This is a genomic window from Acinetobacter bereziniae LMG 1003 = CIP 70.12, from assembly GCF_000368925.1.
Lineage (GTDB): Bacteria > Pseudomonadota > Gammaproteobacteria > Pseudomonadales > Moraxellaceae > Acinetobacter > Acinetobacter bereziniae.
Window position 1 is genome coordinate 2,292,363 of sequence record NZ_KB849756.1, and the last position, 57,671, is coordinate 2,350,033.

Genomic DNA, 57,671 nt, shown 5'->3' on the forward strand with positions numbered 1-57,671 from the left:
TTGAGAGGACCATTGGTTGGTGAAATGATTGGATCATCCAAGGCAACATTAAAACGTGTAACGTAATAATCTGTCACATAATCAATATCAGAACCTGTTAAAACCAAGCCATCTTTATAAGCAAAGAAGGAAGGATGTCGACTCTTAAAATCAACTGCAGGATAAATTAAAAATTGAGCTTGTGGTGCATATACTGAATTTACTGTTCGTTGTGCCACGACTGCACTAATATTGCCACCTGCACTATCTCCACCAACCGCAATCCGACTTTTCAGGATTTTAAATTGACGGCGATTTTGATATACCCAAGCCAGAGCATCTTCACATGACTGGATCAATTCGCGAGGTCCAACTTCTGGAGCGAGTGGATATTCAATACTTAAAACTTGAACTTTTGCATGTGCTGCAATTAATCGACACACTTCATCATGGGTATCAACACTCCCCACGACAAAACCACCGCCATGGTAAAAAACAAGCATTGGTAATTTTTTATTTGGTGCGGGATGATAATGGCGCGCATAAACACTACCACTTTGTAATGGTAAACGAATATCTTCTACAAACTGAACATGGGTAGGTTTATTGATAATAGATTGCATTTGTGATTCAAACTGCTTTCTAGAGCGTTCTACATTTGCACCAATAAAGCCTACTTTACCTTGCTTGAGTTGAGCAGCCATCAAACATTTGGTAAAGCTGTCCAATTGAGGGAATTGGTAAGGATATCCCAATAACTTGCTTAAAGACTCTTGCGCAAATGTCGGTAAACGATCTACAGCACGCCCCGCTGAACCTTGCCCCTTTTCGACTAACTCATGAATATTACGTTGAAAAGCAACCATTATGTTTCTTCCTTAAATGTCCAAATTCTTCATATTTTCTACATGATCAGGAATTGACTGACTATAATCTTATACAAGTCTCGTCATCGATATACAAATATAAATTTTAAATACGCTAATCTGACTAAAATGACTTGTCATTGACTATTTTGCTATATCTCAGTTTTTTTTTGCTATTTTGATTGTTACACGGAGACAACTTATGGCTATCAAAGCATTATTTGTTTCGCTCATAACATCTATTATTGCTGTGGGTTGTGTTGCATTTCCCGATGAAGGTTATGACACACGCGGTTATGGACAACCGATTTATCGTGATTATGGCTATACTCCACGCTATGATTCAAGATATGACCGCAATAATGACCGTCAGCGTTGGGAACGTGAGCGTGCCTATCGTATACAGCAAATGCGGATTGAACAAGAACGGCGCCAAGCTCAGCATGATCGACAACGTTGGCAATATGAACAAGCAAAACGTGATCAAATGAGAAAACAGCATTGGGAACAACGTCGACAAGAGTGGAATAACAAATCTAATCATGATCGTCGCTGGGACAATAGAGCTGACCCAAAACAATGGCAACAGCACGACCACCAAAATCAACGTGATAAAAAACGTGATGATCGTCGAGGGCGTGACAACAATAAAGACTAAGGGTTCAAACTACACCTCGATGCTATTGTCAATTTAGCAAATGCACTGAAGCTTTGAAAAACAAAAATCAAGGTTTTACAAGACTATTTGCCAAATGATCAGGTTTATATTCTGATTTGAAATTTTGTCATTTAAGTCATTGTGATTTCATTCATTTCAGGCAATGATTTGGCTAATGTCAAATGATACTTTCACTCAAATTATGACCATGGAAATGAATGAATTGAGTGGAATATTTGATTGTGTAATAAATCATATCCTGAATTAAATTCTTGATAAAAAGTCCAGTTTGGTTGGACATGAATAATATTGATCATGGAAAGGAAAAAAATAATGAAATGGTCTCATGCCCTCATTGTTGCTACAGGTCTTTTGGCTGCTGTCTCTACTACTCAAGCAAAACAAGTCATGTGTGTGTTTGATTTGGTTGGTAAAAATGGCGACGTTTTTACATTAATGAAAGATTATCAACTTGCAGCGAAAAACTGGGGTGCAGATCTTGAATTAAAAGTAAATTCTAATGAAGCCGTCATTGCTGAAGATTTTAAAGCTGGTAAATGTGATGCTGTCAGTATTACGGGAATGCGTGGTCGTCAATTTAATAGTTTTACAGGCTCTTTAGATGCCATAGGTGCGATTCCTGACCTTAATCTTGCGGTAAAAATCATGCAAGGACTTGCTAGTCCAAATTTTGCCAAATACATGACCAATGGAAAGTATGAAGTGGTCGGGGTAATTCCTGTTGGTGATGCTTTCCTCATGGTCAATGACCGTAACATCAATACCGTTGCCAAAGCAGCAGGGAAAAAAATTGCAGTTCTTGACTATGACCAAGCCCAAAAGATTATGGTTCAACAAATTGGTGCTCAAGCTGTAAGCGCCGATGTAACCAATTTTGGGAGTAAGTTTAACAATGGGCAGGTTGATATTATTGGTGCACCTGCTGCTGTATTTAAACCACTAGAGTTACATAAAGGTCTAGGCAGTAAAGGTGCGATTGTTAATTATCCACTTTTACAAGTGACTGGAAATATTATTATTCGCCCTGATAAATTCCCAGCTGGTTATGGTCAAAAGTCTCGTGATTGGATTAAAACTCAGCTTCCTCGCGCCAACAGTATTATTGGTAAGATGAAGGCAGATATTCCTGCTAAATACTGGATGCAGGTGCCTGAAGGTGATAAACCAGGGTATCAAAAGTTAATGCGTGAGTCGCGTATCAGCTTAACCAAACAAGGTGTTTACAATAAGCAAATGATGAAAATTCTTTGGCAATTCCGTTGTAAAAATGACCCTAAAAACTTTGAGTGTGCACTACAAGATGAGAACTATAAATAATTCCAGATTAAATCCGATAAATTTAGTCTGAATTTACTTTAAAGTTCACTCACTGACCATATATTGAGTATGTTATACTGAATATATGGTCTTTTTGTTTAAGCCATTCGAAATATGAGGAACAATATCATGACCGCCCAAGCACTTGAGCTGACCGACAATGCTGCAAATAAAGTTCGCCAACTTCGTGATAGCGAAGGTAATCAAGATTTGATGTTACGTGTCTATGTAACGGGTGGCGGCTGTTCTGGTTTTTCTTATGGATTTAATTTTGCTGAAAGCATGAACGAAGATGACGCAGAATTTATCAACGGCGATGTAAAAATGTTAGTTGACTCGTTGAGTTACCAATATCTTGTTGGCTCAAAAGTAGATTATGTTGAAGGTCTAGAAGGCTCTCGCTTTATTGTTGAAAATCCAAATGCAACAACCACATGTGGCTGTGGTTCATCATTCTCCATTTAATTCAAAGCATATTTTGAATCAAATCATGCCCTCTTCTTGTGAGGGCATTTTTATGGTTAGAACATCAATATTAAATCGTTTCTAAAATATACTGACTCAATGCTTTGGCATTTTGAACAGGAATCCAATGTGTTGCATCCATAATAATTTCTCTATAAGGTGCAGCAATATAACGATGATTCAATTCGACACTTTTTGCACTTACTGCTGAATCATGTTTGCCCCAAATAAACAAAGTTGGAACGCGAATCGGTTGAGTAAGATGGCGGTTTGAACTAAATGGAAGTCCTCGATACCAATTTAATGCATAGCTTAAACGTTGTTCAGCCACCATGTCCTGTTGAAAATCTTCAAGTTGTTTCGTAGTCATTCCTGAATCTTTTAATAGACCTAAGCCTAATTTTGGGACTTTTTCAAACAACAGCTCGGGAATCTTAGGCAGTTGAAATAATCCAATATAATATGATTTTAATAGTTGATTACTGCTCAGCATTGCTCGCATAAATGCGGCTTTATGTGGAACTGAAACCGTAATGAGATGTTTAATTTTTTCAGGATAATGCTGGGCAACCTCCCAAGCCACGACAGCCCCCCAGTCATGTCCGACCAAATATATAGGTTGCTGGATCATTTCTAATAAAGCATTTACATCTGCTACCAACTCTGCACTTCGATAGTCCCGACGATTTTCTGGTTGCGCCCCAAGACTATATCCACGCTGATTAATAGCAAAAGTTCGATAGCCTTGTTCATTTAAGATTTCAGCGGTTTCTGTCCAACTTTTATTGGTTTCAGGAAAACCATGTAATAACACAAAAATCTGTCCATCTAAAGGACCTGAATCAATCACGTCAAAGGTTAAACCTTCTCTTTGAAAAGACTCAATACGTTGTTTTTCTATTGCTAAGCTCATGGGCATCTCAAATTTTATTTTTACTGATCTTGAAAGTTTACTCACGATTTTTTAACAGCAGTACAGGACATTCTTCACGCTAAACAGGTCGATGATTGTTCGACAAAAATTCTGTTATTAGGGTTTTACTACAGATAAATGATGCTTAAATTTATCGGCTAGTTTTTGAAAACATTGTCATAGACCTATATTTTTCATCTAAATCTCATATCAGTAAGATGAAACGCACACCTTACTGATGATCAACCTTAAACAGCAGTAATCGTTCCCAAAACACGATAACCTTTTGCACCCGTCACTGCAGGTAAATTTCCACTCAACTGCTGATCAAAACGCATTGCTAACCACGCAAAAGCCGTTGCTTCGACCCATGTTGGTGCTAAGCCCAAGGCAGAAGTCGATTGCACAGACCAATTATGTTTACGCAGACGCCAACGAAGTTGTTCTAACAAATGGGAATTATATGCACCACCACCACAAACATAGACTTCACCAGTATCTAAAGGTGAACGATAGATGGCTTTTTTGATTGCACGCGTGGTCAGTTTCATTAATGTCGCTTGGACATTTTCAGGCGTATCTTCTAATTCATCATATTCTAAATCATTACGCCAATCGGAAATTTGCTCATCCAACCACTCTAAATTGAAGTCTTCACGACCTGTACTTTTAGGGGGTTCTTTGGAAAAATATTCATGTGACTGCAAACGATCTAACAAGGAACGAATCGGTTGACCATAAGCTGCCCAATTGCCATTTTCATCATAAGGCTGCCCAGTATAACGATGACACCATGCATCCATGAGAATATTGGCAGGTCCTGTATCGAACCCATAAACACCTTGTTCATTCCCCGCAGGCAACATACTGACATTGGCGATTCCACCTAAGTTGAGAATCACACGATGAATCGTTGCATGTTGGAACAATGCCTGATGAAATGCAGGAACCAATGGTGCACCTTGCCCACCTGCTGCCATGTCACGACGTCTAAAATCTGAAATTACAGGAATCTGGGTAATCTCAGTGATGATATTCGGATCGCCAATTTGTAAGGTAAAGCCATGTTCTGGACGATGTCGAATTGTCTGCCCATGTGAGCCAATAGCTTTGATCTGGCTTCTATCTAAGTTATTTTCTTGTATTAGTTGATTAATACCATTTCCAATCATGGTTGCAAGCGCCACATCTGCCTTACCCATTCGATCAATTTCATTATCATCGGGTAAAGTCAAAGCCATCAATTCATCCCTTAAATCAGGATCAAAAGCGACGGTAAGTGTGGCATGAACATGTAAAGGATCAAATGAAGCTGCAACAAAATCGACGCCGTCCATGCTGGTTCCAGTCATTACGCCAATATAGATTGTTGTCATGAGATATTCTTCGCCTGCATTATGCTGAAAAAATGTTAGTATATCGCACAAATAGTCTAACTGAAGTATTTGGGTTTTTGTAATGTCAAATTTCCTGCCGGCTGAAGAACAACTTGCCCTCATTCGCCGAGGCACTTATGAAATTATTTCTGAAGAAGATCTTCTGAAGAAACTGAAAGAAAATCGTCCTTTAAAAATTAAAGCAGGATTTGATCCAACTGCACCAGATTTACATTTGGGTCATACAGTTTTAATTAATAAGTTAAAAGCTTTTCAAGATCTTGGACATGATGTCACGTTCTTGATTGGTGACTATACTGCGATGATTGGTGATCCAACAGGTAAAAGTGCAACTCGCCCACCACTTTCACGTGAGCAAGTTTTAGAGAATGCAAAAACTTACCAAGAACAAGTGTTTAAAATTCTTGATCCAAATAAAACCAAAGTTCGTTTTAACTCTGAATGGTTTGCAACAAAAACTGCTGCTGATTTGATTCAATTGGCTTCTCAGCAGACCGTTGCACGTATGTTAGAGCGTGATGACTTTACAAAACGCTATAACAGTCACCAGCCGATCGCCATTCATGAATTCTTGTACCCACTGGTACAAGGGTATGATTCGATCGCACTTGAAGCTGATGTAGAGCTGGGTGGAACAGACCAAACATTTAACCTCCTTATGGGTCGTACCTTACAAGGGCGTTATGATCAAGAGGCTCAAGTGTGTATCACTGTGCCTATTCTTGAAGGTTTAGATGGCGTCAACAAGATGTCTAAATCCTTGGGCAACTATATTGGTGTCTTTGATGCGCCGGGTGCAATGTACCAAAAAGTGCTGTCTATGCCTGATAGCTTGATTGAACGCTATTTTGAGTTACTTAGCTTTAAGTCTATGGATGAGATTGAAGTTCTTCTCAAAGAAATGGCAGATGGGCGCAATCCTCAAGAAATCAAGAAAATTCTTGCACTTGAATTGGTTGAACGATTCCATGGTGCAGAAGCTGCTGAACATGCCCACAAAGGTGCAGGTAACTTAATTACTGAAGGTGAATTACCTGAAGGTACACCAGAGGTAACCATTTCACGTGGCGAGTACGGTGGAGAAATTTCGATTGTTTCCATTTTACGCGCGGCGGGTTTAACTAAAAATTCAGCTCAATCTAAAGATGCTGTTTCACGTGGAGCAGTTAAAGTAGATTGGCAAGTTGTCGATGCTAGTTTTACAGTGAAAGAAAATGTAACTCTAGTGATTCAAGCCAGTAAGAAAGCCATTGCCAAAGTGACTTTCATTGACTAATTACAGTTAAAATTGCTTTGAAAAGCCATCAATATTGATGGCTTTTTTTTGTCTCCAGCAACTTTTATTCTCCTGCTAGCGAACACTCAAAATTGGTACGATCCACAGTACAACGTGCCCTTTTTAATACGGACATCATTACAGGATCGTAAATCCCTCTTTTGGTCAGCTCTATGCGTCCATCACGTAACAATTTCTGATAACGAAGTGCATCGTCTTTGGTCACATTTAATTTATATTTTGCAGGAATTTCAGCTTCCATTTTTTCTATTTTTTTAAAAGAACTGTTCAATTGTTTAACTGACCATTCTCGAGACTTCATGCCGAAACCATCAGGAAATTGATCGGACTTAATAATTAAGTCAGCCGTCACATTGACTACGGGATAAGTAAACATTGCCCCATTCGCCCCTATACCCTTATAAATTTCTAACGGCTTGAAAGCATAAGCTGGTGAAGCAATGGCATCTACTTCACCATCATTAAATCTTTTAACAAAATTAAAAATATCAGAAGGCACACCAATCGCCCCAACCCGTTCAACAGCAATCTTTTGTGCAATATCGTAATGCAGATAAGCAAATTTTTTCCCTTTACCCTTTTCTAGGGTATTGATTGAACGATCACGAACAAAAATATAGGCGATCCCAATAGGTGTGATCGCGACCAATTCATATTTAATGCCATTTTTTTCAGATACCAATCGCTTGGCATTGCGTTTATCCAAAGCATAATTAATCGCTTTTTTGGCAATTTCATTGTTGGGAATTCCACCTAAAGCATCAATTGAACCCCCAAATTTATTGTACTCACGTGAGCGCATAGTGGTCATGGCAGCAGCATCACACTTATTGGTCTTAAAGTTTTTATCCACCATTTCTTCTGACTGATATACCGTTAAATTGACGTCTGCACCCCATGCTTTTGCTGCCAAAGCCCATTCTTCCATCAATTTATAAGACTCACCTGCCTTTCCCAACAAATCAAAGACACAAACATTTTGCTTGGCTTGTGCCCAAGGTGACAGAAAAATAGAAACAATAAGAAGTAAATATCTAGCCTTATTCATCATCTAAACTTCCATATTTATTTACAGATAAATTGAAATTTATGTAAACAATTCAGTCCACAATAAATTGCTTTAATACACATTTAATAAATAATAATGTGATACATACTACACAAAATTTAAGCATTTTTATCATTTTTTGATCGGAAAGTTAGCACTTGCATTAGCTTCAAAATAAAACGAATTAAAATTCAATTATTAATATCAAATAAATAAAATTTTAATATTGTTAAAATATACTAAAAAATTAACATTTCGCTGTTGTAATCCAAGCAACATGAAGAAGTATGCTGTCAGATTCACTTCTCTTTTTGTGATTTGTCACCCTAAAACCAATTTGTTTTCGGTTTTATTCAATACATTTTTTGAACTCTGGGATTTATCCTTTAATATATCGCATCCAATAGGCAACAGTCAGCTTCTTATGATTCAGTTAGATCAACTTTCAATTCGTCGCGGTGGACGCATTTTATTTCAAAAAGCGTCAATGCAACTTCATTCTGGTTGGAAAATTGGTTTAACGGGTGTCAATGGTGCAGGTAAATCCACCCTCTTCTCAGCATTACTCGGTGGTATTGAATCTGATAGTGGTAGTCTGACTCGCCCAAATATTTGGACTGTTGCCCATATGGCTCAAGAGATCAAAGCGCTCGATATGAAAGCCATCGATTTTGTGTTGTCTGGCGATGAAGAATATTGGCAAATTCAAGATCAATTAAATCATCCAGAAAACCTAAGTAATGATGAGCTCGCACACCTATATAGCCGTTTTGAAGAAATTCACGGTTATACAGCATCTTCTAAAGCATCACAATTGATGGCTGGATTAGGCTTTTTTGAGCATCAATCTGAACTTTTAGTGTCGAGCTTTTCAGGTGGATGGCGTATGCGCTTAAATTTAGCGCGTACATTGATGAGTCGTTCAGATTTACTTTTACTCGATGAACCAACCAACCATTTAGATTTAGATGCAATTCTTTGGTTAGAAGATTGGTTAAAAGCATATGAAGGCACACTGATTTTAATTTCACATGACCGAGATTTCTTAGATGCTATTACGGATCATATTTTACATATTGAAAATCAGATCTTGACCTTATATACAGGCAATTACTCTACTTTTGAAACTACGCGTGCGGAACGCTTAGCACAACAGCAGCAAGCTTTCGAAAAGCAACAAGAAGCCAAAGCACATCTACAAAAATTTATTGATCGTTTTAAAGCCAAAGCCACCAAAGCACGACAAGCTCAAAGCCGTATTAAACAACTGGAACGAATGCAGGAACTCGCACCTGCGCATGTCGATAATCCATTTACGTTTAGTTTCCGAGAACCCAGCAAAATGAGTTCTCCGCTACTTACATTGGAACATGCAGATATTGGTTATGGTGATAAACTAATTGTGACCAATGTTAATTTACAGATCACGCCTACCAGCCGTATCGGTTTATTAGGTATGAACGGTGCGGGTAAATCGACGCTGATTAAATCTCTGGTAGGTGATTTAGCGCTAATACAAGGCGTCCGCAAAGATTCTGAATTATTAAATATTGGATATTTTGCACAGCATCAAATGGATGCTTTAGATGGCAATGCAAGTCCAATGCTGCAACTTGCACGAATCGCAGACCCGAAAATTAGTGAAGCCACCTTACGTTCATTTTTAGGCAGCTTTGGATTCAGTGGCGAACGTATGGACACTCCTAGTGAAAGTTTCTCAGGTGGTGAACGTGCCCGTCTGGCGTTAGCACTCATTGTTTGGTTACGTCCCAATGTGCTCATCCTTGATGAACCAACCAACCATTTAGATTTAGATATGCGTCATGCTTTAACTATGGCGCTACAAGATTTTGAAGGTGCTGTGGTTCTGGTTTCACACGAACGTCAATTAATTGCGTCAGTATGTGATGAACTGATCTTGGTTCATGCAGGTCAAAGCAAAGAATTTGACGGTGATTTACAAGATTATGCAGCATGGTTACGCCAAGCACGTATTGATATGATGAAAAATGGTCAAAAACCAAGTGCCCCTATTCAGTCTCAAGTCGTTGAAAAAACCAGCATCTCTAAAGTCGACAAGGAAGCTCAACGGAAAGAAGCCGCACGCCAACGTGAACTGAGCCGCCCGATTCGCAAGAATATAGAGAAAATTGAAAGCCAAATTGGCAAAATTCAGCCTAGACTTGTTGAAATTGAGGAATCTTTAGCAGATTCAGCACTTTATGAAGCAAATCGTAAAGATGATTTGCTCAAATTAATGAATGAACAAACTGAACTCAAAACAAAGCTAGAACAAGCTGAAGAGCAAATGCTAGAGTTAATGATGGAGCTTGAAACATTAGAAAGTTCTTTCGAATAATGCTTTTTGAATCAGCTAGAGGTGGAGGCATCCACCTCTAGTTTTATTTATAAAAACACAAATAAATCAATAACTTAAAATAAAAATTTTAATCATGCAATAAACCTTTTATGAAATCCTTCATGGTTCACTGCAACATCGCCCAATCTCATTCCTTTTTATTCCCACGACAATTCTTTTTTTGATTTTCAACGATCAAAGCCATTTTTAATGTGTTCTTGATGCACATTCAACATAACTGATGCTTCTGATCAGATCTGATCAATTTTTAATATGGAAAATACGCAGTCCATTTTTGAATAATTTTTTAAGTCAAAGCCTCTAAAATCTCTCAAAAAGATACATAACTTTTATTTATAATTTAAAAAATAAGCGTGGAACATATTAGAATTACTACAAAATTTAGAAATAGAGTGTTTTCCTGATAATCTTGTTCAAATTTAAGCGTTTCTGATCAAACAATTGTGGATAACTAAGATTTAATCACTGTTTGTTGAAAAATTTTCACAGTCCATTTTTTAAGATTTTTATGGTATTTGAGCATTAAAGTTTTTACTTTCTGTAGTCAAAATTCGTTCGAAATCCAAAATTACCCACAGACTTATCAACAACATTTTGATCAAGAATCAATCACAATTCAAGTATAAAATTTGTCCATTCGTCGCTTTTTTAATGTGTATCTGATTTTTTAAAAAAGTTAAATTGAGTAAAAAATAGTGAAAATTACACAATCTTGTTACATACAAACAATTTGTAATAAAAGCAGTACCACTTACTTAAAAATTTGATTTAGTTATGAAAATGAATGATATGTAATAAAATGAACCAACTAGTTCACAATAATTATCAAAAAAATAAAAATAAATGGAGTAAATACTCTATTTTTTTCAAACAAAGCTGATTAATATTGCGCTTAAGGAAAGTTCCTCAAGATGAACAAATAGATCAGGACGAAAATATGAAAAAAATTGCATTCGCTATTGCCGCTACTTCTTTACTTGGAGTGAGCTCAGCATCTCAAGCTGCTATTGATGTTTGTGTATTCGACTTATTGGGTAAATCTGGTGAATCGTTCCAGATGGCTCAAGAATGGGCATTGACAGCAAAAAGTTGGGGTGCAGATATTAATCTTATCCCTAAACAAGATGAAGCTGTTGCTGATAACGATTTTAAAGCGGGTAAATGTGATGGCGTGTTTATGACCGCAATGCGCGCACGTCAATATAATAAATTTGTAGGTTCAATCGATTCAATTGGTGGTGTACCAAGTAATGCGATTGCACAAAAAGCCATTACTTTTGCTTTAGATGCACGTAATGCAGCAAAAATGACCACAACCCTAGGTGGTAAAAAATATGAAGTTGCAGGGATCGCACCATTAGGTTCAGCATTTATTTTCGTACGTGATAAAAACATCAACTCAATCGAAAAAGCTGCTGGTAAAAAGTTTGCGGTATTGAGCTATGATAATGCACAAAAAATCTTGGTGCAGCGCGTAGGTGCACAAGCAGTGCCATCAGATATCACTAACTTTGTTGCTAAATTCAACAATGGTCAAGTTGATATGGTTGGTGCGCCTGCATATGCTTATAAACCACTTGAAATTCAAAAAGGTTTAGGTGCAAACGGGGCGATGTTTAACTTCCCAGTTCTACAAGTAACTGCTGACTTTGTCATTCGCCCAGAGAAATTCCCAGCTGGCTTTGGTCAAAAATCTCGTGATTATTTTGTGAAAAACTTGCCAAAAAGCTTTGCAATGATCAACCGTTTAGAAGCAACCATTCCAGCAAAATACAAGATGAATTTAACGGCTGAAGATAAACTTAAATATCAAAAGTTAATGCGTGACGGTCGTTTAGAACTGACTAAACAAGGTATTTATGATGCAGGTATGATGTCAGTACTGAAAAAAGCACGCTGTTCAGTAGATAAAGCCAACTTTGAATGTACCCTTGGCGGTGAATAATACAATTGAGTATTTCAATATTTGCAATAAAAAACCAGTTTTCATAAACTGGTTTTTTATTGCTCTCTTTTTAAATTTAGAATCATATATTTAAATTATTAATCACAAAAAAAGGGAACAAACCAAAGTTTATTCCCTTTTTTTTGCACTGCATTTCTTCAATTAAGCATCAATATCAGCATTGAGTGCATTTTCTTCAATGAAAGCACGACGTGGTTCTACGTCATCACCCATCAAACACGCAAACATACGATCTGCTTCAATTGCATCATCAATCGTCACTTGAAGCATATTACGGTTTTCAGGATCCATTGTGGTTTCCCAAAGCTGCTCCGCATTCATTTCACCCAAACCTTTATAGCGTTGGATCATCATGCCGCGACGAGAGTCACTTAAGATGTGTTGCCACACTTGGTGGAAGGTTGAAACGTTGATTTTACGCTCACCTTTTTGCAAATAAGCGCCATCTTCCAACAAACTGAACCAGCTCTTAGAATTTTGCAATAAACGTTTATATTCACTCGATGCCAATAAACCTGCATCTAATAAATAGCTATGCGGTAAGTTATGTACATATACGGTAATACGTGGGAAATAAACTGTCGTTTTAGTTCCGTCAGCATTGTCTTTATCGAATGCCTCTAAACTCAACTCAGGACGAAGGCTTGGTTGAGCTGTACCAATAGCAGATTGAAGCTTTTCCGCCCATTGCTGTACATAATTTTGATCATGATTTTGATCAAGTTTATAAGCATCTAAACTTAACAAACCATCCAGCAAAGTTGCTGGATAACGTAGCGTTAAACGATTCAAGCTTTTTTGTGAAGTTTGATAATCTGAGATCACTTTTTCCAGTGCCACACCACGAATAGCAGGTGCATCTGCACTTACGTGCAACTCTAACTCATCAATTGCATTGGAAATCAGATAAGTTTCAAGCGCTTCATCATCTTTGATGTATTGCTCTTGTTTACCTTTCTTCAACTTATACAATGGAGGCTGCGCAATGTAGATATAACCACGTTCTACAAGCTCAGGCATTTGACGGAAGAAGAAAGTCAGCAGCAAGGTACGAATATGTGAACCATCCACGTCCGCATCGGTCATGATAATGATTTTATGATAGCGTAATTTGTCTGGATTATATTCTTCACGCCCAATACCACATCCTAGTGCAGTAATCAGCGTTCCCACTTCTTGAGATGAAATCATCTTGTCGAATCGAGCACGCTCGACATTGAGAATTTTACCCTTTAATGGAAGAATGGCTTGCATCTTACGATTACGTCCCTGCTTTGCAGAACCGCCCGCAGAGTCACCCTCGACCAAGTATAATTCAGAAAGTGCTGGATCTTTTTCTTGGCAATCTGCCAATTTACCTGGTAAACCCGCAATATCAAGCGCACTTTTACGACGCGTCATTTCACGTGCTTTACGCGCCGCATCACGCGCACGTGCAGCATCAATAATTTTTCCTGCAATCGATTTGGCTGCTTGAGGATTCTCCAACAAGTATTCAGAGAAAGCCTTGTTCATTGCCTGTTCTACCGCAGGTTTTACTTCACTTGATACCAATTTTTCCTTGGTTTGTGATGAAAACTTAGGGTCAGGCACTTTCACTGAAACGATTGCTGTTAAGCCTTCACGCGCATCATCACCAGTTACGGCAACTTTCTCTTTTTTGAGTAAGTTTTCATTTTCCATGTAGCTGTTTAAGCCACGTGTTAATGCTGCACGGAAACCAGCCAAATGCGTTCCACCATCTTTTTGTGGAATGTTATTGGTGAAACAACGCACATTTTCCTGATAAGTATCGTTCCACTGTAATGCGACTTCAACACCAATTCCATTTTCAGCTTGCGTAGTAAAATGGAAGATTTCATTCAGATGCGTTTTACCTTGATTGATGTATTTTACAAATTCAGATAAACCACCTTCAAAATCGAAGATATGCTCTAAAGCGACACGTTCGTCACGAAGAACAATACGTACACCAGCATTTAAGAATGACAGCTCACGTAAACGACGTGCCAAAATATCCACATTAAAAATCGTTTGACTGAAGGTTTCTGCACTTGGCCAGAAACGCACAGTGGTTCCTGTTGTTTCAATATCACCGATCACTTTCAAGGGATATACAGGATCACCATGTTTGTATTCTTGTTGGTGAATATGCCCAGCACGGTGGATCGTTAATTCAAGTTTGCTCGATAGTGCATTTACGACCGAAACACCTACACCATGCAAACCACCTGATACTTTATAGCTGTTATCATCAAACTTACCGCCAGCGTGTAGAATGGTCAGAATTACTTCTGCCGCAGAAACACCTTCCTCTGGATGAATATCAGTAGGAATACCACGCCCATTATCTGCAACACTGACAGATTCATCTTCATGAATCGTCACTAAAATTTCATCACAGTGACCTGCTAAGGCTTCATCAATCGCATTATCGACGACTTCGAAAACCATATGGTGTAAACCTGAACCATCATCAGTATCACCAATATACATACCTGGACGTTTACGAACTGCATCTAGACCACGTAATACTTTGATACTAGAGGAATCATAAGCCTTTTCATTGGTTTGTTCTGTCTGAGAAGCGATTTGATCTTCTGAACTCATGGTTTCTCCCTAGTGAAAAATAGGTCTTTCCAAAATTGGTTAAAATCTAAAATCATGTTGCAACAACACTTACCTGACCTTGATCCACCTGAAATAACTGGTAGGAAATAGACAAATCATGCAAATGTTTTTTTACTGATTCATGGTCTAGTGTGGTAATAAAAACTTGACTACCAAGTTGGCTCAATCGCTCAATTAAACGTTGTTGTGCACTTAAATCTAATTCTGCTGTTACATCATCTAATAATACCACAGTTTCCTTATTACAGGCATGTAACATGGCAATTTGTGAGAGTTTTAACGCCATTATTAGTAACTTTTTTTGCCCTCTGGACAGTACCACATCAGCATCCCCCATTGAGGTTTTTAGTCGGATGTCAGCACGGTGCGGACCGTATTCAGTATAGCGACGATCAACATCTTTTTGATGATATTGAATGAGGTCATTGGCTAAGCCATGTTCCACATGGAACCCTGCGTTATACTCCATATCAATGCTTAAATCTGGAAGTAATTGCGCCAAATCTTCTTGTAAATATTGTTTCCAACGATCAACTATTTCGACGCGCTGAGAATGCAACATTTCACCATAATCACTGAGCATTTTGTTCCACGGTTCCAAATCTTGCAAAGACAGATTGCGTTGCGATTTCAGCAACGTATTGCGTTGTTTCAAAGCTCGCGAATAATATTGCCATGCATGATAAAAATCTGGTTCCACGTGAAACATCAACCAATCAAGCAATTGTCGCCGTGGCTTTGCGCCATGGTCAATGATATCGGTACTTAAAGGATCAATCAGTTGCAAAGGTAGAATTTTGGCAAGTTGCCCTTGTGTTGCCACAGTATCGCCATTGACTTTAATCAGTTGCTCACCACTCTGTAGTTTCTGCATACCGATTTTTTCAGTCATAGATTGCGCAAAGACAATCGCATCAGCTTGATTGTTTTGAATGTAATTTTTAGGAATATGAGTTCGAAAGGAACGTCCAGTTGCCAATAGATGAATGGCTTCTAAAATCGAGGTTTTTCCAGATCCATTTTGTCCATAAAAAACATTAAACGGTTGCAACTCTTGGAGAGCAACCGTCTTAAGATTTCGAACACGTTGTATATTTAAACGCGTAATATGCATAACAAATGATTTAAAAAATAAATCAATTAAACACGCATTGGCATGACAACATAGGTTTGATTGGATTGGGTTGGATCTTGAACCAATACCGACTGATTTGCTTCAGACATGGTCATCGCAACATCATCACCATCTAAAACACTCAATACATCTAAAATATATTGCGCATTAAATGACATTTCCATAGGTGCATTGGCGTATTGAATGGCTAGATCCTCAATCGCCTCATCTTGTTCAGGGTTGTTTGCACGCAATTGCAAAGAATCTGCATTAAAATTCAAAAACACACCACGTAATTTCTCATTACTTAAAATCGCAACACGTTGTAATGATTGCTTGAACACATCATGCGGGATATGAACCACTTTATCGCCACCACGCGGAATCACACGACGATAGTCTGGGAACTTACCATCGATTAATTTTGTCGTGAAACGTACAGTAATGTCACCTTGCTCTTTATCACGGCTTGGTGTTTGAATGGTCACATTCAACAGTTCGCGACCAATCAACAAGGTCAATTGTTCATCTTCGATGCTTAGAAGGCGTTGTAGTTCCCCTACCGCTTTACGTGGAACAATCGCTTGTACCAACTGGGTTGCAGTTGATGATGCTAAGGTTTCGCACAGTGCCAAACGGTGTCCATCAGTCGTCACAGCACGCAATTGATTTTCATCAATTTCCAATAAAGTTCCAGTCAGATAAAAACGCACATCTTGCACAGCCATGGCAAAAGAGGTTTTTTCAAATAAACGCTTTAATTCACGTTCAGTCACTTGAACTTGTGTGCCTTGACTATGCTCATTGGTCAATAATGGATAATCTTCTGCTGGCAAAGTTCCCAAAACAAAGCGGCTATTTCCTGATTTTAAAATACAACGCTGGTCTTCAGTAATCTGTAAATCAATCAATGCTGCCGATGGTAAGGATTTGCAGATATCCACCAATTTACGCGCAGGAACAGTTGTTTCCCCAGCTTGTAAACATGCACCATCCGCTAAGGTTGTGCTGGCAACCAACTCGACTTCCAAGTCTGAACCAGTAATGGTAAGCGCTTGATTTGTAGCTTGAATTTTCACGTTTGAAAGAATATTCAAAGTATGGCGACGTTCAACAGCTCCAACCACATGGGATAAAACATTGAGTAAGCTCTCTTTCGCGATTTTCAAACGCACGGTGGAAATCCTCTAACTAAATTTGACAGAAAAGACAGATAATAAATTTTTTTAATGACGTACTATGCGGCAGTTTATGCCGCATTGCAAGCGTATAATTTGTACAAATTTTAGCTTTGTAACAGACGCATGAGGTTTTTATAATCCTCATTAAAAATTGGGTCTTCATCACGTAAGCTCTGCACTTTTTCACAAGCATGCATGACCGTACTATGATCGCGACCACCAAATGCCATACCAATTTCCGGGAAGCTATCCCCAGTTAATTCACGAGCCAAGCCCATAGCCAATTGGCGCGGTCGAGCATAAATACGGGTTCTTTTCGGACCCACTAATTCTTTCAATGGAATGCGGAAATACTCACTCACCACGCGTTGAATATTTTCTGTACTGATCGTCCGCGCACGAATGGCCAAAACGTCTTTCAGTGATTCACGCACCACTTCCAAATCAATCGCAGCACCTTTAAAACGGGATATTGCGACGACTTTATTCAATGCGCCTTCAAGCTCACGAACATTGGCAACCACTTGTTGAGCAATAAACAATGCGCAATTTCGCGGGAGATCAATCCCACTACTTTCAGCTTTTTTCAGTAAAATTTCGATTCGAGTTTCGATATCAGGCGGTTCTACACCAACAGACAACCCCCAAGAAAAGCGTGAGACTAGACGTGGATCAAGTTCTGTTAACTCTTTTGGATAGCGATCCGAAGTTAAGATAATTTGTTTAGACTCATCTAATAAAGCATTGAATGTATAGAAAAATTCAACCAAACTGGCTTCTTTACCCGCCAATAGATGAATATCATCGACCAATAATAAATCTAAAGAACGACAATTCTTTTTAAATTCCTCAACCTTGCCTTTTTGCAAAGAGCTGACAAAATCTTGGACAAAACTTTCAGCAGTCATATACATCACGCGCGCATTTGGTTTTGCCTGTAATAAAGCATTTCCAACCGCTTGCATTAAATGTGTTTTACCGAGACCTGTTGGACCATAAAGAAACAGCGGATTATGCTGAGATTCACCCAATTGAGTCAAAACTTTACGACAAGTTTCTGCCGCCATTTGGTTGGAACGCCCCTCTACAAATAAAGCAAAATTAAACAATGGGTTAAGTTGTCTCTTTTTCACATTTTTTGCAGAAACAACGTCTTGCTCTTTGTCTTTTTTTACTTTTGGCGATGCTATAGCTGGGCTGGCATGTTGTTCTAAAGCAGCAGTAGTCGTTGCTGGTTGTTCAGCAGCAGAGAGGATTGCACCTGGACGTGAATCAACCAAAATTTCAACTTTACGTATACGACCTTCAGATAATTGCTCTGCCAAGATTGAAATCAATTCTAAATGATGCTCTTGAATGTAGCGTGTCCAATATGGATTAGGTGCATACAGTTTTAAAGTATCTTCGACTTCTTCTGCAACCAACGGACGAATCCACATGGCAAAGACATTATCAGAGAGCTCTTGTCGCAAGCGAGTTAAGCAGTCCGTCCAAAGCATGTGAAACCCCTCTATTCCATTTTAAATTCAAAAAACACAACATTCCCCCTACCCTATAGATAAAGGGGTCGCCATTCTAACCAAGTTATCCACATCTGTCATGAACAATTCAAGTAAATTCGCTCAAAAAAGCAACTTTCTGTAAATAAATTTAAATTCAAAGCGCTTGTGGATAAGGTTTTCCACATGCTGTGGATAAATTATCACATAAACTTATCCACAATCCATCAAATTAATAAAAACACAGATACCCACAGCTTAAATCTTTATTATTTAATGTAAAAAAGCTGTTTTCCACAGAAATAACCGACACTAATAATAATAAATTTAAATTTTAAATTTGAATTTATTTATAAGAACCGAGTTTTTTGTGGATAACCTCCAAGTTATGAATTTAAATTCAAAATTAGCAGGTTTTTAAATTTAAAAACATGGAAACGAATTTAAATCTAGATGAGGTTATGGATAACTTTGAGGATATATCTGTTGGTAACTCTTATTTATACTATAAAATAATAAGTTATGTTGTGAATACTTTTTTTGTTGATTTTATAGCTCAAAAGACAGTTAAAATTTCATGTGGGTAAAAATGCAACAAATATGATCGAATATAGAAGAGATATGTGTATATTCATTGACAGCATAAAGAATGCACAATACAATCGCGAACCTTTAGAAAGATCAATTTTGGAGTTTCGATATGAAACGTACATTCCAACCATCTGAATTAAAGCGTAAGCGCGTTCATGGTTTCCGTGCTCGTATGGCTACTAAGGCTGGTCGTCAAGTATTAGCTCGCCGTCGTGCAAAAGGTCGTCACAGCTTAACTGTTTAATTCGTTAAACAGTTAATACACGACTTGGGTGTTATGTCTCTTTATAGTTTCAGCCCAGCGGTGAGAATCCACTGCGCTGCAGATTACAAAGGTGTATTTGATGGTGCGCTTTTTAAAGTGCATCAACCCCATTTTATATTCTTAGCAAAAGTGACCGAACAGCCTAAAAGCCGTTTGGGTATCGTTGTTGCTAAGAAAAAAGTGCGCCGTGCGCACGAAAGAAATCGAATAAAACGTTTAACGCGTGAAAGTTTTCGCTTAAACCAGCAAAATATTGATCTGTTGGATATTGTGGTGATGCCTAAAGTCGGCATAGAAGCCGTACCCAATGCTGAACTTTTTCAGCAGTTACAATTTGCTTGGTTAAAATTGCAACGCATCGTTAAAAAGCACCATAAAATAGCTCAATCTTCCCCTCAAAAATAGAGGAAACCAATGATTCGTTTATTGCATTGGTTGATTCGTTTCTATCAAATTGCGATTAGTCCTCTCATTGGACCTCGTTGTCGTTATATTCCGACTTGTTCTCAATATTCGTTAGAAGCAATCCATACGCACGGCGCAATGAAAGGCAGCTGGTTAGCTGCAAAACGCGTGTGCCGTTGTCATCCTTGGGGCGGGTATGGTTATGATCCCGTGCCAAAAAAAACAATTCGTTTTATTTCGTTTCAGCAAATAGATTCTCAAACGCTTCATGTTCCTGTACCCTTGCGTGAACGTTTATTGAACCAAAATCACTCTAACCACTTGGGGTAATAGATATGCAACAATGGGCCAGGTTTGCAATCCTTGGGGCCATGTTAGTCACCGCATATTTGCTCATTTTGGCTTGGCAAAAAGACTATGGTCATGATGCAACAAAAGCTGCGACTCCGCAGGCTGTTGTCGCGCATGATGTCTCTGCCGATTTGCCAAAAGGTCAAGCAACTGCGGCTTCTAGCGATGTTCCACAAGCAAATATAGCTGCTGCACAACAAAATACAGCTGCGCCAGCCACAGCAAATCAACAATTGATTTCAGTACAAACTGATCTTTATCATCTTTGGATTAGTCCAAAAGGTGGTGATATTGTTCGTATTGAATTACTGAATCATGACAAGAGCAAAGACAGTGATCAGCCTTTTGTTATGCTTGAAAGTGATGCAAAACGTACCTATGTTGCGCAATCTGGTTTAATTGGATTGAACGGTCCAGACAGTAAACCAGATCGTCCAAGCTATGCGTTTGAAAAAAGTGCTTATACCCTTGCTGATGCTAAAACCGCACAAGACAAAGAAGGTAAATCTTCTCAAGTCTTAACTGTTCCGATGGTATTTAAAACAGCGGATGGTGTTGAAATCATCAAAACGTTTAGTTTCAAACAAGGTCAATACCCAATTGATGTCAGCTATCAGGTTGTAAACCGTAGTACGCAAAATTGGCAAGGACAAATGTTTGGTCAAATTAAGCGTGATAACTCAGATGATCCAGGAAAAACCTCTCAAGGTATTTTCACACTTGGAACCTATTTGGGTGGCGCTTGGGGTACACCAGATGAGCATTATAACAAGCTAAAATTTGCGAATTTTACCGATGAAAAACTCAACACTGAAGCAAAAGGTGGCTGGGTTGCGATCGTTCAGCATTATTTCGTAAGTGCTTGGATGCCAGGTCACTTTGGTGGTCAGCAATACATGGCAAAATTGGAATCACGTAAATCTGCTGATGGTATGAACATCATTGGATTTACTTCACCAACCATTAATGTTCCAGCGGGTAAAGCCATGAGCATTGATGCAACTTTCTACTCTGGTCCAAAAATCCAGTCTGAATTGAAAGATTTAGCGGTAGGTTTAAACCAAACTGTAGACTATGGTTGGTTATGGCCAATTGCCAAATTATTATTTGCAGGTTTACAGTTCTTCCATAACCTTGTGGGTAACTGGGGTTGGTCAATCATTCTATTGACTGTATTGGTTAAACTTATTCTTTGGCCGTTGTCGTCTAAGAGCTATCGTTCTATGGCGAAAATGCGTGTGATTGCACCAGAAATGCAACGCATGAAAGAAGAGTTTGGTGAAGACCGTATGCGTTTCTCTCAAGAAATGATGGCACTTTACAAACGTGAGCAAGTCAATCCTTTGGCGGGTTGTTTACCATTACTTTTACAAATGCCAATCTTCTTAGCATTGTACTGGGTATTGATGGAGTCTGTAGAACTTCGCCATGCACCGTGGATGCTGTGGATTCAAGATTTGTCTGCAATGGATCCTTGGTTTATCCTTCCATTGATCATGGGTGTTACGATGTTTGTTCAACAATCATTGAACCCACAACCGACTGACCCTATGCAGGCGAAAGTTTTCAAAATCATGCCAATCATGTTTACAGTATTTATGCTGTTCTTCCCTGCTGGCTTGGTTTTATACTGGATTGTGAACAACTCGATCACGATTCTGCAACAGTGGTTTATCAATAAAAATGTTGCAAAAGCCAAAGTTGAAAATGAAGTTGTTTAATCTTTAACGATTAAGCAATAGCTGAAAAAATCCGCTTAAGATGGTAATCTTAGGCGGATTTTTTATTGTCAAAGTTTGAGTAAATTTAGATGACGAACACTGTAAACCAAACCACAATTGCCGCAATTGCGACGCCACCAGGACGTGGTGGTGTAGGTGTGATTCGTCTTTCTGGACCAAAGGCTTACAGTATTGCGCAAGTTTTGACACAAAAAGATCTTCCCAAAGCACGTTTTGCTGGTTTTCGTCAATTTTTTGACGATCAAGGTGAAGTCTTAGATGAAGGCTTAGCCATTTGTTTTCCCAATCCAAATTCCTTTACGGGTGAAGATGTGGTTGAGTTACAGGGACATGGCGGACCAGTAATTCAAAATGCGCTACTGACACGTTTATTGGAGCTTGGTGCCACTGCAGCCAAAGCTGGTGAGTTTTCCATGCGTGCCTTTGAAAATGGCAAAATGGATTTGGTACAAGCTGAAGCGATTGCTGACTTGATTGATGCAACCTCACAAGCTGCAGCACGTTCTGCAGTACGTTCCCTACAAGGTGTATTTTCCAATAAAGTAAATACCGTGTTGGAGAAACTGATCCATCTACGGTTGCATGTTGAAGCTGCAATTGATTTTCCAGAGGAAGAAATTGACTTTTTGGCGGATGGGAAAATACTGAGTTTGTTAGAAGAGGTTCAAACTTCAGTTGCTGCGGTACAACAATCGGCTCGTCAAGGTCAATTACTACGTGAAGGTCTGCAAGTGGTGATTGCTGGGAAACCTAATGCAGGTAAATCTTCATTACTTAATGCCTTGGCGGGTAATGATCGTGCTATTGTGACGGATATTGCTGGAACTACACGTGATGTGTTGCATGAGAAAATTAGTTTAAATGGCTTACCGATCACTTTAACCGACACTGCAGGTTTACGTGAAACAGGCGATGTGGTCGAGAAAGAAGGCATTCGTCGTGCAATTAAAGAGATTGAGCAAGCCGATTTATTGCTCTTGGTTTATGACTTGAGCCAAGGTGAAAATCCTTTAGAACTTGCACAAAATTACTTTGAAAACCACTTAGATTACAAGCGTTTAATACTGATTGGAAATAAGTGTGATCTCACTGATCAATCTGCTGAATTAAATGATTTGCAAGGTTTTCGCCATATCACCGTTTCAGCCAAACAGGATGTGGGCGTGCAAGTACTCATAGATGCGATTACAGCGCATGCAGGCTTTCAGCCTGAGGAAGATACCTTTATTGCTCGAACACGCCATTTAGACGCAATGAAGCGCACACAGCGCTATTTGGCAGAGGCACATGAGCAACTTGTGGTTTATCATGCAGGAGAGTTGGTTGCGGAATCACTACGACTTGCCCAAAACGCTTTGGGTGAAATCACAGGTGATTTTAGTGCTGATGATCTCTTGGGAGTTATCTTTGGATCGTTCTGTATTGGTAAATAAGCTTAAAATAGTGAACATGAACGCTGACCAAGTGTCAGCTTTTTTGATGAAAAGTTGTGCTTTTGTAAGCTAATTTTACATCTGAGTTTGAATTGTTTACTGTAAGATCAATAACATATTCAAAAGGGTGTATTATGAAAAAGTCTCCTTTATTGCTTTCCCTCGCAGTATTCGTGATCACTTCAAATGTCTGGGCGGGTAAGGCAGATCATGTGATTATTCAAGAAGCAGCGAAAAATAATATCACCATTGAACAAGCATTACGTGCCAGTGACGAAACTGCGGTAACTTTAACCGGTTCGATTGTGCATCAAATTAAGCATGAACATTATGAATTAAAAGACAGTACAGGAACCATTGGAATCGAAGTGGATGATGATCTGATTGATTTAAAAAAATTAAAGCCTGGCACCAAAGTAAAAATAGTGGGTGAAGTCGACACGCATCGCTACAAACCAACAGATATTGAAGTGGTTAAAATAGATATTGTTCCATAACTGATTTAAAAATAGGTGCTAAGCACCTATTTTTAAGCGGTATTTGTTTTTTAAATGTTGAATCAATAAGTAACAGCATAATGTGCCGACTCCTGCACAAAAGCCTAAAACACCGATCATTAAACCAAAATGATCGGATAAGTATCCTGCGGAAATAATTGGCACAATCGTACCAAAATAAGCAATAAACAAATATGTTGAAACCACAGCGGCACGATTTTCGATTTGGGTCATTTGATGAATCAATGCAAAAGCACTCAATAAACTGAGCCCATGTCCCATGCCAACCAAAATCACACTGATAAAGAATAAAAAACTCCAATGCATCAGCATACAGACAGACAAAATCAAATAACTACTGATTAATAAAATCAGTCCTATATTTAGGGCTTTGTGCATATTCATTGATTTGGCAGCGAATTGAGCAATCGCGGAAACCATTAAAATACTGGCAATGGTTGCACCACTGACCAAAGGACCATGCCACGGAATAACATCACGTATAAACGAGGGCGCTAAAGAGGCAAATAAACTGAATGATCCGAAAGCACAAAACGCACTAAAACTGGTGATGTAAAATAAGCCTTTATATTGTGTCTCTGGTAATTGTAAATGAGGTGCAATAGAAAAAGATTGTTTTTCAAATTGAACAGTTTTAATGCGAAATAAACTGAATAAACTCAGTAGCGCTGCGACAATGACAGGTAAATAAGGTGTGATTAGTGGTTGATCTGAAAATTGAGCAATTGCACCACCAATAAAAGGTCCCAACCCAAAACCAATCACGGTAATAATTGAACTTAATTGTGCTGCACTTTGTTTGTGTGAATCTGGGATAGTATAGATTAATCCTAGCATTGCCGAGGTGCTGATTAAGCCAGATGCGATTCCGATAATGAAACGACCTAAACCCAGATAATAACTATTCGAGGCAAAAACTGAGAGGCTCAGACCAATAATAGCGAATAATAAGCCGATCTGTAAGGTACGAATAAAGCCAAAGCTATTGCTCATACGCCCTAAAAACAGCAATGTAGTTAAACAACCAAACATATATGCAACAAAGATATAAGTGATTTGGCTTGGGAGCAGGTGCCAAAGCTGTTGATAGATTGGATATAACAGACTCGCAAGTGCAGTACCGATGGTGCCAATAAATAAGGCAAGACTGACCATGAGAAATGGACGCCATGATTGCTGATTCATAGATCTAGGACTTAAAGTGCAAATAATCTTGCGGATAAATGCCGAAGATAAGTATTAAGATCGGCAACGAAGAAATCGTATATACCGAAAAGCTTAGAACTTAATCAGTAGGGGGTCAATTAAAACTTTAAGACTTTATCTAATCACCTGTATTGAGCTTATTTTATGAATAACGTTTAAGCAATTTTAAAAATTCTTGTAACTCATTTGCATCAACAGCTTCAGGGTCTTGAATCACATGTTCAGTGAGATGTTGCTCAATTAATTCATTCATTAAACCATTGACGGCTCCTTTCACTGCTGCGACTTGTTGGAGAACCGAAATACATGAAGTACTTTGATCATTCAATGCCTCTTCAATGGCATTCAGCTGTCCTTTTAAACGTTTGACACGGTTAAGGACTTTTTTATCTTGATGGACATGACTCATAAACTGATCCGCTAAAAATATACTCCCTTATAGTATATTTAAAAATAAAATAATATACTCATGGGGAGTATATAGGATCATGCCCACATGCAATTTAAAACTATACAACGTGAACACACTCATCAGTTTGATGAAGGTAATCCATTGGCACAAAAGAAAATTTTATGGGCAACCATTTTGACAGGTTTGATGATGCTGTTTGAAATTCTGGGAGGCTGGATTTTTAATTCGATGGCATTACTTGCTGATGGTTGGCATATGAGTTCACATATGCTGGCGCTCGGTTTGGCTTATGCTGCTTATCGAGCCGCGCGCCATTATGCGCAGGATTTTCGTTTTAGTTTTGGTACATGGAAAATAGAGATTTTAGCAGGTTATAGTAGTGCAATTTTACTGATGGTTGTCGCTTTATTTATGGCTTTTCAATCGATTGAACGTTTATTTCATCCTGTTCAGATTCATTATAATGAAGCGATTCTAATTGCTATTTTAGGTTTATTGGTCAATTTAATCTGTGCATGGTTACTGCATGATCACCATCACCATCACCATCACCATCACCATCACCATCATGCACATGATCATGATCAACATCATGGACATGATTTAAATCAAAAAGCGGCTTTTCTTCATGTAGTAGCAGATGCACTGACCTCTGTTTTGGCAATTATTGCATTATTTGCAGGTAAATATTTTGGTTGGGATTTTTTGGATGCGACTTTGGGTATTGTGGGCGCAATTTTAGTTGGACGTTGGTCATTTGGTCTTATTAAAGAAACAGGCAAAACTTTACTGGATGCTGAAATGGATCATGTTGTAGTGGATGAAATCCGTGAAGTCATTACAGGTCTTAAAGTAAACGCCAAAATAACTGATCTCCATGTCTGGAAAGTGGGTAAAGCCAAGTTTTCAGTCATTTTGGCACTTGAAACATCTGATCAAAATTTAAATGCAGATCAAATTCGTAAAGCATTATCAATCCACAACGAATTGGTTCATATTTCCGTTGAAATTAATCAAACTGCGATTTTTAGCTGGGTTCCACGTGAAACTTCATCACCATAATTTAAATTTATCCCTTTATTATAACTCTGGATTTGAGTCGAGCATATTTTACTCAAGTTGGTTTAATCACAGTTTTCAAACAAGCTCACAAGGCAACTGTGTTTTAATAACTGACAATATATTCTGAATTTTTGATTTATGTTAAAGCACATCATTGCGTTGAGTTTAAGTTTTGCTTTTTGTGGGAGTAGTTTTGCCAGTATTGAAACTGCGAAAGCAAAACTCAGCAAAAACTATCCCAATGTCAAAATTGAGCATTTACAGACGACTGAAATGCAAGGTCTGTATAGTGGTACGTTAGATAATCAAATCGTGTATATCAATGAAGATGCTCAACATATATTTGTTGGTTCTATGATTCGTTTAAAAGATCAACATAATTTAACCAAAGATCTCGTTGTTGAAAAAAATACAGTTGATTTTAAAAGTCTTCCTTTCAATGATGCAGTAAAAACAGTCAGGGGGAATGGAAAACGCCAGCTAGCCATCTTTTCTGACCCAAATTGCCCATATTGCAAAACGCTTGAAGGGAATCTAGCTAAACTCAATGATGTGACGATTTATACTTTTATCTATCCGATCAAAGCACAATCTATTTTGCCTGCAAAGCAAGTATGGTGTTCGGCAAATCGTGAATATGCATGGAAAAATTTGATTCAAAATGGGGTAAAACCCACTGCACCAGCAAATTGTCCAACACCGATTGAGCGTAATTTAGAATTAGGTAAAAAATTAGCGCTACACGGTACACCAGCAATTATTTTCTCAAATGGCTATAAAGCAATGGGTGCCTACCCTGCTGAAGAAATTGAGAAGTTATGGAACAAATTTGGATTATAAAACGATAATTTCATAAGCACTTAGAAAAAAAGCACCCTGAATGGGTGCTTTTCTAAATGCAAAATTTTAACTTCGTTTGGCAATCATGTTGTAAATAAATAACACGATAATTGCACCCACCACAGAGGCAATAAAACCGGCAGATGCACCTTTAGGGTAAAGTCCTAATAATTGACCGCCGTAGGTTGCAACCAATGAACCTACGATCCCCAGCGCTGTGGTTACAATAAAACCTGCTTTATCATCACCAGGATGGATTGCTCGAGCAATCAGACCTGCAATAAAACCAATCACAATTGCACTAATCAATGACATCATAATCTTTCTCCTTTTTCTTTATTTTGTCGTGAGTTACTGCATCGAATTAATTTAATATTCAAATATTTTTACAGGAAGTAAAAGGTTGGATTTGCTACAAGTTGTTGCATTTTTGTTCGACGGTTGCTGGGGGAAGCCATAAAAAAAGCGACCGTGGTCGCTTAAATCAGTTTAGGTAAAATGGGTTTACTGAAGATGATCTTATAGACCAATTTCTCCAATAAATGGAATATGGCGATATTTTTGATCATAATCTAAGCCATAACCCACAATGAACTTATCTTCTACTTCAAAGCCTAGAAATTTCACGTCTAAGTCGATTTCACGGCGAGAAGGTTTGCTGACTAAAGTACACAGTTCAATTGAATTCGGTTGACGGGTACTTAATATTTCTAAAACTTTGCTCAAAGTGTTGCCTGAATCAATAATATCTTCTACCACCAAGATATCTTTTCCGCGAATTTCTCCGTCTAGATCTTTTAGGATTCTGACATCACGAGAGGATGTTGTATTGCCACCATAGCTTGAAACCGTCATAAAATCGAGCTCGTGAGTTTTAGTAATGGCACGGCATAAATCTGCCATAAAAATCACTGAACCACGCAATAAGCCAATTAAAACCAATTCTTTATCACTACTGGCATAATGCGCATCAATTTTTTTACCAAGTTCTTGAACTTTTGCATGAATTTCTTCAGCAGAAATCATTACTTTCATTTCAACAGTCATGGGAAATACCTAAAACTTAAACATCAAATTCTAAAATTAAAAAAGGTGTTGACTAGCAACACCCTAAAAGATGGCATAATTTTAAAACATATCAGGTTCAGATGCATCCTTTTTACGATTTGAAAATGTAAATGCCGAAATTTGAAGCTAAATATCTAGTGCGCATCTTGTTTTAACAACAGCGCACATACGATAAAAACACCACCTATCAAAAGAAGTTTTTTCTTGGAGGGTGATGATTTAGGATTTTTTTCAGACTTGTGCATAGGCTTTTTGTCCATAAATATAGGTGGCTTGAATATTACGGTCATCCCCCATAGTGAATAAGGCGAATAATGCATCTTCAATATTTTTTGCTCGCTCTTGACGCAATTGCTGTAATGCGGTTGCTTTTAAATTCAGCACGACAAAGTCAGCTTCTTTGCCTACATTGAAATTGCCCAATCGATCATCTAAATGCAGCGCTTTAGCACCACCAAGCGTTGCATGATAAAGCGATTCCAGGGCTGAAAGTTTATCGCCTTGTAGTTGCTGAACTTTGTAGGCTTCGTTAAGTGTTTGTAAGTGGCAAAATGCGGTGCCTGCGCCTACATCAGTTCCAAGACCAACTTTGACTTGTTTTTCCCAAGATTTTTTTAATGGAAATAAACCACTGCCCAAGAATAAGTTGGAGGTTGGACAGAATGCGATCGCAGAATCAGTTGCATGCATACAATCCCATTCGTGTTCTTCTAAATGAACACAATGGGCGAAAACAGAACGCTCCCCTGTTAACCCATAATGATGATAAACATCTAAATATCCCTGTTGTTCTGGAAATAATTCTTTGACCCAAGTAATTTCGTTTTTATTTTCACTTAAATGCGTATGGACATAAACATCAGGATATTCTGCTTTTAATTGCCCTGCTTTTGCCAACTGTTCTGGTGTAGAGGTTGGTGCAAAGCGTGGCGTAATGGCATAAAGATTACGACCTTTGCCATGCCATTTTTCAATCAGTGCTTTTGAGTCGAGATAAGCACTTTCAGCCGTATCAGTCAGCTCTTCTGGTGCATGACGATCCATCATCACCTTACCCGCAATTAAGCGCATTTGATGACGTTCTGCAGCTTCAAATAAAGCATCCACAGATTGCGGATGTACTGTACAGAAAACCAGTGCTGTTGTTGTGCCATTTTTTAGTAATTCATGAACAAAAAACTGTGCGATTTTATCTGCGTAGTTTTTATCTGCAAATTGAATTTCTGTTGGAAAGGTATAGGTATTGAGCCATTCTAATAATTGTTCGCCATAGGCACCCACCATTTCTGTTTGTGGAAAATGAATATGAGTGTCGATAAAACCAGGTACAATCAACTGTTCAGGATAATGATCAACGCTCATATCATTACTTAATTGCGACTGCCCTGCTTCCCAATCACCAAACCAGATAATTTTACCTTGTTCAGTAATCAATAACCCATCTTCAATATAACGCGTTTGATCTAAAATTTGAGTGGCTTGGGAAACGGTATTTTGAATATCAAGAAAACGTCCGCGAATCGCCGTTTTCTGCACAACAGAAGACATGTAAAACCTGCAATTTATCCTTTTTTCGATTGATTGTACCTGAAATTTATTTAAGCTGCTGTAAGCAGTTTTATTTTCTTGTGTGCTCAAAAATGTAATTGATGTTGAAGATTGTGAAAAAATCAAAAGCATTACACGAATATTTGAGTTTGTGACTTTATCTTTAATCTAAGAATAGGTACAGTGTCGGCAAATGATGGAAATAAGAGAAAATAATATTTATGTATTTTTGGAATACCAAAGCTTTGGCGCATGAACTAGCAGAAGATACTTTAGAAAAACGCCATTATAAAAATTATTATTTGATCGCTGCTTTAGTGGTCAGTGCAGTTTATTACTATGGTATGTTTTCACCTTATTATGATGCTCGTGTGATTGGTTTAGAAGGCATATTGACGCTGATCATTATGTTTGTTGGCATTCAACGTTGCTATGCTGCAAACGGTGGTGATGAGGGCGTGCATTTTATGAATCGTGTCACGGCACTCTCATTCCCTATTTTGTTGCAGACCACTGTTGCGGGAATTGCTTTTGGTTTGATTCTGCTCGGCATTTATCAATTTTTTGATCTTGAAAATACTGCTTTTGAAATGTGGTATGAGTGGTGTGTTTCTGCCTTTACGATTTTTTTGCAGATTGTGTTTTTTACCCGCTTAAATCAATACATGAAACGTGTTGCGGATCATACAATTTAACAATAAGCAGAGTCATAAAAGGGATTTATCTCACTGGATAAACCCCTTAGTTTAAATAGTGGATATGATATTTAGAGATTTTTAAATGTTTAATCGCCAAAATAATGACAGTGTTGTACTGAATATTGGTCTGTTTAAAATTACTCTAGAAAATAATGGGCTGCAAAATGTGCATCATTCCCAATAATGTCAAATTCATCTTCTCGAATCGACATACCTGCACAAGTATGTCCAACCATCCATAAACCCAGTGTTGGAAGTTTACCGTCATACAATGGGGTATTGACCCATTTTTGCGCAATATAACCGTATTTATCATAATCATCAAAGTAGAAGCTTCCTGAAGCAGCGCCCTGATCAATATTATCTTCTACTACACGGATATTTGCGCCTTCTCGGGCGAGAATAGGCTTTTTCACCCATTTGCCTTGTAATGAAACATTGGTATCGAAGGCATGGGATTCAAGTAAATAAGGATGGTTTGGAAACTTTTTCCAAAGTTCTACCAAAATTGCTTTATTTGACAGCAACATTTTCCAACATGGCTCGACCCATTGGGTGGAGGGTTTTAAATATTGAGAAAAGTTTTCTTCCCAGACCCATTCCCAAGGGTAAAGTTTAAATAGCTGATCAATCGATTGATCATTCAAATCCACAAAGTTTTGTCCATCCCATCCGATATTTTCCATCGAAAGTTCGGACACACGATGTCCTGCTTGGAACGCCGTATCCATTAAATATTCGAGATTTCCCCAATCTTCACGTCCGGCTTCTTGGCAAGCAGCGAAATGAATATGCGAACCTCGTGGAAAAATCGTTTTCCAGCGATTAATCAGATCTTCGTGAATACTGTTGAATTGATCACGATGCGGAATATTTTCCACTTGTTCAATCCAATGCCACTGAGCAACTGAGGCTTCGAGTAACCCCGTGGGTGTGTCTGCATTGTATTCCAGCATTTTGATTTGACGACCATCATAGGCAAAGTCAAATCGACCATAGAGCATGGGTGCATGGTTGTGCCATGAATGTTCAATGAGTGGGATTGCAGCCTGTGGAATTTGAAAATAATCAGGATAATCACCTTTTTGAATGATTTCTCCTGCCACTTGCATGCACATCTGGTGTAATTCATTCGAGGCATCTTCAAGTTGCTCAATTTGCTTTAGGGTAAATTCATAAGCAACCCCTTCAGACCAGTAAATGGAACCATCCAGAGAAGGTAAGTTGTAATAATCAAAACCAATTTTTTCGTGTTCTTGTTGCCAGTTGGGACGAGCTTGGAAGCATTTTCTTTTCATAATATTCTAAATCATAAGATTGCGTATAAGATGTCTAACCACCAAAAGAGAACCCACTGCGCCCAAAGCCTCCACGCACAGGCGAAGATTTGCTATTACTTTTGGTGACTTGAGAAACCTGCGGTTGTCCAACACTTAGATTTGTCGAAGGTTCAACTTTACGTCCTAAATAATTTACTTTGCGATTGCCTTCATAATATTGTGGGCCAATAAAGCGAGAGCCAGCATAGTATCCACCAGAAGAATGACTACCAGAAGAACTTGTTGCTGTTTCCTCTTCACAGAGATCAGTGTTCCAGTCATATGAACAGTCATATTGGCTATTATAAACATCTTGAACAAGGGGTTTGTTATTGCTACTGCATGCTGTAATTAAAAGAGGGACTACAACCAGACTGATTTTTTTTGAACGCATGATTAGCCTTAGATCATCGAGTATTTTTATCTATTTGCTTTATAACATGATAAAAAGAAATTGTTTTATGCGCTGTATGATATGAGGATGTATGTTGAATGTACAGTCTGTGATTTATAAAATTGTTTTTTATCTGGATAATCGTCTGAAAATAAATCGATATTCAAACCATTTAGACATTGAATGATTGCGAAATAGCGTTGAATAAAAAGAGCCATGAACTATACAAAACAGCTTGAACAGATGATTTATAGCTCCCCTCAACTGATGATGAGGTTACAGTATTTGCGAGAACTACATGCAGATGCCTATTTGAGTGCAGGGGTCATTCGCAATATGGTATGGTCTAATTTACACGATCAGGTTTATTGTCTTGATGACACCGAGATTGATGTGATTTTTTATGATTTAAAAGATCAATTAGGGGGTGAAGAACGGCGTTTAAGCCAAGAATTAAAACAAAAATTCCCAAGCAATGATTGGGATGTGGTCAATCAAGCCTATGTTCATCTATGGTACAAAACCGATGATGGGAATGCGATTAGTCAATATTCTTCATTATTTGATGCTTTATCTGTTTGGGTTGAAACCTCAACTGCAATAGCTGTTCGTCTACAACAGTCTGGTCAATTAGAATGGATTGCGCCTTTTGGACTCAATGATTTATTTGAGTTAAAGTTAAGATGGAATGCTCGTTTAGTCAGTTATGCCACCTTTGTACAACGAATCGAGTCTAAGCGTTTTTTGCAGAGATGGGACAAATTGGTGATTGTCGATCAACCATTTAGAGATCAGGAATAGCTCAGTAAAGAATGAATTCAATATTCCAAAGCATCCCATGATCAAGTGGTATTTAAAACGCATTCCTTGCTTAGGATGTCCTGATAAAAAAGCCCTCCGAGTGGAAGGCTTGGTTTAGTTTTATAAACGGGTTTCCTGATGCTTTTTGTTATGGCGGATCGACAGCCAAGCGGTAATGGTCAATACAATAACAATGAACCCTAAAGAAATCCAAATTGGCATATGGAATACATCCAACATTAACATTTTAAAACCAATGAACAGTAAGATAATTCCTAAACCGTAAGGTAAATAGTGCATCTTTGACGCAGCACCAGACAATAAAAAGAACATCGCACGCAAGCCTAAAATTGCCATTAAGTTCGCCGTGAGTACAATAAAAGGATCACTGGTGACCGCAAAAATAGCTGGAATTGAATCGACAGCAAAGATCACATCAGATGCTTCAACTAAAATTAATACTAGAAATAACGGCGTTGCCCAAAGTACACCATTTTGACGGACAAAGAATTTAGCGCCTTCCAGTTTAGGTGTAATGCGCATGTGTTTACGTAGCCATTTTAGAATCGCCATATCTTCGATATTGGTTTCTTCCTCATCTTGACCTTTCAGGAATTTGAATCCTGTATAAACGAGGAAAGCACCAAAGATATAGAGAACCCAAGAGAACTCTTGAACGAACCAAGCACCAATAAAGATAAATAGAGTACGTAAAATAATTGCGCCTAATACACCATAGAGTAAAATTTTACGCTGTAAGCCTTGTGGAATCGCAAATGCAGCAAAAATCATTAACCAAACAAAAACGTTGTCAATTGCTAAGGATTTTTCTAAGAGATAGCCTGCAAAGTATTCCATGGTTTTCGTATTGGCTATGGCAACACCCGCAGTTTGCTGTAAATACAGCCATAAACCGCCACCAAATAAAGCAGCGACACTGACCCACGCAATACTCCAGTAGGCAGCAGTTTTAATTTTAACGTCTTGACCTTCTTTTTGCTTAAAGCCTAAAAAGTCAATCAGTAACATCACGATGACGATAGCGAAGAACGCTAAATACAGCCATGGATTGCCTATAGATTCCATAAAATTCTCCGAATCTGGCAATCAGGCATAAAAAAACCTTGACCTGTTGCCAGATGATTAAACATCTGTATCAACATGATCAAGGTCTTGCCTACATTTTAGCGTTTATAACATGACTAAAATGCTCAGATACCGGCTTTTCAAAGCGTAATGACGATATTCTGATTGGAGGAGGCTACTCCCCTTGTTCAATAAACTGTGTAAGAAATAAAAATTTCTTTATATGCGCAGAGAATCGCACATTTATTTAAAATGTGCAAATATTGAATGTATTTTTATGTAGCTTAAATTATGTACAAAATTCAGCGCAGGTTTTTAACTGCGCAAAAGCCTGACTGAGTGTTTGATGATGGTGTTGAATAATCAGCTGCGCATTGAGTACGGCTGAATCTACAGTACTGTGTGCATCGGAAATCAATTGCACCTTAAATCCTAAATCTTTTCCTGCACGACAAGTGCTATCTATACAAAATTCAGTTTTTAAACCGCAAACAATCAGCTCTTGTATATTCAATGACTTCAATCGTTGTTCTAAATCAGTTTGAAAAAAACAATTTGGGCGAGTTTTTTCCAATACATGATCAACATCATGATCAATATTTAATTCTGTAATTAATTGAGTTATTAGACTATGAGGTGCCATAGCAGTATCAGCACCACCCACATGACGGATTGCAAACACGGGAATGTCCTTTAGATGAGCATATTCAATGAGTTGATTGATATTTTGCAATAATTGATGAGCTTCAAATGGAGGCTGTGGAGCGCGAAACAAACCATTTTGCATATCCACTACAATCAAGGCTTGTTTGTTTTGAGGGTCTGACATGAGTTTCTCCGTAACAATGTGCCTAATCACGGAGCCAAAAAATAACCCCGCACATTTGGCAGGGTTGGTTTTACAATTTATTTTAAATGCAAAAAACCACACTGCCGATGCAGTGTGGTGGTGAATAATCTAATGAAAAAGAAAGTTTGCATTGATCATCATATAATGACTAGATAACTTTGATTAAATTAAAGTTATTGAGTCGAGATGTCACTTTAAAATTTGTAAATTTAAGCTTTTTGAATAAAATCTTTACGTTGTACCAGCACTAAAGCGAGCAGCGTACCCAATACAGCAATGATACCGCCAACCACACCAATATGATTGAGCCCATAACTGGCAGTAACTAGACCTCCGAGTAGTGCCCCGCCACCGATACCGACATTGTAAAGCCCAGAATAAATGGCCATCGCCACATCTGTTGCATCAGAAGCTAAATTTAATGCTTTGGCTTGTTGAGCTAAACTAAAGCAAATAATTGCCATTCCCCAGAACAAACTTAACACACTGAAACTGACAAAATCGATGCTTAATGTGGTCAATAACAGCATAGAAATCGCCAGTATCAGACTGCTGAGTGGGATTGGCAATTTTGGATATTTTTTAGCAAATTTTCCAAATAAATAGGAGCCAAAAAAGCCTGCTGCGCCATAGATGAGTAATAAGGTTGTGGTTTGTGTTGAGCTAAAATGTGCAACATTTAAGGCAAAAGGTTCGATATAACTATAAGCCGTAAACTGTGCTGTAATCACAATCACAGTGAGTGCAAAGACCATCATCAAACTAGGGCGTTTTAGAAATACTTTTAAGCTGCTTAAAGAACCAGAGTTGACACTCGGTAAGCGTGGTAATGTTTTGGCTAAAATTAAACAGACAACAGCTGCGCCAATGGCGATCAAGCCAAAAGTATTACGCCAACCATAAGATTCTCCCACCATTCTGCCAAAAGGAATACCTAAGACCATCGCCAGCGCTGTGCCTGTGGCCAATAGACCTAAAGCTTGAAACTCCTTACCTTTGGGGGCGACACGAACGGCTAGCGAGGCAGTGATCGACCAAAACAGCGCATGCGAAAATGCGATACCAATTCGGCTGGCAAGCAGTACATCAAAACTCCATGCAAAATAAGACAAGGCATGACTGGCAACGAAAACCATAAATAAGCCAATCAGCAAAAAGCGTCTTTCGATATTTTTGGTGAGGAGCATAATAGGCAAAGAAATCGGTGCAACTACCCATGCATATAGAGTAATCATGATGCCGACATCCGTGGCTTGCATACTAAAACTTTTACCAATATCGCTGAGTAAAGCTACGGGTACAAATTCTGTGGTATTAAAAATGAAAGCAGCAAAGGCAAGGCTGATTACACTGACCCATTGCTGCGTTTCACTGGGGGCAGATTGGGGTGTGGGCGTTTGGGAAGAGGAACTGGACATGATCATATTTTCAAAGATTAGCACTAAATTTTAGGCTGATTTTTGCATAAAGTTAAGCTTAAGTTTTGATACATAAAAATTAGGATTGTCGGACAAAACTTAACAATAAACCCAATAAACTTATGGCATTTTGAATGTGCTTTTAAGTTTGTATGTATATAAAGAGTAAATAAAATGTTAGAAATTAGACACAAAGATGATGGAAAAAAAGGTGAGTTTTATATTGGTGAAGACGGTCACCATTTGGCTGAAATGGCATATACATGGGCAGGTGAAAATATGTTGATTATTGATCACACACTTGTAGAAGATGAGTTGCGTGGTCAAAGTGTGGGACGTAAGTTATTGGATCAAGTGGTGGATATGGCACGTTCAAAAAATGTGAAAATTATCCCTCTATGCCCTTTTTCAAAATCTGTATTTGATAAAGATCAATCGATACATGATGTTTTGAAATCTTAAGTTTGCTTTGTTAAAGTGGAATTGTGTCATAAATCATTAATGAGAAATAATAGATGCAATTCCAACATATCGATAATCAACATAAGGGTGAGTTTTTCTTAGATAATCCTCAAGGACAGCGTATTGCTGAAATCAGCTATGTTTGGAGTGGTGAACAGCAGATTATTGCCAACCACACTTGGGTTGATGATTCCCTACGCGGTCAGGGTATCGCCCGCCAATTATTAGATACTTTGGTTGAATTTGCGCGTGAAAAACAACTAAAAATTGTGCCAACATGTTCATATGTGGACGTGATGTTTAAACGTGAAAAAAGCTTTGCAGATGTCAAAGCATAGATAGATATACATACATTTAATGTCCTACCTGGATTGGACTGTTAAAATTGAGTTAGATACTTCAACATGTTAAAAAAAATTCTGATCGCTTTATCATTATTGATCAGCCCCCTATACTGAGTTATGCAGAAAGTTGTTTTGAATTAAACTTACGCGCTTATCAAAAAGAGCAAGAGATCAACCCACGTTGGGAATTAGTGGCTCAATCGAAACATCGTATATATTTTTATTCAGCGCCTAAAAACTTTTGTAAAATGAATGATACTTTTGTTATTCAAAATGATAATGTTACAGCATATTCAGTGTATAAAGATCGGGCAAAACAAGCGTGGGTCTATGTGGTATTTAATGATCCAAATCAACATATAGAAGATGACTTGGTTGAAGGATGGGTCAAACTTAAAGACTTTAAAGCTTTGCAGAAAACAGCGACCCCAGATTAAACGAAAAAAACCACATTTTGTGGTTTTTTTCGTTTCTAGAAAACTTATTTTGCTTTTAATGCAGTAATTAGTTTTTGGTGTAATCCACCAAAACCGCCGTTCGACATGATCACTACGGCATCGCCCTCGCCTGCCTCAGTGCGAATGGTATTGATAATCTCATCTAAGGTACGAGCCACAACAGCATTATTTGTGGCTGCATCAATCACGGGCTGTAAATCCCAATCCAAGCCTTCAGGTTGATACCAAATGACTTCATCTGCCAAACGTGCAGAATACGCCAACCCATCTTTATGGCTACCCATACGCATGGTATTTGAACGTGGTTCAATGACTGCCCATAGTTTACGCTCGCCTAAACGTTTGCGTGCACCTTCTAAGGTTGTATCAATCGCTGTTGGATGATGGGCAAAATCATCGTATACCTCAATACCATTTACAGTATCGAGCAATTCCATACGGCGTTTCACCCCGCCAAAATTCGATAAGGCTTTACAAGCCGTTGCAATGTCGACACCTACGTGCTCCGCAGCAGCAATCGTTGCTAAGGCATTGGCAACACTATGCTGCCCTGTCATATTCCATTGAACTTCGCCTTTGACTATGCCGTGTTGTAAGACTTTAAAATGTGAACCATCCGCAGAAAGTTGCTCCGCATAGACTTCAGCACTGTCGTTGGCATCTAATGAAGTCCGAACCACTGGTGTCCAACACCCCATTTGCAAAACTTCATCAATATTGGTTTCAGTGATCGGTGCAATAATGCGACCTTCGCTGGGAATGGTGCGGACTAAATGATGGAATTGTTTTTGAATCGCAGCCAAATCATCGAAAATATCGGCATGGTCAAATTCAAGATTATTTAAAATCGCAGTTTTTGGATGATAGTGTACGAATTTAGAGCGTTTATCGAAGAACGCAGAATCATATTCATCTGCCTCGACACAGAAGTATTTTCCTCCGCCTAAACGTGCACTTTCACTAAAACCTAAAGGTACACCACCAATTAAAAAGCCTGGATTTAATCCTGCCTGATCCAACACCCATGCCAACATGGTTGTGGTGGTGGTTTTACCATGTGTGCCTGCAACACCTAAGACATGTTTACCTTGTAATACATGGTCAGCAAGAAATTGTGGTCCTGAAATATAGGGCAAACCTTCATTCAACATATATTCAACAGCATCAATACCACGTTTCATGGCATTACCAACAATCACAAGGTCTGGGTGGGGCTGTAAATGGCTACGGTCATAGCCTTGCATCAAGGTGATACCTGCATTTTCAAGCTGGGTTGACATCGGCGGATAAACATTTGCATCTGAACCCGTAACCTTATGACCTAAATCACGTGCCAATAATGCCAATGAGCCCATAAAGGTGCCGCAAATACCCAAAATATGCAGATGCATTCGTTTTAACTCCAGTGCTTTTATAGACTCATCACTTTGTGCTTGTGATGTAGCCGATTCATTTGATTTGAGAGCAACGATAGCAAGGCTTAAAGCGAAAAGATAGTTTTTCTTGTTACGATTTTAAAGCATAGCTTTTGCGGATAAAATCCTGCATATTTGCAGTTGAATAGAGGTGCTCGCATAAATTTTATTATTGCCAAACATGTCAAAATCTCGGAAAAGAACAGCAAAAAAATTCGTCTTAAATCAGGTTTATCCTTATTCTTCGATCAGTAGTTTATTGATTGCTTTGCCAATGATGTTGATTTATGGCATTGCCTATTATTCTTTGTTGGGTGACGGTTTTTATTTAGGTCCAGTAAGCTTAACGTTTTTGCTTTATTTTGCTACAACGACAAGGATAATCCGACTATTTTCTAAAGATGTCACCATTTGGTTTGATGATCAGTATATGTATCTTCAATTCAATCAAAAAGCGCCACAAAAATATGCCAAACAGGAAATTTTAGGTTTTTACAGCTATGATTATTCAACCAAATCACCTTTATTATTCAATTCAAAAGTTTCCATTCATTTTTATCTTGATCAGGGTCAAAAAATATTTTTAAATGATTCTTCTTATAGAAATATCGTTGATGAAGAAAAGCGTCTAGTATTACTTAAATTTTTAAAAACAGCTCAAAGTGAGCTTGAGTTTTCTCCCCTTCATGCCAAATCTAGATTCTTTGCTCATCATGTGTATTGGTACGCGCGGCAGCATGATCGAGATTGAAGGTTTTTCACTTTTAAAAAAATGCAGTGTAATCTATTGAGGCATACATCATTGTTGAGCTAAAAATGGCTTTATCTCTACCGCTTTTATTGCTGATTATCTCCAATTGTTTTATGACTTTGGCTTGGTATGGTCATTTAAAGTTCCTCCATGAAGCACCTTTGTGGCAAGCCATCTTATTTGGTTGGGTGATTGCCCTGCTTGAATACAGCTTTATGATTCCTGCGACTCGCCTTTTGGCTCAACATGGTTGGTCATTGGGACAAATGAAAATTACTCAAGAAGTGGTCACACTCTTGGTATTTGTTCCTTTTATGATTTTTTTATTTAAACAGCCTTTTAAATTGGACTATCTGTGGGCAGGATTATGCTTGTTGGGATGCGTATTTTTTGTCTTTAGAAGTCAGTAAGATCAATAGAATGAGTTAAAATCATGATGATTTAAGCGTCCATCATGATTTTTTGACCTGATGAGTTGGATGGCTTTTTCGATTTTTATGTTGTTTAGGGACTCCAGCCTGATATTGCCCTTCGACCCAAGCGTTTAAGGTGGTTAAATTAAAAAATATTGCATTGCTACGTCTGTTAAATTTTCGTGAGATGAAAAATCAGTCTATAATAGCGAGCTTCTTGATATTCATTTAAACACTGATCACCAGTATTTAAACTTCCTTACATTCGTTTACGGAATATATGCAATGAATGCGGCCGCTGTACAAGACGCTCCTCTAGTTGGAATTATCATGGGTTCTCAATCAGATTGGGCAACTCTCGAAAACACTGCCAATATGCTTAAACAGCTTGGTGTTCCTTTTGAAGCTGAAGTTGTTTCTGCGCATCGTACGCCAGATCGCTTATTTGAGTATGCTGAAACAGCACGTGAACGTGGTATTCAAGTGATTATTGCTGGTGCAGGTGGCGCAGCGCATCTACCAGGGATGTGTGCAGCAAAAACAGATCTACCAGTACTTGGTGTGCCAGTGAAGTCTTCGATTTTAAATGGTGTTGATTCGTTATTGTCTATTGTGCAGATGCCTGCTGGTATTGCCGTAGGTACATTGGCGATAGGTCCTGCTGGTGCAACCAATGCCGCGATTATGGCAGCACAGATTTTAGGTTTAACCCGTCCAGAGATCGCAAAAAATGTTGCAGATTTCCGTGCGGCACAAACTGATAAAGTGGCTAGTAAAAACATTCCGGGTCAAGCTTAAAACGGGACACAGGTTATGAATAAAACCATCGGTATTTTTGGTGGTGGTCAACTCGGCCGTATGATGGCGCAAGCTGCGCTACCGTTAAATATTCAATGTACTTTTCTTGAAGCCAATACAGATTGTCCATCTGCGATATTAGGGCAAGTATTTTCAACAAAAGCTGAAAATGGCTTGCAGGACTTTATTGCAAGTGCTGATGTATTTAGTTTGGAATTTGAAAATACGCCATTGATTGATGTAGATGTATTGACCAAACATAAGGACTTACATCCACCACGCCAAGCTTTAGCCATTGCACAACACCGCCTTTCAGAAAAAGCGTTGTTTGATGCGTTAGAGATTCCAGTTGCGCCGTATAAAGCGGTAGATTCTCTGGATAGCCTCAAGCTTGCAGTTGCTGAATTAGGACTGCCGATTGTCCTGAAAACCGCGACTGGTGGTTATGATGGTAAAGGTCAGTTTGTATTACGTTCAGAAGATCAAATTGACCAAGCTTGGACAGAGCTTGGTCCAGCAGGTTCGTTAATTGCTGAAAGCTTCGTTATTTTCTCTCGTGAAGTTTCAATTATCGCAGTACGTGGTATTGATGGAGATGTAAAAACTTGGCCATTGGCTGAAAATCATCATCACAATGGTATCCTTTCACATTCGATCGTTCCTGCTCCAAATAGTTCAGATTTGCAACCTGTTGCACAAGACTATATCACTCGCCTTTTAAATCATTTGAATTATGTGGGTGTGTTGACTTTGGAGCTGTTTGTGACTGAAAAAGGCTTGTATGCCAATGAGATGGCACCACGTGTGCATAACTCGGGGCACTGGTCAATTGAAGGTGCTGTATGCTCGCAATTTGAAAATCATATCCGAGCGGTTGCTGGTTTACCTTTAGGTTCAACAGAAGTTGTACGTCCAACGGTGATGGTCAATATCATTGGTCAATATCCACCATTGGAAGAGGTTTTGGCATTAGAAGGTGCTCATGTGCATCTTTATAACAAGACTGAGCGTGAAGGTCGTAAAATTGGACATATCACGTTGATGCCAACTGATTCTAAGGAATTAACGACGCTATGCCGTCAGTTAGCAAAAATTCTGCCAAATCAACTGTCATTAAGTGAAGATATGAGCATCTAAACTCACTATTGTGTGTAAAAAAAGCAGTCAAGGTGTTGGCTGCTTTTTTCTTTTTCGATGTTCTGTATGATGGCATTCCTTTATTTTTTGGGTATTTTGATCTCAATTTACATCGAAAGATGACATATAAAAATAACAACGAGCTTTAAAAATAAGTATTTTAAATCTCAAAAAATCGATAATTTTTTGAATTCAAAACCATTCATGCTGCCCAACTCAATTGTATCATTCTAGACTTATCCACAAAAAATCTAAGACATAAAGCTAAATATTTTTGAATTTAAAACTTTAAATTTAAAGCTGATGGAGATTTGAATTTAAAATCAATCTTGTGGATAACTCACATTGTTAAATTTTGGGAGTGTGTTGTGGATAAAAACTAGAACAATTTGAATTTAAAAATGTGCAGAAAAATAAGAATTAATTTGAATTCATAAATGAATTTAAAACTGTATGTTGGGGGCTTGTGTGGATAACTTTATTTTAAATTCAAAGTTACGATGTTGAGAGTTTTGAATTTAAAATTGGAAAATGAATTCAAAATTTACGTTTTTACATCTGTCATTTTATTCACAGGCTGTTATGGTATTCAGATAATTTAAATTTAAAACTATTTTTGTGGATATTATGCGCCATTTAACTTTGATTTGTGGATCTGTTTTATTCGCGGCATCACATGCCAATGCTGAATTAATTATTAATGGTCAGGCGGTGTCTAGCTCACCAGTGACAATAACTCAAGATACAACTTATACACCTAATTCTAATTTTCAAAGCTGTATTGCAAATTTACGTTCACAAGCTGTGAGCTCTGGTGTAAGCGGTTCAACCTATGATCGTTATACACAAAATTTAACGCCTGATTATTCCGTCATTAGTAAATTAGACTATCAACCAGAGTTTTCTACGCCGATTTGGGACTATATTTCAGGTTTAGTCGATGAAGAACGTGTTGAAAAAGGGCGTCAAATGCTGAACCAGCATCGGGATGTTCTTAACCGTGTTGCGGCTGCTTATGGTGTTCCTGCAGAAACAGTGGTTGCCGTTTGGGGGGTAGAAAGTAATTTTGGAGATATTTCTGGAAAATATCCATTATTACAAGCCTTAGGGACATTAAGCTGTGAAGGGCGTCGCCAAAGCTATTTTAGAGGTGAGTTTTTTGCCACGATGCGTATTTTACAACGTGGAGATTTACGCGAAGATCAACTGAAAGGCTCATGGGCTGGTGCATTCGGTCATACTCAATTCATGCCTTCTACCTATGAAGAATTGGCTGTGGACTTTGATGGTGATGGACGTCGTGATCTGGTTTCAAGTACTTCTGATGCTTTAGCTTCAACCGCTAATTTTTTGAAAAAGCGTGGATGGCAAACAGGAATGCCTTGGGGCTTTGAGGTAAAAATTCCTGCGGGTGCATCAGTGTCTGGAGAAAGTCGCCGCAATAAAAAATCACTCAGTTCTTGGGTCAATCGTGGTTTTACACGTGTCGATGGCACACCAATCATTCAAGGGAACTTATCTGAAGGCTCTCAAGCTGGTTTAATGATGCCTGCGGGTGCAAATGGTCCAGCATTTTTGGTGTTTAAAAACTTTGATGCAATCTATTCCTATAATGCTGCTGAAAGTTATGCACTCGCAATTGCACATTTATCAGATCGTTTACAGGGTAAAGGAGGGTTCCAAACGGCTTGGCCAACAGAAGATGCTGGAACATCTCGTGCAGAACGCCGTGAAATTCAAAACTATTTATTGAAGAAAGGCTATGCGATTGGCGATGCTGATGGTCTGATTGGTGATAAAACTCGCCAAGCTATTCAACAAGAACAGGTCAAATTAGGATTAAGTCCAACAGGTCGAGCAGGGCAGCAGATTTTAAAAGCATTTAGAAATGAGGCTGCAAAAAGTATGATGCAGTAAAGATATGTTGTATTCAGGGCAACGAATACAATAAAAAGGTCTGCAATTGCAGACCTTTTTATTGATTGGATTTATTCAATCGCAGATTGATCGATTTTGACAGCTTCTAATACATCTAAAATGACCGCAGTAACATCCTGAGTGTGATCTCGATCATTAAAGATTTCATGTGCAGTAATAGTCACATCGGTATCACTAGGCAATTGCTTCTGTTCTTCTTCGATCAAATGCTGGATTGGAAGTAACGTTTGTTTGATTTCAAGATGTAAAATATCTGTAAACTCAATATTTTCATCTTCCAGTTCAATAATTTGCTCATTGAAGTAAGGCAATAAAATAGAATGAAGGTATGGCTGAAGTTCAGTAATATCATAAATTTCAATATCACGAGTTTGCTCAATCGTGCTGATATGATCATTTACTTCCAGAATAATATGATAATAGCTCACAGTCATCTCCTCAATTCATTGCGTCTTCAGTTCACAATAACATGAATTTGAAAAAAATAATTTAAATACATAAGAAAATTATGGATTTAAATGCTGATGATTCATTATTAAATTTTCTTATCGTTGTCTTGAGTTTAGCATGGCTAAATCAGCTTGAGTTAATCTAAAATTTTTCAAATCTTGTTCTTTCATCATCGGATACATGAGTGCTTTAGGGTCATTATTATGTGCAAGACCTAAAGTATGACCTAGTTCATGTGCAATGGTGACTCTTAGATCTGCATCGGACTCAAATTCATAAATATTAATGGTTTTACCGTCAAATACACCTTTGTCAAATTGGCGTGGCTGAAAACGCATATTAAACTGATCAACAGATTGATTATATTGATGGTTTACTGAATTAAGCTGCTCGACTTGACGATTTAATGTATCTACTTTTTGGTTATAAATATCTAATTGTTGTTTCAATCGACTCTGTTCAATGATCAATTGATTTTTTTGTTGATCTAATTCAAATCTTGCAGATGCATCTAAATTTTGCCTTGATTGATTAAGTGCATTGATCAGTTGATTATATTGTTCAACTTTATGTTGATAACTATGCTTTTGAAAGTCTAGTTCTCGATTGGCTTGATTTAATTCAAGATGCAGTTGTTGAATTTTTTGCTTTTCACTTTGAGAATATTGTTGGGTATTTTCTAAGGTGCGTAAGGCTTGAGTTCTGGCACTGGACTCAGCTTGGCGCTCATCATAAATCAAATTAATCGTCAGCTTTGCCTGATCGTCATAAACAAATAAACTTTGCATTGTACCTAAGTGCCATATGTCAGCCGCTTCTTGCGCTAAATTTTTTACCTGTGCTTTGCTCAGATGGAAGCGAGGATCAACTTCACCAATGCGATAACGCAATCGAGTATCTAAAGGGTGTGTAATGCGATCAATCGCTGAATTATGGTTGAGTTGCGGATACATCATGCGTTGAATCGCAAAATATGCCGTAAAAATAATGACGCTAACAATAATCCAGAAACGCATGCTTGCTTAAAAAAATAATTTTTGTTATCGATAATTTATCTGAAAATTACACAATCGCAAAGACTGATGAATGGAATGTTGATTTTAGGCTGGATTTTTTTAATTGCTGGCATTTGCTGTTGGGTGAATGTCATATATTGCTTGGTACAGCTCTTTCGAGCAAAGTTAGTGCTAGAAATGCCTTTGGTGCAAAAGTCTAAAAATTTTAGCGTTACTCATAAAGGTGGCTATTCAATTTGGCAGGAAGGACCATTATTTAAACTCGCACCTCTGGCTTTTATTCACCCTAAAATCGTCAATCTCGATTCACAAGAGGAGGTTAAATTGACCCCAAGTCTAGGGAGACCACATAAAAATAGTTTTACACGAGGTTCAAATTTAATGTTTTATTGTGAGTTGGAGGTTGGAAATTACAACTTAACGATTGTTGAAGGCTCATCATTAAATCAGTTAGAAAAACAAATTTCCCAGAAAGTGATTGATCATTTACCAATAAATAAAGTCCTTGATCAGCAATACAATCTACAAATAAAACACAGCCTCAGCAAAAAACAACGACTAATTATGTTGATATGTATATTTGCAGGACTATTTTTATTCATGAAAGGATTGTTTACCCTATTACAGCTCAGTTTAGGAATTAGGATGGAAGGCGCGATCTGATCAATTTTATTTAGGGGCTAAACAGGATATGAATATCAATAAACAGCAGGATAAATGCCAGTGCACTTAGGAATCTGTTCATCCAAACGGATATGCTTAAGTATTCAGTGGTGATATACAGGGATTTAAATTGTAAGGGATGTCGCATGATATAACTGATTTTCTGTTTAAACACTGCTGTGACAGCGTATTGTTGTTTTAGAACAACTTGCCGCACAATAAAAGCATTTATCCACCAAAATACCAGTAAAATCATTAAAATAATCAAGATACTCAACCCCAATCGAATCCAATCATTCTGCTCAAAAAAAGCTAATTCAGTATAAAAATGGCTCATCAGTACGATGCTGACCAGTAACATCGTGCGATAAAAACTTTGTTGGATAAATTGAAGATGCAAAGGGTGGTTGAGTTTTTGCGTATCTGAGCGACTGACAATCTTGCGCGCAACAAGAGCAAATACATGACATAGAATTTCTAGAAAGACGTATAAAGCAAGGCTTATGCTGAGGACTTTATACATGATTAATCGTGTTCAAAAATAGGTTGATACAGTGAGGGTGTCACTAAAATCATCAATAAAATACCTGAACAGACAAAGGCAAGATCGTTAAAAATCGCAGCATAACTGGTCATGTAAATCCAGTGCATATACGGCATGAAATAAAGTAAAAATGTTGGAAAAAAACTATAAAGATAGGCTTTTCTTGCCCATTCTTTTTTCAAGCATAAGCCAAAAGTGATGATGAGTATAATTAAGCCTGCAACAGACATCACTGCCAACTCCCAAGTCTGTGGGTCTTGATAGAGGGTTTTATCAAGTAGTAATAACTCAGGTTCAGTGCAGTATATGTCTATGATTGCCGCAATAACGGGCAAAAAAAACTGAGCAAGGATCAAACTATAATAAACAGCGGGTGAAACAGCAGGGGAGTTTTTCATCGTTTGATCCATTATTATTGTGATAATTAAGATAAAAGATTTAATGCGGATTAGCAATTCATCATCTTGAAAAATCACAATGGGCTTAGCTATGCATGAGGTGTTATAACACGCAATCGCTAACGAAATGCTGTACCACTTCAGTTAAATTCCGTGCCAAATATTCTTGAGTATAAACCTGCTTAAAATGAGCCTGATACGCTTGTTCTGAATCAAAGCGTTCCCAGAGCAGTAAACGTCTTGGCTCTTGTTGACATTGATGCAGTTGGAACATGCTACATCCTGGTTCTTGTAGAAGGGTCATTGTGCATAATGATTGTAAAGCTTCACGGGTTTCTAAGATTTTATTTTCATCTAGTATTCTTAATTCTGCGGTGATGTAAAAGCCTGAATGAAACATGTTTTTTACTCCGATTTAAAGTAGGAAGTAAAAAGCTTAACTGCTCGAGTTCACTCTAGCTCAAGCATTTTTTCAGCATAAATTTTAATTTTATAGTCAACAATACTCTGCTCTTGTTGAAGTCTTTGAATTTCCAGTTTTAATTGAGCAGAATGCTCAATCAGAAGCTGCTGTCTTTGTTTTAAAGTGTGTTCTCCCTGTAAACGAAATTCGGCAAAATCTTGAATTTTTTCTAAAGGCATTCCTGTTGATTTTAAACGTTTGATCCATTCAAGCCATTCTAAATCAAGTGAAGTATATACACGTTGTCCTGACAGGTTACGATGGATGTTTTTCAGCAACCCAATTTGTTCATAGTAACGTAGTGTATGGATGGATAAACCTGTTTTTTTAGAAATGTCAGAGATTAGCAAAGCACACACTCCATATAGTCAATCTGTTGAAAAATGCAAACAGTAAAATATAATTTCTCTGGACCCATAAAATCAATGCGATGAAAATAGTGTTGAATGATATAAAACTTTCATTGCCAAGCTTTAGATCTAAAGTTTAAATAGACTTGTATAAAGATGATTTGCCAGCATAAAAAAACCGCTCAATCTCTTGAGCGGTTTTCGATTAAAGCGACAAATTATTTTTTGTCATCTTTTACTTCTGTGAATTCAGCATCGACTACGCCATCATCAGCTTTTTGCTGTTGTTGACCTGCATCACCACCGAATTGGTTCGGGTCAAAGCCTTGTGCTCCACCTTGACCTTGAGTAGCTTCATAAGCGCGTTGAGTGATCGGCATAATGATGTTTTGTAAAGCTTCAGTTTTCGCTTTGATTGCTTCAACATCATTTTCTTTCGCAGTTACTTCTAATTCAGAAACTGCTGTTTCAATTGCAGTTTTTTCATCAGCAGTGACTTGCTCGCCAAGATCTTTAACTGCTTTATTTGCAGAAGCAACTAAAGCATCAGCTTCGTTACGTGCTTTTGCAAGTTCTTCAAACTTACGATCTTCTTCAGCATTTGCTTCAGCATCTTTGATCATTGCTTCGATTTCAGCATCAGACAAACCTGAGTTTGCTTTAATCTGGATTGATTGCTCTTTACCAGTGCTCTTATCTTTAGCAGATACTTTCAAGATACCATCAGCATTAATGTCAAATGATACTTCAATTTGTGGCACACCACGTGGAGCAGGTGGGATATCGCCTAATTGGAAGTTACCCAACAATTTGTTTTGTTGAGCCATTTTACGTTCACCTTGGTAAACTGAAATGTCTACTGCTGGTTGGTTGTCTGCTGCTGTAGAGAATACTTGAGATTTCTTCGCAGGAATCGTCGTGTTTTTCTCAATAATTGCAGTTAACACGCCACCCATGGTTTCAATACCTAGTGTTAACGGTGTTACGTCAAGTAAAAGTACGTCAGTTTTGTCACCAGACAATACTGCACCTTGAATTGCCGCACCGATAGCAACAGCTTCATCTGGGTTCACATCTTTACGAGGTTCTTTACCGAAGAACTCTTGTACTTTCTGTTGAACCATTGGCATACGTGATTGACCACCAACCAAAATCACGTCAGAGATATCAGAAGTCGAAAGACCTGCATCTTTAAGCGCAATTTTACAAGGCTCAATCGTACGAGCAACTAAGTCAGCAACTAAACCTTCTAATTTCGCACGTGTTACATTCATCACTAAGTGTTTAGGACCTGTTGCATCCGCAGTGATGTATGGCAAATTAATTTCAGTAGAATTTGATGAAGAAAGCTCAATTTTGGCTTTTTCAGCAGCTTCTTTTAAACGTTGTAATGCAAGAGGATCTTGTTTCAAGTTGAAGTTTTGTTCTTTTTTGAACTCTTCAACCAAATAGTCGATCAATGCATTATCAAAGTCTTCACCACCAAGGAATGTATCACCATTGGTAGACAATACTTCGATTTGTTGGTCGCCATCTAAGTCTGCGATTTCAATGATTGATACGTCAAATGTACCACCACCTAAGTCATATACCGCAACTTTACGGTCGCCTTCTTTTTTGTCCATACCGAACGCAAGTGCAGCAGCAGTCGGTTCGTTAATGATACGTTTAACTTCTAGACCTGCAATACGACCAGCATCTTTCGTTGCTTGACGTTGAGCGTCATTGAAGTAAGCAGGTACAGTAATAACTGCTTCAGTTACTGTTTCACCTAAATAATCTTCCGCAGTTTTTTTCATTTTTTTCAAAATTTCTGCTGAGATTTGTTGAGGTGCAAGTTTTTTATCATTCACTTCCACCCAAGCATCGCCATTGTCTGCTTTGATGATTTTGAATGGTGCAATACCGATATCTTTTTGTACAGCTTGATCTTCGTATTTACGACCGATCAAACGTTTGATCGCGAATAATGTATTTTTAGGGTTAGTCACTGCTTGACGTTTAGCAGACTGACCTACAAGAATTTCGCCATCTTTATATGCAACGATAGAAGGTGTTGTACGCGCGCCTTCAGCATTTTCAATTACTTTAACTTTATCGCCTTCAAGTACAGCAACACATGAGTTTGTTGTACCTAAATCAATACCAATAATTTTAGCCATAAATCTATTCCTCTAAATTCTTTTGAATCCCTTTTATTTCTCCCTTGAGAAAGGAAGCGTTAAAAGGATTTTCTTGTTATCCGATATGAGAGCCATTCAAAAATTTTCAAGTCATTATTTGAGAAAATTCATGAAAATATTTTCAAAAAGCCCTCATTTATTAAGCTTATTGACCCACCATGACCATTGCAGGGCGAAGTAGTCGACCATTTAAGGTATAACCTTTTTGCAAAACGGTACCAATTTGGTTGGCAGCTGCATTTGGGTCGATCCCTACGGCTTGGTGTAAGTCAGCATTGAAGCCATTTGTGGTATCTGCTTCAACAACACCAAATTTTTCTAAAGTGGTAAGAAGAGATTTTAACGTGAGTTTTACACCTTCAAGTACAGGCGTTTCTTCATCGCCACCTGCCTGAATCGCACGTTCAAGATTGTCTACAGAATCTAATAATTCTTTTGCAAACTTCTCCAATACCGTATCTTTATGTTTTTCAGCATCGCGTTGAATACGCTCAACGCTTTTTTGTGCTTCATATACTGCATTTGCCGTACGGGCTTTTTCCAGTTTTAAACTCTCTTCTAAATTGCTGATTTGAGCTTGTAAAGCTTCAACGGTAACTTCAACCTGTTCATTTTCAGTCTGAGTTTGCTGTTCTGCTTGCTCGTTTTGAAGATCTTGGGCTTCTTGATTTTGCTCAGTTGCCATTGATTTACTCCGTTTAAATGGGTTCTTAAACATGTACAGTCCTTATCGGCAGCAGTTTTGCACTGTGTTCATTTTTGAACTGCCATGGTCGTTTAATTCGTCAATGAATATGAAATGTGGGCGAGCTACTAAAATTCAAGCAAGATTGAATATTATTTAATGAAATTCAGCAAAAAAACTCACAAGCGTAACTGAATAACATATAAATCTTAATTCATTGTGTGAATATTCAGCAAATACATAGATTTTTTTCCACAAACAAAATGAGAAATTGTTTTTTTCTTATTCTTAAATTGTGAAAAATGACCATTAAATTCATAAATTAAAATTGAATGAATAGATAAAAATTATAAATTAATATATAAAACCGATTAAACTTATTGAAAATAAGGCTTTGCGAAAAACATAGAGTTTCATTATGATGCTCCTAAGATTCTATGGCTGTAGTTTCTTTTTATTTGAATATGTTTTTCATAGCTTATCCAATCTTCTTGGATAAGCTTTTTTTTGCTTCATTAAAAATTTTAACAATGTAACTAATACGAGACTTTTACGGTAAAAATATATTTTTCAACATGAGCTTTCTTCTTGTGTCAACTCAGCTCATATTTAAAAACTCAGACAAATGAATGATTTAACGTTGATATTTTATTTAGTCAAAATAAGTAATTGATTTAATAAACTTTGCAGAACTTATACGGCAACACGTTAAAAGTCTTACCAAGCTGCAACGAACTTAGCTGAAAAAATGGCAATCATAGTCAGCACGATGATGCGGACTGTATTGTCGTTTTTTAATCGAGTGATGATAAAGGAATTGATGATGAAAAAATCAGGTCTTATTTTTATGTTATTGGCAGGTGTTGCGGTGATGAGTACAGCATGTACTTCAAGTGAAACCACACAAGCACCTGAAACCACACAATCAGCGCCAATGAGTTCAGCAGATCAGCACCAATCTGCACAAACAGCAACAGTTGATCCTGCTCAGCAAGGCACTGCGGTAGAAGGTGATGCTACGATTCAACAATCGCAACCAGCTCAAGCCACTCAAGATCCAACTTTGGGTGAACAACCTTCAGCTCAGTAAGTTCTGAATTTAAAAATCAGGCGACTTTTTGGATGCCTCCATCGCCTGATTTCTAATGATCAATAGGATCGGATTAGTATTTATTCACCTGAGAGTGAACATTCAAAGTTGGTCCGATCCACAGTACAACGTGCTCGCTTAAGCACTGACATCATGGTTGGGTCATAGACTCCTTGTTTGGTCAATTCTAAGCGTGTATCCCGAAGTAGTTTTTGATAACGCTCTTTGTCCTCTTTACTTAAATTCAGACGATATTTATTTGGAATGCTTTCCTCTTGTTTTCTGACCATTTCAAACTGCTTTGGCATTTTTTTAAGGAACCATTCTCGAGATAGGTTACCAAAACCTGGAGAAAATTTACTGGTATTAAAAATCAAATCGGCAGTGACATTGAGTACAGGGAAGTTAAACATTGCCCCATTGCTACCTAAGCCTTTTGAAAGTTCTAAAGGTTTAAATGCATAAGCTGGCGCACCCACCATATCTACTTTGCCCTGATTAAACTTCACAATAAAATCTGAAATATCTGATAAAACAGGGATTGCGCCGACACGTTTTACTGCGGCGATCTGGGCTTTATCATAGGACAATACGGCGAATTTCTTTCCGCGTCCTTTTTCAATGGTGTTAATCGATCTATCATTCACAAAAATATAAGCAGGACCGATTTGAGCGATACCCCCCACTTCATACTCCACACCGTTGATTGTTGATTTCAGTCGTTGCGTGTTTCTTTTATCTAAAACGAAATTAATGGCTTTTAAGGCGATGGCATTGTTTGGAACGCCACCAAGCGCATCAATAGAACCAGCAAATTTATTAAATTGGCGTGCTCGCATTGCTGTTAAAAAGACAGCATCACATTTACCACTTTGGAAGTCTCGTTCTGCCATTTCTTCATTTTGATAAGCAATCAGCTGTATATCGGTATTCCACGCTTTTGCAGCGAGTGCCCATTCCTCCATCATTTTATAAGATTCACCAGCTTTTCCTAATAAGTCAAATACACAGACATCCTGTTTAGCTTGAGAAGCGCTTGATAATCCTAATAATGCGAGTGATGTAAAAGCAATAAATCCCTTTTTCATGTTATATCCTTATAGCTAAAAAGTGCTTTATTTATAATCAATATAGTAATTTTATTTAGATAAAAATAGAGCTTTTGCTCTATTTCCGATGAATAAACCATTGAAAGTGTTACTTAATGTGATTTAATTTTCACTTTATTATTTTAGTGAGATGTGTTTTATATTTTTCATGTGTTGCTGTGATTAAATAAAAACTCTCTAGTTTTGATCTAGATATCTATTCACAGTGAAAAGATCAATTTTATTAATGAAAAAAGTGAATAAGTAAATCTAAAAAACATATTTTTAATAATATACAAAAACCTTACCATAAGGCAGATTCTCTTCTTTTTCCATTGATTGTCAGCTTATATTCATCATGAAATTTCAGCAGCTTATTTTACTTTGCTCGTCTTTAGCTATGTTTAGCTATAGTGGTTGGGTAAATGCACGTCCAATTGTGATTGGTTATCAAACCAATATAGAGCCTGCCAAAGTTGCACAGGCTGATGGTGTATATGACAAAGTGATTGGAGAAAAACTGGATTGGCGCTTATTTAACAGTGGTGCTGAAGTTTTAACTGCTTTGGCTTCAGGCTCTGTAGATATTGCTTTGATTGGATCTAGTCCTTTAGGCGCTGCTGTTGCCAATAACTTGCCAATAGATGTGTTTTTGATTTCAACAGATTTAAAAAGTGCAGAAGCCTTGGTGGTCAGAAATGGTTCTGGTATCCATCATCCGCAAGATTTGATTGGGAAAAAAGTGGCTACGCCATTTGCTTCGACTTCGCACTACAGTTTATTGGGCGCATTGCAACACTGGAATATTAAACCCAATCAGATTCGGTTGTTGAACCTCAAGCCTGCTGAAATTAATGCGGCATGGCGTCGAGGAGATATCGATGCCGCTTTTGTATGGTCTCCAGCACTTGCCAATATCAAAAAAACAGGCAAGGTGATGACGGATGCAGGGCAGGTTGGGCAATGGGGTTCGCCTACATTTGAAGTTTGGGTCGCACGTAAGGATTTTGCGCAAAAGCATCCTGAAGTACTCAGCAAATTTTCCTCGGTGACTTTGAATTACTATGATGCTTACAACCGTAATAAGCGCCATTGGACTGCAAACTCAGCCGAAGTACAAAAAATTGCCAAAATTACCGGAGTTGATGCGCAAGATGTTCCAACGCTTCTTGCAGGGGCAGAATATCCTGATCGTCAAGCACAACTAAGCCCACAGTATTTAGGTGGGCGAACTACACAAAATATTGCCAATGCGGTTAACTTTTTGAAAGTACAGGGCTTGGTTAAAAAGGTCTCACCAAATTATCAACAATTTATTAACACTCGTTTTATCAACGCGTCAAAATAGAAATCGGGACTATTCATCATGGCTGTATTGACTGTAGAACACGTACAAGCACAGTACCCAGGTGCTGAGCAACCGGTACTTCAAGATGTGTCATTTCAATTGGGCTCCGAACAACTCATGGTTGCTTTGGGGGCGTCGGGAAGTGGTAAGACCACATTATTAAACTTGATTGCAGGTTTTACCCATCCCCAAGCAGGAAATATCAAGCTTGATGGAGAAAGTATTGTTGCACCAAGTCGTGATCGTGGTGTGGTGTTCCAAGATGATGTTTTGCTGCCTTGGCAGAATGTTGAGGATAATATTGCTTTTGGTTTAGAACTGGCAGGTATTGATAAAAAAACACGTCAAATGCGGGCGCATGAATTATTGAAACTGGTCAATTTAGACGGGTTTGGACAGCGTCATATTTGGGAGCTTTCAGGCGGTCAACGGCAACGAGTTGGATTAGCACGCGCTTTGGCTTCAGATCCTAAAATTCTACTGATGGATGAACCGTTCGGTGCTTTAGATGCTTTTATACGCGAACAAATGCAGTGTTTGTTGTTAGATGTATGGAAAAGTACGGCAAAACCAACTTTCTTAATCACTCATGATATTGAAGAAGCAGTTTTCCTTGCGACAGATCTGATTATTTTAGCACCTAATCCTGGACGAATTGTCGAGCGATTAACACTGGACTTTGCAAAAAGATATGCCAGTGGTGAGTCAGCAAGGAGTATCAAATCAGATCCAAAATTTATTGAAATGCGTGAGCATGTGTTGAGTCGTGTATTTATTCAAAATCATCAAGAGCAATCTCACTCATCTCAACAAACGTCAGCTCAAGGGCAAAAGGTGTAATGATGACAGCACAATTAGACCCTAAATTAATGACCTCGGCGCAATCACAGCCCCAAAAAAATAATGTTCCACGTGAAGTGAATATTACCTTGATCAGTAGCATGACAATTGTGGTATTGCTTGCAATTTGGTGGTTTGTCACTGCTGTAGGTTGGATTGATGCTTTGTTTTTGCCATCACCAGTTGCAGTATTAGACCGCTTGCAAGATTTGATGACCAATGGCTATATGAGTATCAGCTTATGGAGCCATATTGGCGCAAGCTTAGGTCGTATTGGCACGGCTTTGGTTGCTGCTGTAATTACGGCTATTCCTGTGGGAATTGCAATAGGTCGAAATAAAGTAATACGTGGTGTTGTCGATCCAATCATCGAATTTTACCGTCCAATTCCCCCTTTGGCTTATTTGCCTTTGATCGTAATTTGGTGTGGTATTGGTGAGTTATCTAAAGTTTTATTGATTTATCTTGCGATTTTTGCCCCGATTGTTATCGCAACGGCAACAGGCGTACGTTCGGTCGACCAAGCAAAAATTCGTGCTGCACAGTCTTTGGGTGCAACGCCATTGCAAATTATTCAACATGTGGTTTTACCGAGTGCTTTACCTGGCATTTTAACAGGTATTCGTATTGGACTTGGCGTGGGGTGGTCAACATTGGTTGCTGCTGAGTTGGTTGGTGCTTCAGAAGGTTTAGGCTTTATGGTGCAATCATCGTCACAACTTTTGGCAACAGATGTTGTGATTGTGGGTATTTTGATTATTGCTGTGATTGCCTTTGCACTGGAAATTGGATTACGCCGTTTGCAAAAGAAATTGGTTCCTTGGGATAAACAAGCTCACTAAGCGCTTTGATTTAAATCTTTGTGGGCATGTTGGCAAGATTGATAAAAACGCAATCGCCCTCAAATTGATTATTGTATTTTTAAAGCTTTAATAATGATTTGCCTTTAAAACATCGTGAGATGATCGAGGAAGAAATGAACGCTGTTGTATCAAATACTTTTAAAATTACACCATTGAATCCTACTATTGGTGCTGTGATTGAAGGGATTAATTTTAATCAAGCTTTGACGCCTGAAGAAAAGACATTGATCGAAACAGCATTGCTAAAACATCAGGTTATTTTTTTTAGAAATCAGCCGATGACAGCTCAGCAACATGCTGCTTTCGCTCGACAGTTTGGACAGTTACATATTCATCCCATTTATCCAAATATTCCAGAACAACCAGAAATTATGGTTTTGGATACCGAATTAAATGATTTGCGTGATAATGCACTGTGGCATACCGATGTCACTTTCCTTGAAGAACCTGCAATGGGTGCAATTTTGAGTGCGAAGAAAGTTCCAGCATGGGGTGGCGATACACTCTGGTCAAGTGGTACGGCAGCGTTTGAAGCATTGTCTCAACCAATGCAAGAGATGTTATCGGGTTTAACCGCAACACATGATATTGCACGTTCATTTCCGATAGATCGCTTTGGTGGTGACCCAGCAGAGTTGGAAAAGTTAGAAGCAGCCAAGAAAAAGCATCCACCGATTAGCCATCCTGTGATTCGTACTCATCCCATTACAGGTCGTAAAGCCTTATTTGTGAGTGAGGGGTTTACAACACGAATCAATGAATTAGAAGCCAAAGAAAGTGATGCAGTTTTGAAAATGTTGTTTGAGCATATTCAAAAACCTGAGTTTGTGGTGCGTTGGTCTTGGCAAGCCAATGATGTTGCATTTTGGGACAATCGTTGTACTTTCCACTATGCAGTTGATGATTATCGCCCACAGCACCGGGTTATGAATCGAGCAACATTGATGGGTGATCGACCATTTTATCAAGCAGATTAAGTTTCCACCGTTAAAAACCAATCAGATTCGATTGGTTTTTTTACGTTTGAATGTATTAAATTTAAAATCAATAAAAATCATAAATTTACATAATTGTTTTAGCAATAAATATAATAAAGCTATTTAAAAACTAAGACGGTACATTCAGACTGGTACAAGGTTTTTGTGATTAAAAGCATTAAACTATTTGGAAATTCAAGATTTCAATGTAGGTTTTTTATGTGAAAAATGTTTAATTATTCATCAAAATTAAATAAA

The 57,671-nt window shown here is 38.1% G+C and carries 58 protein-coding genes (1 of these 58 only partly in view); 30 read left to right on the forward strand and 28 right to left on the reverse strand.

From position 1 onward, the window contains the following. Window positions 1–845 carry the 5' portion of an alpha/beta hydrolase gene (locus F938_RS20530; protein WP_005034805.1) on the reverse strand. 223 nt of this gene lie to the left of the window's left edge, so 845 of the gene's 1,068 nt are visible here — the first part of the coding sequence; its start codon is at window positions 843–845; the stop codon falls past the left edge of the window. Window positions 846–1,047: 202 nt separating this feature from the next. Here F938_RS20530 and F938_RS20535 point away from each other — a divergent pair, with 202 nt between their 5' ends. From F938_RS20535 to erpA, 3 genes are all read left to right on the forward strand, one after another. Continuing rightward, a complete protein-coding gene (locus tag F938_RS20535; protein ID WP_005034807.1) occupies window positions 1,048–1,503 on the forward strand; it encodes a hypothetical protein in 456 nt (151 codons plus the stop codon). Window positions 1,504–1,836: 333 nt separating this feature from the next. Further along, window positions 1,837–2,841: a putative solute-binding protein gene (locus F938_RS20540; protein WP_004823961.1), complete on the forward strand. Its 1,005-nt coding sequence runs from the start codon at window positions 1,837–1,839 to the stop codon at window positions 2,839–2,841. A 129-nt stretch (window positions 2,842–2,970) separates the two neighbouring features. Next, on the forward strand, window positions 2,971–3,306 hold the full coding sequence (gene erpA / locus F938_RS20545; protein ID WP_004823963.1) for an iron-sulfur cluster insertion protein ErpA: 336 nt from the start codon (window positions 2,971–2,973) through the stop codon (window positions 3,304–3,306). Between the two features lie 70 nt (window positions 3,307–3,376). Here the strand turns inward: erpA and F938_RS20550 are convergent, their stop codons facing one another. Together F938_RS20550 and F938_RS20555 are read right to left on the reverse strand one after the other, a co-directional pair. Continuing rightward, window positions 3,377–4,219, reverse strand: coding sequence for an alpha/beta fold hydrolase (locus tag F938_RS20550; protein WP_005034810.1), 843 nt, complete (start codon window positions 4,217–4,219; stop codon window positions 3,377–3,379). A 248-nt stretch (window positions 4,220–4,467) separates the two neighbouring features. Then, window positions 4,468–5,595, reverse strand: coding sequence for an anhydro-N-acetylmuramic acid kinase (locus F938_RS20555; protein ID WP_010591402.1), 1,128 nt, complete (start codon window positions 5,593–5,595; stop codon window positions 4,468–4,470). Window positions 5,596–5,677: 82 nt separating this feature from the next. Here F938_RS20555 and tyrS point away from each other — a divergent pair, with 82 nt between their 5' ends. After that, window positions 5,678–6,892: a tyrosine--tRNA ligase gene (gene tyrS, locus F938_RS20560; protein WP_005034814.1), complete on the forward strand. Its 1,215-nt coding sequence runs from the start codon at window positions 5,678–5,680 to the stop codon at window positions 6,890–6,892. A gap of 64 nt (window positions 6,893–6,956) precedes the next feature. Here tyrS and F938_RS20565 read toward each other — a convergent pair whose 3' ends face one another. After that, the gene (locus F938_RS20565) at window positions 6,957–7,961 is read right to left on the reverse strand and encodes a putative solute-binding protein (protein WP_010591401.1); all 1,005 of its coding nucleotides are present in this window, start codon (window positions 7,959–7,961) and stop codon (window positions 6,957–6,959) included. 424 nt (window positions 7,962–8,385) lie between these two features. Here F938_RS20565 and F938_RS20570 point away from each other — a divergent pair, with 424 nt between their 5' ends. Both F938_RS20570 and F938_RS20575 read left to right on the forward strand, forming a co-directional pair. Next, window positions 8,386–10,320, forward strand: coding sequence for an ATP-binding cassette domain-containing protein (locus tag F938_RS20570; RefSeq protein WP_010591400.1), 1,935 nt, complete (start codon window positions 8,386–8,388; stop codon window positions 10,318–10,320). 958 nt (window positions 10,321–11,278) lie between these two features. Continuing rightward, complete coding sequence (locus F938_RS20575) at window positions 11,279–12,286, forward strand: putative solute-binding protein (RefSeq protein ID WP_004823975.1); 1,008 nt, start codon at window positions 11,279–11,281, stop codon at window positions 12,284–12,286. Window positions 12,287–12,448: 162 nt separating this feature from the next. On the opposite strand, the gene gyrB is transcribed toward F938_RS20575, so the two are convergent. The 4 genes from gyrB to dnaA form a co-directional block, all read right to left on the reverse strand. Next, on the reverse strand, window positions 12,449–14,917 hold the full coding sequence (gene gyrB / locus F938_RS20580) for a DNA topoisomerase (ATP-hydrolyzing) subunit B (protein ID WP_005034820.1): 2,469 nt from the start codon (window positions 14,915–14,917) through the stop codon (window positions 12,449–12,451). A 52-nt stretch (window positions 14,918–14,969) separates the two neighbouring features. Next, a complete protein-coding gene (recF, locus tag F938_RS20585) occupies window positions 14,970–16,052 on the reverse strand; it encodes a DNA replication/repair protein RecF (protein ID WP_004823978.1) in 1,083 nt (360 codons plus the stop codon). Window positions 16,053–16,078: 26 nt separating this feature from the next. Continuing rightward, a complete protein-coding gene (gene dnaN / locus F938_RS20590; RefSeq protein ID WP_004823980.1) occupies window positions 16,079–17,227 on the reverse strand; it encodes a DNA polymerase III subunit beta in 1,149 nt (382 codons plus the stop codon). Window positions 17,228–17,337: 110 nt separating this feature from the next. After that, window positions 17,338–18,732 (reverse strand): chromosomal replication initiator protein DnaA, encoded by a 1,395-nt coding sequence (gene dnaA / locus F938_RS20595; protein ID WP_005034823.1) that lies wholly within the window; start codon window positions 18,730–18,732, stop codon window positions 17,338–17,340. Window positions 18,733–19,432: 700 nt separating this feature from the next. Between dnaA and rpmH the strand changes: the two genes are divergently transcribed. The 6 genes from rpmH (at window position 19,433) to F938_RS20625 (ending at window position 24,016) form a co-directional block, all read left to right on the forward strand. Beyond that, window positions 19,433–19,567, forward strand: a complete 135-nt coding sequence (rpmH, locus tag F938_RS20600; RefSeq protein ID WP_000831329.1) for a 50S ribosomal protein L34 — start codon at window positions 19,433–19,435, stop codon at window positions 19,565–19,567. Between the two features lie 33 nt (window positions 19,568–19,600). After that, window positions 19,601–19,993 (forward strand): ribonuclease P protein component, encoded by a 393-nt coding sequence (gene rnpA / locus F938_RS20605; RefSeq protein WP_004823984.1) that lies wholly within the window; start codon window positions 19,601–19,603, stop codon window positions 19,991–19,993. Between the two features lie 9 nt (window positions 19,994–20,002). Next, on the forward strand, window positions 20,003–20,323 hold the full coding sequence (yidD, locus tag F938_RS20610; RefSeq protein ID WP_005034824.1) for a membrane protein insertion efficiency factor YidD: 321 nt from the start codon (window positions 20,003–20,005) through the stop codon (window positions 20,321–20,323). Between the two features lie 5 nt (window positions 20,324–20,328). Next, on the forward strand, window positions 20,329–22,065 hold the full coding sequence (gene yidC, locus F938_RS20615) for a membrane protein insertase YidC (protein ID WP_005034827.1): 1,737 nt from the start codon (window positions 20,329–20,331) through the stop codon (window positions 22,063–22,065). A gap of 89 nt (window positions 22,066–22,154) precedes the next feature. Next, entirely contained in the window at window positions 22,155–23,519 is a 1,365-nt protein-coding gene (mnmE, locus tag F938_RS20620; RefSeq protein ID WP_005034829.1) for a tRNA uridine-5-carboxymethylaminomethyl(34) synthesis GTPase MnmE, read from the forward strand. 134 nt (window positions 23,520–23,653) lie between these two features. Continuing rightward, entirely contained in the window at window positions 23,654–24,016 is a 363-nt protein-coding gene (locus F938_RS20625) for a NirD/YgiW/YdeI family stress tolerance protein (RefSeq protein WP_004823991.1), read from the forward strand. Window positions 24,017–24,034: 18 nt separating this feature from the next. Here F938_RS20625 and F938_RS20630 read toward each other — a convergent pair whose 3' ends face one another. Beyond that, complete coding sequence (locus tag F938_RS20630) at window positions 24,035–25,222, reverse strand: MFS transporter (RefSeq protein WP_005034832.1); 1,188 nt, start codon at window positions 25,220–25,222, stop codon at window positions 24,035–24,037. Window positions 25,223–25,385: 163 nt separating this feature from the next. Next, window positions 25,386–25,652 (reverse strand): metal/formaldehyde-sensitive transcriptional repressor, encoded by a 267-nt coding sequence (locus F938_RS20635; protein WP_004823994.1) that lies wholly within the window; start codon window positions 25,650–25,652, stop codon window positions 25,386–25,388. An 87-nt stretch (window positions 25,653–25,739) separates the two neighbouring features. On the opposite strand from F938_RS20635, the gene dmeF reads away from it, so the two are divergent. Together dmeF and F938_RS20645 are read left to right on the forward strand one after the other, a co-directional pair. Then, complete coding sequence (gene dmeF, locus F938_RS20640) at window positions 25,740–26,717, forward strand: CDF family Co(II)/Ni(II) efflux transporter DmeF (RefSeq protein ID WP_005034835.1); 978 nt, start codon at window positions 25,740–25,742, stop codon at window positions 26,715–26,717. 138 nt (window positions 26,718–26,855) lie between these two features. Then, on the forward strand, window positions 26,856–27,557 hold the full coding sequence (locus F938_RS20645; protein WP_005034838.1) for a DsbC family protein: 702 nt from the start codon (window positions 26,856–26,858) through the stop codon (window positions 27,555–27,557). Window positions 27,558–27,623: 66 nt separating this feature from the next. On the opposite strand, the gene F938_RS20650 is transcribed toward F938_RS20645, so the two are convergent. The 3 genes from F938_RS20650 to guaD form a co-directional block, all read right to left on the reverse strand. Then, on the reverse strand, window positions 27,624–27,875 hold the full coding sequence (locus tag F938_RS20650) for a GlsB/YeaQ/YmgE family stress response membrane protein (RefSeq protein ID WP_004824000.1): 252 nt from the start codon (window positions 27,873–27,875) through the stop codon (window positions 27,624–27,626). A gap of 201 nt (window positions 27,876–28,076) precedes the next feature. After that, on the reverse strand, window positions 28,077–28,604 hold the full coding sequence (hpt, locus tag F938_RS20655; protein WP_005034840.1) for a hypoxanthine phosphoribosyltransferase: 528 nt from the start codon (window positions 28,602–28,604) through the stop codon (window positions 28,077–28,079). A 252-nt stretch (window positions 28,605–28,856) separates the two neighbouring features. After that, entirely contained in the window at window positions 28,857–30,173 is a 1,317-nt protein-coding gene (guaD, locus tag F938_RS20660; protein ID WP_005034842.1) for a guanine deaminase, read from the reverse strand. Window positions 30,174–30,394: 221 nt separating this feature from the next. Here guaD and F938_RS20665 point away from each other — a divergent pair, with 221 nt between their 5' ends. Further along, window positions 30,395–30,868: a hypothetical protein gene (locus tag F938_RS20665; protein WP_005034850.1), complete on the forward strand. Its 474-nt coding sequence runs from the start codon at window positions 30,395–30,397 to the stop codon at window positions 30,866–30,868. A gap of 140 nt (window positions 30,869–31,008) precedes the next feature. On the opposite strand, the gene F938_RS20670 is transcribed toward F938_RS20665, so the two are convergent. Together F938_RS20670 and F938_RS20675 are read right to left on the reverse strand one after the other, a co-directional pair. Continuing rightward, window positions 31,009–32,169, reverse strand: a complete 1,161-nt coding sequence (locus tag F938_RS20670) for a glutathionylspermidine synthase family protein (RefSeq protein WP_004824012.1) — start codon at window positions 32,167–32,169, stop codon at window positions 31,009–31,011. 34 nt (window positions 32,170–32,203) lie between these two features. After that, window positions 32,204–32,584 carry a hypothetical protein gene (locus F938_RS20675; RefSeq protein ID WP_004824014.1) on the reverse strand — a complete coding sequence of 127 codons (381 nt, stop codon included), beginning with the start codon at window positions 32,582–32,584 and terminating at the stop codon, window positions 32,204–32,206. Between the two features lie 216 nt (window positions 32,585–32,800). Here F938_RS20675 and F938_RS20680 point away from each other — a divergent pair, with 216 nt between their 5' ends. Continuing rightward, window positions 32,801–33,385, forward strand: a complete 585-nt coding sequence (locus F938_RS20680; RefSeq protein ID WP_005034853.1) for a nucleotidyltransferase family protein — start codon at window positions 32,801–32,803, stop codon at window positions 33,383–33,385. Window positions 33,386–33,505: 120 nt separating this feature from the next. On the opposite strand, the gene F938_RS20685 is transcribed toward F938_RS20680, so the two are convergent. From F938_RS20685 to F938_RS20695, 3 genes are all read right to left on the reverse strand, one after another. Further along, window positions 33,506–34,471, reverse strand: coding sequence for a TerC family protein (locus F938_RS20685; RefSeq protein WP_004824018.1), 966 nt, complete (start codon window positions 34,469–34,471; stop codon window positions 33,506–33,508). Between the two features lie 289 nt (window positions 34,472–34,760). After that, entirely contained in the window at window positions 34,761–35,300 is a 540-nt protein-coding gene (locus tag F938_RS20690; protein ID WP_005034855.1) for a cysteine hydrolase family protein, read from the reverse strand. A gap of 230 nt (window positions 35,301–35,530) precedes the next feature. Continuing rightward, window positions 35,531–36,739, reverse strand: coding sequence for a sugar transporter (locus F938_RS20695; RefSeq protein WP_005034857.1), 1,209 nt, complete (start codon window positions 36,737–36,739; stop codon window positions 35,531–35,533). Between the two features lie 174 nt (window positions 36,740–36,913). On the opposite strand from F938_RS20695, the gene F938_RS20700 reads away from it, so the two are divergent. From F938_RS20700 to F938_RS24830, 3 genes are all read left to right on the forward strand, one after another. After that, complete coding sequence (locus tag F938_RS20700; RefSeq protein WP_004824024.1) at window positions 36,914–37,201, forward strand: GNAT family N-acetyltransferase; 288 nt, start codon at window positions 36,914–36,916, stop codon at window positions 37,199–37,201. A gap of 53 nt (window positions 37,202–37,254) precedes the next feature. Beyond that, window positions 37,255–37,539 carry a GNAT family N-acetyltransferase gene (locus tag F938_RS20705; RefSeq protein WP_004824026.1) on the forward strand — a complete coding sequence of 95 codons (285 nt, stop codon included), beginning with the start codon at window positions 37,255–37,257 and terminating at the stop codon, window positions 37,537–37,539. Between the two features lie 254 nt (window positions 37,540–37,793). Then, complete coding sequence (locus F938_RS24830) at window positions 37,794–37,982, forward strand: hypothetical protein (protein ID WP_005034860.1); 189 nt, start codon at window positions 37,794–37,796, stop codon at window positions 37,980–37,982. 44 nt (window positions 37,983–38,026) lie between these two features. On the opposite strand, the gene mpl is transcribed toward F938_RS24830, so the two are convergent. Further along, on the reverse strand, window positions 38,027–39,394 hold the full coding sequence (gene mpl, locus F938_RS20715; RefSeq protein WP_005034862.1) for a UDP-N-acetylmuramate:L-alanyl-gamma-D-glutamyl-meso-diaminopimelate ligase: 1,368 nt from the start codon (window positions 39,392–39,394) through the stop codon (window positions 38,027–38,029). A 205-nt stretch (window positions 39,395–39,599) separates the two neighbouring features. On the opposite strand from mpl, the gene F938_RS20720 reads away from it, so the two are divergent. The 5 genes from F938_RS20720 to F938_RS20740 all read left to right on the forward strand — a co-directional run bounded on the left by F938_RS20720 (window position 39,600) and on the right by F938_RS20740 (window position 44,434). After that, window positions 39,600–40,169: a hypothetical protein gene (locus F938_RS20720; protein WP_005034866.1), complete on the forward strand. Its 570-nt coding sequence runs from the start codon at window positions 39,600–39,602 to the stop codon at window positions 40,167–40,169. Between the two features lie 65 nt (window positions 40,170–40,234). Beyond that, entirely contained in the window at window positions 40,235–40,579 is a 345-nt protein-coding gene (locus F938_RS20725; RefSeq protein ID WP_004824031.1) for a DMT family protein, read from the forward strand. Between the two features lie 288 nt (window positions 40,580–40,867). Further along, on the forward strand, window positions 40,868–41,380 hold the full coding sequence (gene purE / locus F938_RS20730) for a 5-(carboxyamino)imidazole ribonucleotide mutase (RefSeq protein WP_004718991.1): 513 nt from the start codon (window positions 40,868–40,870) through the stop codon (window positions 41,378–41,380). Window positions 41,381–41,395: 15 nt separating this feature from the next. Then, a complete protein-coding gene (locus F938_RS20735; protein ID WP_005034868.1) occupies window positions 41,396–42,517 on the forward strand; it encodes a 5-(carboxyamino)imidazole ribonucleotide synthase in 1,122 nt (373 codons plus the stop codon). Between the two features lie 627 nt (window positions 42,518–43,144). Next, on the forward strand, window positions 43,145–44,434 hold the full coding sequence (locus F938_RS20740; protein ID WP_005034870.1) for a lytic murein transglycosylase: 1,290 nt from the start codon (window positions 43,145–43,147) through the stop codon (window positions 44,432–44,434). A 71-nt stretch (window positions 44,435–44,505) separates the two neighbouring features. Here the strand turns inward: F938_RS20740 and F938_RS20745 are convergent, their stop codons facing one another. Next, window positions 44,506–44,889 carry a hypothetical protein gene (locus F938_RS20745; RefSeq protein ID WP_010590990.1) on the reverse strand — a complete coding sequence of 128 codons (384 nt, stop codon included), beginning with the start codon at window positions 44,887–44,889 and terminating at the stop codon, window positions 44,506–44,508. Between the two features lie 111 nt (window positions 44,890–45,000). Further along, entirely contained in the window at window positions 45,001–45,921 is a 921-nt protein-coding gene (locus tag F938_RS20750; RefSeq protein WP_005034874.1) for a matrixin family metalloprotease, read from the reverse strand. Between the two features lie 75 nt (window positions 45,922–45,996). Here F938_RS20750 and F938_RS20755 point away from each other — a divergent pair, with 75 nt between their 5' ends. Then, on the forward strand, window positions 45,997–46,584 hold the full coding sequence (locus F938_RS20755; RefSeq protein ID WP_227561177.1) for a hypothetical protein: 588 nt from the start codon (window positions 45,997–45,999) through the stop codon (window positions 46,582–46,584). Window positions 46,585–46,594: 10 nt separating this feature from the next. Here F938_RS20755 and F938_RS20760 read toward each other — a convergent pair whose 3' ends face one another. The 6 genes from F938_RS20760 to grpE all read right to left on the reverse strand — a co-directional run bounded on the left by F938_RS20760 (window position 46,595) and on the right by grpE (window position 51,207). After that, on the reverse strand, window positions 46,595–47,107 hold the full coding sequence (locus F938_RS20760) for a hypothetical protein (RefSeq protein ID WP_004824048.1): 513 nt from the start codon (window positions 47,105–47,107) through the stop codon (window positions 46,595–46,597). A gap of 2 nt (window positions 47,108–47,109) precedes the next feature. Beyond that, entirely contained in the window at window positions 47,110–47,526 is a 417-nt protein-coding gene (locus F938_RS20765) for a hypothetical protein (protein ID WP_005034877.1), read from the reverse strand. Between the two features lie 103 nt (window positions 47,527–47,629). Then, window positions 47,630–47,926: a putative quinol monooxygenase gene (locus tag F938_RS20770; RefSeq protein WP_005034880.1), complete on the reverse strand. Its 297-nt coding sequence runs from the start codon at window positions 47,924–47,926 to the stop codon at window positions 47,630–47,632. Window positions 47,927–47,976: 50 nt separating this feature from the next. Then, window positions 47,977–48,339, reverse strand: coding sequence for a MerR family transcriptional regulator (locus F938_RS20775; protein ID WP_005034882.1), 363 nt, complete (start codon window positions 48,337–48,339; stop codon window positions 47,977–47,979). A gap of 218 nt (window positions 48,340–48,557) precedes the next feature. Continuing rightward, entirely contained in the window at window positions 48,558–50,501 is a 1,944-nt protein-coding gene (gene dnaK / locus F938_RS20780) for a molecular chaperone DnaK (RefSeq protein ID WP_005034883.1), read from the reverse strand. A gap of 166 nt (window positions 50,502–50,667) precedes the next feature. After that, window positions 50,668–51,207, reverse strand: a complete 540-nt coding sequence (grpE, locus tag F938_RS20785; RefSeq protein ID WP_005034886.1) for a nucleotide exchange factor GrpE — start codon at window positions 51,205–51,207, stop codon at window positions 50,668–50,670. Window positions 51,208–52,030: 823 nt separating this feature from the next. Here grpE and F938_RS20790 point away from each other — a divergent pair. Further along, window positions 52,031–52,297 carry a hypothetical protein gene (locus F938_RS20790; RefSeq protein ID WP_005034888.1) on the forward strand — a complete coding sequence of 89 codons (267 nt, stop codon included), beginning with the start codon at window positions 52,031–52,033 and terminating at the stop codon, window positions 52,295–52,297. Between the two features lie 80 nt (window positions 52,298–52,377). Here F938_RS20790 and F938_RS20795 read toward each other — a convergent pair whose 3' ends face one another. Further along, complete coding sequence (locus F938_RS20795; protein WP_005034890.1) at window positions 52,378–53,385, reverse strand: putative solute-binding protein; 1,008 nt, start codon at window positions 53,383–53,385, stop codon at window positions 52,378–52,380. A 358-nt stretch (window positions 53,386–53,743) separates the two neighbouring features. Between F938_RS20795 and tauA the strand changes: the two genes are divergently transcribed. From tauA to tauD, 4 genes are all read left to right on the forward strand, one after another. Beyond that, window positions 53,744–54,733: a taurine ABC transporter substrate-binding protein gene (gene tauA / locus F938_RS20800; RefSeq protein WP_010590986.1), complete on the forward strand. Its 990-nt coding sequence runs from the start codon at window positions 53,744–53,746 to the stop codon at window positions 54,731–54,733. A gap of 18 nt (window positions 54,734–54,751) precedes the next feature. After that, the gene (tauB, locus tag F938_RS20805) at window positions 54,752–55,573 is read left to right on the forward strand and encodes a taurine ABC transporter ATP-binding subunit (protein ID WP_005034895.1); all 822 of its coding nucleotides are present in this window, start codon (window positions 54,752–54,754) and stop codon (window positions 55,571–55,573) included. A gap of 2 nt (window positions 55,574–55,575) precedes the next feature. Beyond that, on the forward strand, window positions 55,576–56,415 hold the full coding sequence (gene tauC, locus F938_RS20810) for a taurine ABC transporter permease TauC (protein WP_005034898.1): 840 nt from the start codon (window positions 55,576–55,578) through the stop codon (window positions 56,413–56,415). Between the two features lie 134 nt (window positions 56,416–56,549). After that, a complete protein-coding gene (gene tauD, locus F938_RS20815; RefSeq protein WP_005034900.1) occupies window positions 56,550–57,413 on the forward strand; it encodes a taurine dioxygenase in 864 nt (287 codons plus the stop codon). The last annotated feature ends 258 nt before the right edge of the window (window positions 57,414–57,671 follow it).

Bases quoted from the DNA above. Each gene is read 5' to 3' on its own strand.
- F938_RS20690 (WP_005034855.1), bottom strand. From the start codon at position 35,300: ATGTCAGACCCTCAAAACAAACAAGCCTTGATTGTAGTGGATATGCAA.
- F938_RS20650 (WP_004824000.1), bottom strand. From the start codon at position 27,875: ATGATGTCATTGATTAGTGCAATTGTGATTGGTTTTATTGCAGGTCTG.
- yidD (WP_005034824.1), top strand. From the start codon at position 20,003: ATGATTCGTTTATTGCATTGGTTGATTCGTTTCTATCAAATTGCGATT.
- F938_RS20740 (WP_005034870.1), top strand. From the start codon at position 43,145: ATGCGCCATTTAACTTTGATTTGTGGATCTGTTTTATTCGCGGCATCA.
- F938_RS20745 (WP_010590990.1), bottom strand. From the start codon at position 44,889: ATGACTGTGAGCTATTATCATATTATTCTGGAAGTAAATGATCATATC.
- F938_RS20675 (WP_004824014.1), bottom strand. From the start codon at position 32,584: ATGCGTTCAAAAAAAATCAGTCTGGTTGTAGTCCCTCTTTTAATTACA.
- tauA (WP_010590986.1), top strand. From the start codon at position 53,744: ATGAAATTTCAGCAGCTTATTTTACTTTGCTCGTCTTTAGCTATGTTT.
- F938_RS20720 (WP_005034866.1), top strand. From the start codon at position 39,600: ATGTCAAAATCTCGGAAAAGAACAGCAAAAAAATTCGTCTTAAATCAG.
- yidC (WP_005034827.1), top strand. From the start codon at position 20,329: ATGCAACAATGGGCCAGGTTTGCAATCCTTGGGGCCATGTTAGTCACC.
- dnaK (WP_005034883.1), bottom strand. From the start codon at position 50,501: ATGGCTAAAATTATTGGTATTGATTTAGGTACAACAAACTCATGTGTT.
- purE (WP_004718991.1), top strand. From the start codon at position 40,868: ATGAATGCGGCCGCTGTACAAGACGCTCCTCTAGTTGGAATTATCATG.
- F938_RS20570 (WP_010591400.1), top strand. From the start codon at position 8,386: ATGATTCAGTTAGATCAACTTTCAATTCGTCGCGGTGGACGCATTTTA.
- F938_RS20735 (WP_005034868.1), top strand. From the start codon at position 41,396: ATGAATAAAACCATCGGTATTTTTGGTGGTGGTCAACTCGGCCGTATG.
- tauC (WP_005034898.1), top strand. From the start codon at position 55,576: ATGACAGCACAATTAGACCCTAAATTAATGACCTCGGCGCAATCACAG.
- F938_RS20760 (WP_004824048.1), bottom strand. From the start codon at position 47,107: ATGTATAAAGTCCTCAGCATAAGCCTTGCTTTATACGTCTTTCTAGAA.
- F938_RS20795 (WP_005034890.1), bottom strand. From the start codon at position 53,385: ATGAAAAAGGGATTTATTGCTTTTACATCACTCGCATTATTAGGATTA.
- F938_RS20770 (WP_005034880.1), bottom strand. From the start codon at position 47,926: ATGTTTCATTCAGGCTTTTACATCACCGCAGAATTAAGAATACTAGAT.
- F938_RS20700 (WP_004824024.1), top strand. From the start codon at position 36,914: ATGTTAGAAATTAGACACAAAGATGATGGAAAAAAAGGTGAGTTTTAT.
- gyrB (WP_005034820.1), bottom strand. From the start codon at position 14,917: ATGAGTTCAGAAGATCAAATCGCTTCTCAGACAGAACAAACCAATGAA.
- F938_RS20755 (WP_227561177.1), top strand. From the start codon at position 45,997: ATGTTGATTTTAGGCTGGATTTTTTTAATTGCTGGCATTTGCTGTTGG.
- F938_RS20790 (WP_005034888.1), top strand. From the start codon at position 52,031: ATGAAAAAATCAGGTCTTATTTTTATGTTATTGGCAGGTGTTGCGGTG.
- F938_RS20705 (WP_004824026.1), top strand. From the start codon at position 37,255: ATGCAATTCCAACATATCGATAATCAACATAAGGGTGAGTTTTTCTTA.
- tauB (WP_005034895.1), top strand. From the start codon at position 54,752: ATGGCTGTATTGACTGTAGAACACGTACAAGCACAGTACCCAGGTGCT.
- dnaA (WP_005034823.1), bottom strand. From the start codon at position 18,732: ATGCTTTGGACGGACTGCTTAACTCGCTTGCGACAAGAGCTCTCTGAT.
- tyrS (WP_005034814.1), top strand. From the start codon at position 5,678: ATGTCAAATTTCCTGCCGGCTGAAGAACAACTTGCCCTCATTCGCCGA.
- hpt (WP_005034840.1), bottom strand. From the start codon at position 28,604: ATGACTGTTGAAATGAAAGTAATGATTTCTGCTGAAGAAATTCATGCA.
- recF (WP_004823978.1), bottom strand. From the start codon at position 16,052: ATGCATATTACGCGTTTAAATATACAACGTGTTCGAAATCTTAAGACG.
- rnpA (WP_004823984.1), top strand. From the start codon at position 19,601: ATGTCTCTTTATAGTTTCAGCCCAGCGGTGAGAATCCACTGCGCTGCA.
- F938_RS20750 (WP_005034874.1), bottom strand. From the start codon at position 45,921: ATGCGTTTCTGGATTATTGTTAGCGTCATTATTTTTACGGCATATTTT.
- F938_RS20685 (WP_004824018.1), bottom strand. From the start codon at position 34,471: ATGGAATCTATAGGCAATCCATGGCTGTATTTAGCGTTCTTCGCTATC.
- grpE (WP_005034886.1), bottom strand. From the start codon at position 51,207: ATGGCAACTGAGCAAAATCAAGAAGCCCAAGATCTTCAAAACGAGCAA.
- F938_RS20625 (WP_004823991.1), top strand. From the start codon at position 23,654: ATGAAAAAGTCTCCTTTATTGCTTTCCCTCGCAGTATTCGTGATCACT.
- F938_RS20665 (WP_005034850.1), top strand. From the start codon at position 30,395: ATGTATTTTTGGAATACCAAAGCTTTGGCGCATGAACTAGCAGAAGAT.
- dmeF (WP_005034835.1), top strand. From the start codon at position 25,740: ATGCAATTTAAAACTATACAACGTGAACACACTCATCAGTTTGATGAA.
- F938_RS20535 (WP_005034807.1), top strand. From the start codon at position 1,048: ATGGCTATCAAAGCATTATTTGTTTCGCTCATAACATCTATTATTGCT.
- F938_RS24830 (WP_005034860.1), top strand. From the start codon at position 37,794: ATGAATGATACTTTTGTTATTCAAAATGATAATGTTACAGCATATTCA.
- F938_RS20765 (WP_005034877.1), bottom strand. From the start codon at position 47,526: ATGAAAAACTCCCCTGCTGTTTCACCCGCTGTTTATTATAGTTTGATC.
- F938_RS20725 (WP_004824031.1), top strand. From the start codon at position 40,235: ATGGCTTTATCTCTACCGCTTTTATTGCTGATTATCTCCAATTGTTTT.
- F938_RS20695 (WP_005034857.1), bottom strand. From the start codon at position 36,739: ATGTCCAGTTCCTCTTCCCAAACGCCCACACCCCAATCTGCCCCCAGT.
- F938_RS20555 (WP_010591402.1), bottom strand. From the start codon at position 5,595: ATGACAACAATCTATATTGGCGTAATGACTGGAACCAGCATGGACGGC.
- F938_RS20670 (WP_004824012.1), bottom strand. From the start codon at position 32,169: ATGAAAAGAAAATGCTTCCAAGCTCGTCCCAACTGGCAACAAGAACAC.
- mpl (WP_005034862.1), bottom strand. From the start codon at position 39,394: ATGCATCTGCATATTTTGGGTATTTGCGGCACCTTTATGGGCTCATTG.
- F938_RS20565 (WP_010591401.1), bottom strand. From the start codon at position 7,961: ATGAATAAGGCTAGATATTTACTTCTTATTGTTTCTATTTTTCTGTCA.
- tauD (WP_005034900.1), top strand. From the start codon at position 56,550: ATGAACGCTGTTGTATCAAATACTTTTAAAATTACACCATTGAATCCT.
- F938_RS20575 (WP_004823975.1), top strand. From the start codon at position 11,279: ATGAAAAAAATTGCATTCGCTATTGCCGCTACTTCTTTACTTGGAGTG.
- F938_RS20550 (WP_005034810.1), bottom strand. From the start codon at position 4,219: ATGAGCTTAGCAATAGAAAAACAACGTATTGAGTCTTTTCAAAGAGAA.
- mnmE (WP_005034829.1), top strand. From the start codon at position 22,155: ATGACGAACACTGTAAACCAAACCACAATTGCCGCAATTGCGACGCCA.
- F938_RS20540 (WP_004823961.1), top strand. From the start codon at position 1,837: ATGAAATGGTCTCATGCCCTCATTGTTGCTACAGGTCTTTTGGCTGCT.
- F938_RS20630 (WP_005034832.1), bottom strand. From the start codon at position 25,222: ATGAATCAGCAATCATGGCGTCCATTTCTCATGGTCAGTCTTGCCTTA.
- guaD (WP_005034842.1), bottom strand. From the start codon at position 30,173: ATGTCTTCTGTTGTGCAGAAAACGGCGATTCGCGGACGTTTTCTTGAT.
- erpA (WP_004823963.1), top strand. From the start codon at position 2,971: ATGACCGCCCAAGCACTTGAGCTGACCGACAATGCTGCAAATAAAGTT.
- F938_RS20635 (WP_004823994.1), bottom strand. From the start codon at position 25,652: ATGAGTCATGTCCATCAAGATAAAAAAGTCCTTAACCGTGTCAAACGT.
- F938_RS20680 (WP_005034853.1), top strand. From the start codon at position 32,801: ATGAACTATACAAAACAGCTTGAACAGATGATTTATAGCTCCCCTCAA.
- F938_RS20645 (WP_005034838.1), top strand. From the start codon at position 26,856: ATGTTAAAGCACATCATTGCGTTGAGTTTAAGTTTTGCTTTTTGTGGG.
- rpmH (WP_000831329.1), top strand. From the start codon at position 19,433: ATGAAACGTACATTCCAACCATCTGAATTAAAGCGTAAGCGCGTTCAT.